Origin of the sequence: Streptomyces sp. NPDC050388 (assembly GCF_040655635.1) — a bacterium.
Taxonomy (GTDB): Bacteria; Actinomycetota; Actinomycetes; order Streptomycetales; family Streptomycetaceae; genus Streptomyces.
Genome location: NZ_JBFAKH010000044.1, coordinates 1 through 57671 on the forward strand (window position 1 = coordinate 1; position 57671 = coordinate 57671).

Here is a 57671-nt window from a genome sequence, read left to right on the forward strand (position 1 = left end):
GAACGGTGGGGCCCTTCGACATCGTGCCCGGTGAGGCACTGGCGGAGGATACGAGATTCGAACTCGTGAGGGGTTGCCCCCAACACGCTTTCCAAGCGTGCGCCCTAGGCCACTAGGCGAATCCTCCGGCAGGAACATTACATGACCGAGGGCAGTGCTCGCGAACTCGTTCCCTCCCCGCGACATGAGGTAGCCTTTGCGCAGCCCCTCACGCGGCGCTATCTGACTGAACTCCCCCAGGGCCGGAAGGCAGCAAGGGTAGGTCGGCTCTGGCGGGTGCGTGGGGGGCGTTCGCGTTTCCGGCCCCGTACGCGCGGGGCACCCGAGGGCGGGGCCCGATGTCGGTGGGCGCCTATAACCTCGTAGGTGTGTCGTCTCTCGCGCTGTACCGCCGCTATCGCCCGGAGTCGTTCGCCGAGGTCATCGGGCAGGAACATGTCACCGATCCGCTGCAGCAGGCGCTGCGGAACAACCGGGTCAATCACGCGTACCTGTTCAGCGGTCCGCGAGGCTGCGGCAAGACGACCAGCGCGCGCATCCTGGCCCGGTGCCTGAACTGCGAGGAGGGCCCCACACCGACGCCGTGCGGCGAGTGCCGGTCCTGTCAGGACCTCGCGCGCAACGGGCCGGGCTCGATCGACGTCATCGAGATCGACGCCGCGTCCCACGGTGGTGTGGACGACGCCCGTGACCTGCGCGAGAAGGCGTTCTTCGGGCCCGCCCACAGCCGGTACAAGATCTACATCATCGACGAGGCCCACATGGTCTCCCCGCAGGGCTTCAACGCCCTGCTCAAGGTCGTCGAGGAGCCCCCGGAGCACCTGAAGTTCATCTTCGCGACCACCGAACCCGAGAAGGTCATCGGGACGATCCGGTCGCGTACGCACCACTACCCGTTCCGGCTGGTGCCGCCCGGGGTCCTCCGGGACTACCTCGGCGAGGTGTGCGACAAGGAGAGCAGCCCCGTCGAGGACGGTGTGCTGCCGCTCGTCGTGCGGGCCGGTGCCGGATCCGTGCGTGACTCCATGTCCGTCATGGACCAGTTGCTCGCCGGCGCCGGGCCCGACGGTGTGACGTACGCCATGGCCACCTCCCTGCTCGGGTACACCGACGGCTCGCTGCTCGACTCCGTGGTCGAGGCGTTCGCGACGGGCGACGGCGCGGCGGCCTTCGAGGTCGTCGACCGCGTGATCGAGGGCGGCAACGACCCCCGGAGGTTCGTCGCCGACCTGCTCGAGCGCCTTCGTGACCTGGTGATCCTCGCCGCGGTCCCGGATGCCGCAGAGAAGGGGCTCATCGACGTCCCCGCCGATGTCGTCGAGCGGATGCAGGCCCAGGCCGGTGTCTTCGGCGCCGCCGAGCTCAGCCGCGCCGCCGACCTCGTCAACGAGGGGCTCACCGAGATGCGGGGCGCCACCTCGCCCCGGCTCCAGCTCGAGCTGATCTGCGCCCGCGTGCTGCTGCCCGCCGCGTACGGCGACGAGCGGTCGGTCATGGCCCGCCTGGACCGGATCGAGCGGGGCGTGAACTTCTCGGCGGGCGGTCCCGCCGCCGGCATGCCGACCATGGGGTACGTGCCGGGGGGCGGTGCCCACGGGGGAGCCGAGGGCGCCCCGGTGCCGCCGGGGGGCGGTCCGGCCGCGGCTCGGGCCGCGGCTCGGGGGCAGGTCCCGCCCTCGCTCTCGTCCTCGCCGGTGCAGCCTCCGGCTCCGGTGCCTCCGGTTGCCGCGCCTCCGGTTCCGGCTCCCGTTCAGCCCCCGGCTGCGGTTTCGGCGGCTCCGGCGGCCCCGCCCGCTGCGGGGCCGAGCGAGTCCGCGCCCGGTGCGCCCGCCCCGGGGGCCTGGCCCACCGCGGCCTCCGCCGGAGGCGGCCGCCGGCCCGGCGGCTGGCCGACGGCCGCGGCGGCGGGCGGCGGGCGGCCCCAGGCCGCCGCTCCAGGTGCTCCCGCCCCCACCCCCGCGCCCCAGGCATCCCCGGTGGGCCCAGGGCCCTCCGGGGGCGGCGGCGGGCTCGATCCCCGCGCGCTCTGGCCGAACATCCTCGAGGTGGTCAAGAACCGCCGTCGGTTCACCTGGATCCTGCTCAGCCAGAACGCCCAGGTGACCGGTTTCGACGGTACGACCCTCCAGATCGGCTTCGTGAACTCCGGCGCGCGGGACAACTTCCTGAGCAGCGGCAGCGAGGACGTGCTGCGGCAGGCCCTGGGTGAGCAGTTCAACGTGCAGTGGAAGATCGAGGCCGTCGTCGACCCGTCCGGGGGCGGCGCGGCGGTTCCGGCCCCCGGCGGGGGCCGGAGCGGGGGGAGCGCCGGGGGCTACGGCGCCGGTGGTGGCGGCAGTACGGGCGGTGGTGGCGGTGGTCACGGGGGTGTCGGCGCCGGTCAACGCTCCGGGGTCGCCCAGCCGTCGGGGGCGTCCGGCCCGTCCGGTCCGTCCGGTCCGTCTGGGTATGCCTCCACACAGCAGGCGCCCCCCGTGCCCGCTCCGGCGCCGGCGCCCCGGCCCTCCGCTCCGGAACCACCACCCCCCGTCTCCCCCGAGGACGACGTCCCCGAGGAGGACGACCCCGACCTGGACGAGTCCGCCCTCTCCGGCCAGGAGCTGATCGTCCGGGAGCTGGGTGCGACCGTGATCGAGGAGCTCATGAACGAGTAGGCACGAACGAGTGGACCCGAACGAGCGGAGCGGCCGGGCGGATTGGAGGAACACACGAACCCGTCCGCCCCGGTCCTTCGGAAGCCCGCACAAGGCGAACGCCGCCGGTCCCGTTAGGCTGACCCCGTGAAGGTCCTCGTCATCGGCAGCGGTGCCCGCGAACACGCCCTGTGCCGTTCTCTGTCCCTCGATCCCGACGTCACCGCGCTCCACTGCGCCCCCGGCAACGCCGGTATCGCCGAGGTGGCCGAGCTGCACCAGGTCGACGCCCTGGACGGCGCGGCCGTGTCCGCGCTGGCCGCACGGCTCGACGTGGACCTCGTGGTGGTCGGCCCGGAGGCCCCCCTCGTCGCCGGTGTCGCCGACGCCGTGCGCGAAGCGGGCATCGCCGCCTTCGGCCCCTCCAAGGAGGCCGCGCGGCTCGAGGGCTCCAAGGCCTTCGCGAAGGACGTCATGGCGGGTGCGGGCGTGCCCACGGCGCGGTCGTACGTGTGCACCACCCCCGCCGAGGCCGCCGCCGCCCTCGACGCCTTCGGCGCTCCCCACGTCGTCAAGGACGACGGGCTCGCCGCCGGCAAGGGCGTGGTCGTCACCGATGACATCGAGGTGGCCAGGGCGCACGCCGACGCCTGTCGGCAGGTGGTCATCGAGGAGTACCTGGACGGCCCCGAGGTCTCCCTCTTCGCCGTGACCGACGGCGAGACCGTGCTGCCCCTCCAGCCCGCCCAGGACTTCAAGCGCGCGCTGGACGGCGACGCGGGCCCCAACACCGGCGGCATGGGGGCGTACTCCCCGCTGCCGTGGGCCGATCCGAAGCTGGTCGACGAGGTCACGCGGTCGGTCCTGCAGCCGACCGTCGACGAGTTGAGGCGGCGCGGTACCCCCTTCTCCGGCCTGCTCTACGCCGGTCTCGCGATCACCTCGCGCGGTGTGCGCGTGATCGAGTTCAACGCCCGGTTCGGCGACCCCGAGACGCAGGTCGTGCTGGCCCGTCTGAAGACCCCGCTGGCCGGGCTGCTGATGGCCGCCGCCACCGGCAACCTCGCCGACCTGGAGCCGCTGCGCTGGAGCGACGACGCCGCCGTCACGGTCGTCGTCGCCTCGCACAACTACCCCGGCCCCCCGCGCACCGGCGACCCGATCACCGGCCTGGACGAGGTCGTCGCCCAGGACGCCCCGCACGCGTACGTGCTGCACGCGGGGACGGAGCAGGTGGGCGACGAGACCGTCAGCGCGGGCGGCCGGGTGCTGTCCGTCACGGCGACCGGCGCGGATCTCACCGAGGCCCGCGACCGTGCCTACCGCGCGGTCTCCCGCATCCGCCTCGACGGCTCCCAGTACCGCACGGACATCGCGGCGGAGGCGGCCAAGGGCGCATGAGCCCTCGCGGACACCGATGAACCCCACGGGCCCCGATCCGCCTCAGGATCCGGGGCCCGAACTTTGCCGTCCGTCACTCACCTTTGCCCTGAGCCATTCCATCGAGTGACCGATGCGCCATCCGGCTGACGAGGGCCGGGGCCCCAACTAGGGTGCCGCGCAAGTGTTCCGGCACGCTCCGGCACTTGGCTCACCGGCATTGCGATGTCAGTGACGGGTGTCACAGTGGGGGAGTGGGCAACGCCGGGAGAGCGTCAGGACCGTCGGGAGGGGGTGAGGCAGGGGCATGAGCACGAGCGGAGGTGGCATGGGCAGGGACGCGGGCGCGCAGTCGGCGCGTTCACGGGCGCTCGCGGTACTCCGCCTGCGCAGCAGGGCACTGGCCGTCGCCCTGCTGCCCGCGGCCGTCGCCGTGATCCTGCTCGTCGGCGGCTCCACCGGCCATTTCGTCGGCACCGGCTGGGACGTCGTCCGCTGGACGCTCACGCCGCTCGCGGTGCTGGTCCTGCTCGCCGCCGCCGGAGTCGCCCTGGTCGTCGCCCGTGCCCGGCCCGCCGTGAGCCCGACGGTCCCGATCGCCGAGGGGGCGGCCCCGGACCTGTACCGGATGGTGCGCGACCTCGCCGACCGGCTCGACGTTCCCGTTCCGTCCGCGATAGCGCTCACCCCGGACTGCGACAGCTGGCTGGAGGACCGCACCCACCCGGCGCACGGCCCCCCGCCCGTGGAGGAACACGGCGACGTAGCGGGCTCGGGCCGGCTTCCGCACCGCCGGACGACCGTCGCCGCGCCCGTGCTGGTGATCGGCTCCCCGTTCCTGTGGTGGATGCGGGTCGGCGAGTTGCGCGCGGTCCTCGCCCCGGTCGTCGCCGGTACGGGGCCCTCGGCGCACCCGGACATAGCCGCCGCCCGGCGCTTCGTCCGGGGTCTCGACGCGGCGGTGGCCGTGACCTCGGAGCCTCGGCGCGGGCCGGTGTTCCGGGCGGTGTTCGCGGGCGTCGGCTGGATCGCGCGGTCGTTGTTGCGCGGCTGCCGGGTGCACACCGCCGAGATGGAGCGCGGGGTCGCCGCGGCGGCGGCCGATCGCGCCCAGGCCGTGGACTACGGGCTGAGGATCGTCGCCCAGGAACAGGTGGGGCTGGCCTACGCGGGCTGGGACCGGCTGCTCACCCGGGTGGCGCTGCCCGCCTGGCGGATGGGCCGCTGGCCCTCCCGGCTCAACGCCGGGGTGGTGGCCGCGCTCACCGAGCTGTCCCGCCGGGACCGGCTGGCCGAGGGGTTCGCCTCCCGCCTCGGTGAGCGTCCCGCCTGCGACCTGCTCGAAGAGCCCGGCGCGGTGGACGAGGCCACCTCCCTCCTCGCCGCCCGCCTCTTCCACGGCGGTCCCGCCGGGAGCGGGCCCGAGTGGTCGCCCGTCCGCTGGGGCGACTACCCGGAGGAGGTCGTCGACCGCAAATGGCGTGCGGACGCGGCCCGGCTCCACCGCGTTCTGGACGCCCTCGGCGTACGCCCCGTCGACGGTGGGGAGGGCCTGGGGTCCGCCGGCCCGACCCTCTCCCGCGTCCTCGACCACCTGACGGACCCGGTGCCGGTCCCGCGCGCGGAACCGCCCGTACACGCGGGACCCGAAGACACCGACGCCGACGCCGACGCCGTCGACTACGACGAGGACCTCGCCGGAACCACCCCGCGCAGTGCCGCCCTGGCCGCCCGGATCAGTGCCGAAGTGGCCCGTGAGGGCGCCGCGGCCACCGAGCGGGCCGCGGCCGCGTCCATACCCGCCTCCGCACTCACCTCGGCCGGGAGCGCCCCGACCGTTCCCCCCGCACCGGCCGACCCCGCTTCCCTCTGGGACGACAGGGCGCTGCCCCTGCTCCCCCTCCAGCCCCCGCGCACCGGCCGCGAACTGCTCGCCGACCACATCATGGCGATGGTCTGCTGCGCGGCCATGGACACCGCGGGCGCGACCCCCGGGCTCGACTGGCTCGACGGCCCGGCCCTCCTCATCGGCGGCGTACGTGTCACGGACCTCCCCGCCCAGGTCATGACGCTGATCGAGGACGGCGATCCCGTGGCCCTGCGCCTGTGGCTGACCCGGCAGGGCATACGCCCGGAGAAGCCCGTACGGCTCGTCTGAACCGACCCCCCCACAACTCCCGCCCATCACCCGGAGTTCCGGCTTCCGCTTTTGACCGATTCGCGACGAAGGGTGACGGAATATGTGCCCCATGTGATGTGCTTGGCCTGTTCGCGCTCCGTGACCAGGGCTTGCGGCACACGACAAGCGCATTGCCGACCGCCGGCAAGGGGGCCGACGGGGCGGGGGGGAGGGGAGCGACCATGGGACCGGAGCAGGGCCGCCGCCGGATCGAGGGGTTCAGTTCCACCGGCGGGGTGGCACCCGGCGGGACGATCGACTTCCACGTCTCCGTCGACCCGCCCCAGGAGTTCGGCATCGACGTCCACCGCGTCGGCCACCACGACGGGCGGCGCACCGCCCGCATCACGTCCTGCCCCCGCCTGGCAGGCATCGTGCAGCCGCCGCCGCTCACCGCCGACCGTACGGTCTCCTGCCACCACTGGTGGCTGTCCTGGCGGCTGCGGGTCCCGTCGGACTGGAGCGTCGGCGCCTACGTGGCCGTCCTGACCACCGCCGACGGCCGCCACCGGTCCCACATCCCCTTCACGGTGCGCGACGACCGCCCGGCGGACCTGCTCCTGGTGCTGCCCGACATCACCTGGCAGGCCCACAACCGCTACCCGTGGGACGAGGACGGGGAGCCGTTCGACGAGGCCGGCGCGGCGGCGACCACCGTCTCCTTCGACCGCCCGTACGAGGGCACCGGCCTGCCGCCGTACGGCGGTCACACCTACGACGTCATCCGCTGGGCCGAACGCTACGGCTACGACCTCGCCTACGCCGGCGCCGGCGACCTGCACGCCGGCCGGGTCGATCCCACCCGCTACCGGGGGATGGTCTTCCCCGGCCCCGACGTGTACTGGTCCCGGGCCATGCGCGACACCGTGGAACACGCCCGCGAGTACGGCACCTCCCTCGTCTTCCTCTCCGCCCGCACGATGTACGGGCAGGTGGAGCTCGCCCCCTCCCCGTCCGGAGCCCCCGACCGTCTGCTGACCCGCCGCAGACGCCGGGCCCCGGAACGCCGAGCGCCGGAACGCAGGACTCCGGGCAGACCGTCGCTGTGGCGGGAGTCGGACCGCGCGGAGCAGCAGCTGCTCGGCATCCAGTACGCAGGTCAGGTCCCCGCACCGCATCCGCTGATCGTGCGCAACGCCGACCACTGGCTGTGGGAGGGGACGGGGGCGTCCGAGGGCGACGGGATCGAGGGGCTGGTCGCGGTCGGGGCCGACCGTTACTTCCCGCGCACCCCGCTGCCCGAGCACGAGGAGCGGGTCCTGCTCGCGCACTCCCCGTACACCGACCGGGCGGACGGCGGACGGCACCAGGAGACCTCCCTCTACCGGGCGCCCTCCGGCGCGTGGGTCTTCGCGTCGGGGACGCTCGCCTGGTCCCCGGCCCTGGACGGCCCCGGCCGGAGCGACCCCCGCGTCCAGCGCGCCACGGCCAACCTCCTCGACCGCATCTGCAAACACGACTGACCTGACCTGACCGGCTCCGGCCCGTGGGCCCCCGCGGCTGCCCCGAGCGGCGGGGGCGGCTGTCCGTACGGGACAATTGGCGTCACTGTCCCGCCGTCTCCCACCGCCACCCCGCGCGAGCGGAGCGAGCCCCGCGGGTGTCCTGCTGTCCCGAGCCACGCGGAGGAACCGTGTCCGGATTCGTCGAGAAGCCCGAGCCGATCCAGGTTCCGGGCCTGGTGCATCTGCACACCGGAAAGGTGCGCGAGCTGTACCGGAACGAGGCCGGCGACCTCGTCATGGTCGCCAGTGACCGCATCTCCGCCTACGACTGGGTGCTGCCGACCGAGATCCCGGACAAGGGCAGGGTCCTCACCCAGCTCTCCCTCTGGTGGTTCGACCAGCTCGCCGACCTGGTCCCGCACCACGTCCTGAGCACCGAACTCCCCGCGGGCGCCCCCGCCGACTGGGCGGGCCGCACGCTCGTCTGCAAGTCCCTGCGGATGGCCCCCGTGGAGTGCGTGGCCCGTGGCTACCTCACCGGTTCGGGCCTCGCCGAGTACCGGGAGTCCCGTACGGTCTGCGGCCTCGCCCTGCCCGAGGGCCTGGTGGACGGATCGGAACTGCCGGCCCCGATCTTCACCCCGGCCACCAAGGCCGCCGTCGGCGAGCACGACGAGAACGTCTCCTACGAGGAGGTCGCCCGCCAGGTCGGCGCCGACACCGCGGCGCAGCTGCGGCAGGCCACCCTCGCCGCGTACACCCGTGCCCGGGACATCGCCCGCGACCGGGGGATCATCCTCGCGGACACCAAGTTCGAGTTCGGCTTCGACGGCGACACCCTGGTCGTCGCGGACGAGGTGCTCACCCCGGACTCCTCCCGCTTCTGGCCGGCCGATCAGTGGGAGCCGGGCCACGCGCAGCCGTCGTACGACAAGCAGTACGTGCGGGACTGGCTGACCTCCGCCGAGTCGGGCTGGGACCGCGCGAGCGAGCAGCCCCCGCCGGCGCTGCCGCAGCGCGTCGTCGACGCGACCCGGGCGAAGTACGTGGAGGCGTACGAGCGTTTGACCGGCATGAGCTGGAGCTGAGGCAACGGCGAAGGCCCCGGTCGATGACCGGGGCCTTGGTGCGGAGCGGACGACGAGGTTCGAACTCGCGACCTCAACCTTGGCAAGGTTGCGCTCTACCAGCTGAGCTACGTCCGCGTTGCGCCGTGGCGCGAGGCCAACTATACCCAACCTCGCTCGCGGGCGAGGCGTACCGCGGCGTGACGGTTCTCCGCACCGAGTTTCGACGCGGCCGACGACAGATAGTTGCGCACGGTTCCCTGGGACAGCGCGGCCCGCTCCGCGATCTCCGCCACGGGCGCCCCGTCGGCCGCGAGTTCCAGCACCTCGGCCTCGCGCGCGGTCAGCGGCGAGTCCCCCGCGGCGATCGCGTCGGCGGCCAACTCGGGATCCACGTAACGGTTTCCCTCGTGCACCGCGCGGATGATCTCCGCGAGGCGCTGTGCGCTGACGGTCTTGGGGACGAAGCCGCGCACACCCGCCGCGAGCGCCCGCTTCAGGTGCCCGGGCCGCCCGTGGCTGGTCACGATCAGCACCCGGCAGCCGGGGAGTTCCGCCCGCAGCGATGTGGCGACGTTCACGCCGTCGGCACCGGGCATCTGCAGGTCCAGTACGGCGACATCGGGGACGTGCGCCCGAGCCATCGCCAGCGCCTCCGGACCGGAGGCCGCCTCGGCGACGACCAGGAGGTCGTCCTCCAGGGACAGCAGCGCGGCGAGCGCGCCCCGGATCAGATGCTCGTCGTCGGCGAGCAGCAGCCGGACGGGGTGCGCGGGCCGGGGTGTCGTCACGGCATGACCTCGCTCACACTCGTGCGGGGCGCGGACGAGGCGGTGGACTCCCCCGAGGGGAACGTTTCCCAACCGGCGGCCGACGGCGACGGGACCTCGGCCGTCAGCAGGAACCGCCCGTCCCCGGCCGGGCCGGCCCGCAGGGTCCCCCCGATCTCGGCCAGCCGCTCACGCAGCCCGACCAGCCCGGCCCCCCGGCCCGGGCCGCCGTTCTCCGGTGCACCGTCGTTCTCCACCGTCAGTACCGTCCGCCCCTTCAGCACCCGTATCCCCACCGCGCACCACCGTGCGTTCCCGTGCCGCAGCACGTTGGTCACCGCTTCCCGTACGACCCAGCCCAGCGCGGACTGCACCTGTGCCGGGAGCCCGGTCGTCGGGCCGGTGACCGTGCAGTCGATGCCGGCCGCGTCCAGGACGCCCTTGGCACCCGCGAGTTCGCTGCCCAGGTCGGCCTCGCGGTAGCCGCGGACGACCTCGCGCACCTCCCGCTGCGCCTCGTGCGCCAGCCGCTGCACCTCGACCATCTGCGTCACCGCCTCCGGCCGCTCCCGCTGGGCCAGCTGGACGGCCAGCTCGCTCTTCAGGGCGATCACGGCGAGGTTGCGGCCCATGACGTCGTGCAGATCCCGCCCGAACCGCAGCCGCTCCTCCACGACGGCGAGCCGGGTACGGGTCTCCCGGGCCTCGTCGAGTTCGTACACGACGTTGAGCAGCCAGACCGAGATCACCGAGGCGAAGGCCATGAACCCGCCGCCGAACAGCATCGCCACCGAGAAGAGCAGCGCGGCCGGGGCGGGCATGCCGAAGAGCAGTGACACCACTCCCGTGCCCACCGCGAAGCCCACCACCCAGCCGAACGCCCGCGGTCGGCTGCGCACCCCGAGCGCGACGATCCCGGCGCCGAAGGACGGGACGAGCATCAGGATCCCGGCCACCGGTTCGGCGACGTCCCGGTCGGCCGGCCCGTGCTCGGCGATCGCCACGGCCGTCACCGTGACGACCGCGGAGACGACACCGAGCGCCCACAGCAGCCGGAGGGGCTGCTCCCGCGGCCCGCGCAGCCAGTCCAGCGCCCGCGAGGCGGTCACGACGCACAGCGCGCAGTGCACGGCGATCACGAGCAGCAGCGGAACAGCGAGCCTCGGCCCGAGGTGCCCGAACCGCCCGATCATCGGCCCGCCGACCGCCACGAACTCGGCCAACGCGAAGGAGTGGAACGACCACCGGGTGTACGTCTCCACCTTCGCCGGGGTGCTCTTGCTCCCCCACCAGCCACCCGGCCTGCTCGTGTCCCCGCCTCCCGCCGTCGGCATGTCAGCGCCTCGGTTCCCAGCGGAACCACCGGCGGACGGCGAACACCGCCAGCAGCGCCCAGGCCGCGCCGGTCGCCACGGCGAACAGCGTCTCGGAGCCGGACAGGTCTCCGGTGAAGCCGCCGCGCAGCAGGGTCATGACGGGGGTGAGGGGCAGCAGTTCGCAGAAGGAGGCCAGCCGGTCGGGCAGCACCTCCAGCGGGACCGTCATCCCGGAGCCGAGCATCGACACCATGATCACCGGCATCGCGGTGACCTGCGCGCTCTCGGTGGTCCGGGTGAAGCCCGCGGTGACGGCGGCGAGCGTCGCGCACAGTCCCAGGCCCAGCAGCAGCCCCAGCAGGGACAGGTGGACGGCCTGCGACGCGGCCACGTCCAGGACCAGTGCGCAGCCCCCCGCCAGCAGCAGCGACTGCACCAGCCCGGTGACGACGGCCGGGAGCGAGGCCCCGCACAGGATCTCGGCGTCCCGCAGCTCCCCGGTGCGCAGCCGCTTCAGCACCAGTTCCTCGCGGCGGGTGACGAAGACGCTGACGAGCGACGTGTAGACGGCGAACAGCAGGGAGAAGCCGATCGCGCCGGGCAGGATCACCGCGCCGAGACTGAGACCCGCCTTGTCGAGGTCCATCCCGTCGGCCGCCGAGTACAGGCTGAGCGGAAGCACCAGCGGCACCAAGAGCGCGGCGAAGAGCGTGCCCCTGCTGCGTCCGAACAGCGTCAACTCGGCTCGGGCGAGGGCCCGCATGCGTCCCACGGGGGTGCTGGCCGCGGTGTTCCCGCCGCTCACGGCCTCGGCCGTTCCCCCGGTCGACCCCTTGGTCGTGCTGACCGTCCCGCTCATGCCGCGTACTCCTTTCCCGTGATGGTGCTCTCCCCCTGCTCGAGGGTTTCGCGTGCGGAGGCTTCCCGGGCTATGCCCAGGAACGCCTCCTCCAGTGACGCCGAGCGCACATCCAGTCCCTTCAGTTCCACACCGGCCCGCTCCGCCCACACCAGCAGGCTCGTGGCCGCCCGTTGCAGCTCACGGGTGTGCAGCCGGATGATCCGTCCGTCCAGTTCGTGCCCGGTCACGCCCAGGTCGTCGAGCGGCGGCAGGTCACCGGGGAAGTAGCCGGGGGGCAGTTCGAAAGTGATCCGCGACGGCTGCGCGGCGGTCACCTCGGCGGGGGTGCCGGTGGTGGCGACGCGCCCCTTGTGCATGATCGCGAGGCGGTCGGCCAGTGCCTCGGCCTCCTCGAGGTAGTGGGTGGTCAGCAGCACGGTCGTGCCGTTGTCGCGCAGGGCCCGCACCAAGCGCCAGGTGTCGCGGCGCCCTTCGGCGTCCAGGCCGGTCGTCGGCTCGTCGAGGAACAGCACCTCGGGGTCCCCGAGCAGCGCGAGGGCCAGGTCGAGGCGGCGCCGCTCACCCCCGGACAACTGCTTGACCCGTACGTCGTCCTTCCCGGCCAGTCCGACCAGCGACAGCACCTCCTGCGGCGGACGGGCCCCGCTGACGGAGCCGGCCCACATCCGCGCGGTCTCCATGACGGTCAGGTCGGAGGGGAAGCCGCCTTCCTGGAGCATCACGCCGGTGCGGGGCCGTACCGCGGCGCGGTCGGTGTACGGGTCGTGACCGAAGATCCTGACCTGTCCGCCGGTCGGCACCGCGAGGCCCTCCAGCAGTTCGACGGTGGAGGTCTTGCCCGCGCCGTTGGTGCCCAGCAGTGCGAAGACCTCCCCGCGCCGTACGGAGAAGCCGATCCCCCGTACGGCCTCGAACCCGCCCTTGTACACACGGCGCAGGTCAGTGACCTCGATCACGTGTTCATGTTCGTTTCCTCGCATGCTTCGATCATTCAGGATCAATCGGCCGGGCAGCCGTGCGGGCTGTCATCACTGGGCGTGACAAATGTCAGAACGGTGCCGGGTCGTCCCGCACGGGCACCGGGAGGGTCACGGCGACACGAAAAGACCCCGGTCCGATGGACCGGGGTCTGATTCCCGAGCGGACGACGAGGTTCGAACTCGCGACCTCAACCTTGGCAAGGTTGCGCTCTACCAGCTGAGCTACGTCCGCATTGCCTCCGACCGGCTTTCACCGGTCGGTGCGAGCACCAGCCTACCTGATCGAATGCACCGATCGGTACGGCTACGCAGAGCGGGTGACAGGAATTGCACACTGCGCCTTCCCCCTGGAAGGGGGATGTTCTACTACTGAACTACACCCGCATGTACTCCGTGAGCCGGACCTTTCGGCCTGGCCTCGCGGCGTGCTCCAGACTCTAGCTGATCAACGGGGGTGTTGTGCAAGTCGGCTGCCACGGGGGCCGGATGGCCGGAGCCAGGACGACCGAGGCGCAGATGACCGAGGCGCGGACGACCGGAGCCCGGACGGCCGGGACGCACCCCGCCGCACCGCGCGCCCCGTCACACCCGTCCCGCCGCGCCGGCCTCACCGCGCCGCGGCGAACGCCTCGTAGATCCGCTTGGGGATCCGTCCGCGCGCGGGGACGTCCATCTGGTTCGACAGCGCCCAGGCGCGCACGGCCGCCGGATCGGGGGCGACCTCCGTCTGCCGGTACGTCCGGCCCGAGCGGGAGCGCTTGCGGCCGGCCTGTACGTAGGGCGCGAGCGCCCTCCGCAGGCCGTCGGCGTTGGCTTCGTTCAGATCGATCTCGTACGACTTGCCGTCGAGTCCGAAGGCGATCGTTTCCGCCGCTTCCGAGCCGTCGATGTCGTCAAAGAGAGTGACCACGACCTTCTGCGCCACGAATAATCGGTCCCTTCGTGCGACGCCTCTGTGTCGACGTCGGTGATGACGCCCCGGGTGTCGCGGAGATGTCGGCGTCCGCCTGTAAACGGGCAAACCACCTGCTAATGACAATTCATTTGTACAGTGCTCGGCAATGCATTGTGAAGCTCGACTAAATCTGCCCGCGTGTCCGGGGCGCAATAGCGATACGTGACGGATCGCGGATCTTTCCCGGATCTTTTCCCTGGCTCCTCCCCGCGACGCCGAATCGTGATCGGTGTCACGTAGATTCCTCCAACTCTACTCGCGTAGAAATTTTGTGCGGGTAGTCTGAAGGGACCTGCTCAGCACCACACACCGGGAGTGCCAGTGGCACGCGTCGTAGTCGACGTCATGCTCAAGCCGGAGATCCTCGACCCCCAGGGCCAGGCGGTGCAGCGCGCACTGCCGCGGCTGGGTTTCGAGGGGATCTCGGACGTCCGTCAGGGAAAGCGATTCGAACTGGAAGTTGACGGGCCGGTCGACGAGGCCGCGCTCGCCCGCATTCATGATCTTGCGGAATCCTTCCTCGCCAACACCGTGATCGAGGACTTCACCGTCAGGGTCGAGGAAGTCTCGGAGGCCGTGAAGTGACCGCTCGTATTGGCGTCGTCACTTTCCCCGGCAGTCTCGACGACCGGGACTCGCAGCGCGCGATCCGGCTCGCGGGCGCCGAACCCGTGGCGCTCTGGCACAAGGACAAGGACCTCAAGCAGGTCGACGCGGTCGTGCTGTGCGGCGGATTCTCCTACGGCGACTACCTGCGCGCCGGGGCCATCGCCCGTTTCTCACCGGTGATGGACACCGTCATCGAGCAGGCGAAGGCGGGACTGCCGGTCCTCGGCATCTGCAACGGTTTCCAGATCCTCACCGAGGCGCACCTGCTCCCCGGCGGCATGCTGGGCAACGACCACCTGCACTTCATCTGCCGTGACCAGAAGCTGCGGGTGGAGAACGCCGAGACCGCCTGGACCACCGACTACACGGCCGGCCAGGAGATCCACATCCCGCTGAAGAACATGGACGGCCGCTACGTCGCCGACCAGTACACGCTGGACGAGCTGGAGGCCGAGGGCCGCGTCGCCTTCCGGTACCTCGACTTCAACCCCAACGGCTCGCTCAACGACATCGCCGGCATCACCAACGCGGCGGGCAACGTCGTCGGTCTGATGCCGCACCCCGAGCACGCCGTCGAGTCACTGATCGGCACCGGTCGCACCGACGGCCTCCCGTTCTTCACCTCGATCCTCAAGAAGCTGGTCAACGCATGAGCCGGACGCCTCTGGACACGGTCGAGCACGCGGCGAAGACCCCCGACGTCGAGCTGCCCTGGGCCGAACTCGGCCTCAAGAAGGACGAGTACGAGCGGGTGGTGGAGATCCTCGGCCGCCGCCCGACCGGCGCCGAACTCGCCATGTACTCGGTGATGTGGTCCGAGCACTGCTCGTACAAGTCCTCCAAGGTCCACCTCCGCCAGTTCGGCGAGAAGGCCCCCGAGTCCGACGCGATGCTCGTCGGCATCGGCGAGAACGCCGGTGTCGTCGACGTCGGTCAGGGCTACGCGGTCACCTTCAAGGTCGAGTCGCACAACCACCCGTCGTACGTCGAGCCCTACCAGGGCGCGGCCACCGGGGTGGGCGGCATCGTCCGCGACATCATCGCGATGGGCGCCCGCCCGGTCGCGGTCGTGGACCCGCTGCGCTTCGGCGCCGCCGACCACCCCGACACCAAGCGCGTCCTGCCCGGCGTCGTCGCCGGCATCGGCGGCTACGGCAACTGCCTCGGCCTGCCCAACATCGGTGGTGAGGTCGTCTTCGACGCCTGCTACCAGGGCAACCCGCTGGTCAACGCCGGTGCCATCGGCGTCATGCGGCACGAGGACATCCACCTCGCCAAGGCCTCCGGGCCCGGCAACAAGGTCATCCTGTACGGCGCCAGGACCGGCGGCGACGGCATCGGCGGCGCCTCGATCCTCGCCTCCGAGACCTTCGACGACGCCAAGCCGTCCAAGCGCCCGGCGGTCCAGGTCGGCGACCCCTTCCAGGAGAAGCTCCTCATCGAGTGCACCCTGGAAGCCTTCCAGGAGAAGCTGGTCGTCGGCATCCAGGACCTCGGCGCGGCCGGCCTGTCCTGCGCCACGTCCGAGCTGGCCTCCAACGGCTCCGGCGGCATGCGCGTCGTCCTCGACGACGTACCGCTGCGCGACTCCACGCTCTCGCCCGAGGAGATCCTCATGAGCGAGTCGCAGGAGCGCATGTGCGCGGTCGTCGAGCCGGAGAAGGTCGACCGCTTCCTCGAGATCTGCGAGAAGTGGGACGTCATCGCCACCGTCATCGGTGAGGTGACCGACGGCGACCGCCTGGAGATCTTCTGGCACGGCGGCAAGATCGTCGACGTCGACCCGCGCACCGTCGCCCACGACGGCCCGGTCTACGAGCGCCCCTACGCCCGCCCCGACTGGCAGGACGCGCTCCAGGCCGACGACGCGAACAAGCTGCCCCGGCCGCAGACGTCCGACGAGCTGAAGGACCAGGTCCTGAAGCTGGTGGGCTCGCCCAACCAGGCCTCCAAGGAGTGGATCACCCGGCAGTACGACCACTTCGTGCAGGGCAACACGGTCCTCGCCCAGCCCGAGGACTCCGGCATGATCCGCGTCGACGAGAAGACCGGCCTCGGCGTCGCCATCGCCACCGACGGCAACGGCCGGTACGCCAAGCTCGACCCGTACACGGGCGCGCAGCTGGCCCTGGCGGAGGCCTACCGCAACGTGGCGACGACCGGTGCCAAGCCGCTCGCCGTCTCCGACTGCCTGAACTTCGGCTCGCCGGAGGACCCCGCGGTCATGTGGCAGTTCGCGGAGGCCGTGCGCGGTCTGGCCGACGGCTGTCTGCAGCTCGGCACCCCGGTCACCGGCGGCAACGTCTCGCTCTACAACCAGACCGGCGAGGCCGCCATCCACCCCACCCCGGTGGTCGCGGTCCTCGGTGTGATCGACGACGTGGCGCGGCGCACGCCGGCCGCCTTCCAGGAGGAAGGACAGCTGATCTACCTCCTGGGCGACACCCGTGAGGAGTTCGGCGGCTCGGCCTGGTCGCAGGTCGTCCACGACCACCTCGGCGGCCTGCCGCCCGAGGTCGACCTGGAGCGCGAACGCCTCCTCGGCGAGATCCTGATCTCCGCCTCCCGCGACGGCATGATCGACTCCGCGCACGACCTGTCCGACGGCGGTCTGATCCAGGCCGTGGTCGAGTCGGCGCTGCTCGGCGGCAAGGGCGCGCGCCTGGTCGTACCGGACGGGCTCGACGCGTTCACCTTCCTGTTCTCCGAGTCGGCCGGCCGCGCGATCGTCGCCGTGCCGCGTTCGGAGGAGCTCCGCTTCACCGACATGTGCGGTGTGCGCGGCCTCCCGGCGACCCGCATCGGAGTCGTCGACGGGGACACGGTGGACCTCCAGGGCGAGTTCGCGCTCACCCTCGAGGAGCTGCGCACGGTCCACGAGGAGACGATCCCGGCCCTGCTGGCCTGATCCGAGGCCTTCGCCGTACGGGTCTCCCGTACGGGGCCCCCGCCCGGTCCGCCGGGCGGGGGCCCCGTCGTTCGTGGGGCCGGCCGGGGCGGCGAGGTCGTCCGAGGCGCCCGCGCCGGCCTCGCGGCGCACCTCCTAGGCTGCTCCCATGCCCCCGGCCAAGAAGCGCACCCGTTCCTACGACCACGCCAAGACCCGCACCGCCGTCCTGGCCCAGTTCGGGAACGTACGGCAGGCGGTACGCACCCTGGACGCGCGACACCTCGCCCTGCCCACCCGCCTCGGCGACTGGACCGTACGGGACCTGCTCGCGCACCTCGCCCTGGCCGTCGGGAGCGTCAGCCGGGCCCTGGAGCGGGACGAACCGGCGAAGCCCGAGCTGACGCTGCTGGACTACCCCGCCGCGACCGCCGCCCACGCCGGTGCCGTCGCCGAGCGCTCCCGGGCGCTCGCCGAGGCGACCTCGGACCTCGACGCCCTGTTCACCCGCACCGCGGAGGAGCTGACCCGGGACCTCGACGCCGCCCCGCCCACCCGTGTGCTCGCCGTGCGCCCCGGGGCCATGAACCTCACCGACTACCTGGTCACCCGCACCGTCGAGCTCGTCGTCCACGCCGACGACCTGGGCGCCGCCGTGCCCGGTCTCGACGTCCCCCACGACCGCCGGGCCCTCGCCGCCTGCACCCGACTGCTGGCCGACACGCTCGCCGCGAAGGCGCCCGGCGGCTCGACGGAGGTGCGCGTCCCGCCGTACGCGGTCGTGCAGTGCGTGGCGGGGCCGCGGCACACCCGGGGCACCCCGCCCAACGTCGTCGAGACCGACCCGCTGACCTGGATCCGGCTGGCCACCGGGCGCACGGCCTGGCAGGACGCGGTGGCCGACGCCGAGGTGAGCGCGAGCGGGGAGCGGGCGGACCTCGGACCGTACCTGCCGCTGATGACGTGAGGCGACGACGACCGACGTGAGGGGAACCGGAAGTTCCCCGGCTCCGTCGAAGCGGCATGTACACACAGAGGAACAACCGGCGCAAGCGGCACACCGTTCTCGCGGCGGCCACCGCCGTCCTCTCCGTCCCCTTCGTGACGGCCTGCGGCGGTGAGCAGGCGGGCGCGGGAGCGGACACCGGGCGGGCGAGCGCGGTCGGTGCGACGACGGGCACGGCGGAGCGGTCCCTCACCGGCATGCGCTGGAACGTCGACAGCGTCACCACGGACGGCACCACCCTCCGTGCCCCCGTCGACTCACACATCACCGTCGAGGACGACGGCCGGACCAGCGGCCGGTACGCCTGCAACCACTTCCGCGGTGAGACCGACTTCGACGGGGACCGGGTCCGGTTCGCCGTCGGCACCACCCTGGTGGCCTGTGACGACGAGCCGCGCAGGAGCTTCGAAGGTGCCCTCGCCCGCGCCCTCTCCCTCCAGGACGGTGCTCTGAAGGTCCGGGTGAACGACGACCGTCTGACCCTCACCGCCGACAACGGCACCACCGTCCGTCTCAGCGAGGGCAACGCGGACACCCCCCTGTACGGCACGAAGTGGAAGATCGTCTCCCCCGACTCCGCGGGCCGTGCCCACCTCACCTTCGACGAGGAGGAGGGCACCGTCTCCGGAAGCCTCGGCTGCAACAAGGTGAACGCCGACGCCACCGTCCGCGACGGCCATATCACCGTCGGCACGCCCACCACGACCCGAATGGTGTGCGAAGACTCACTCATGAAGACCGAGAAGCGGCTGCTGCGGCTCTTCGACACCACGCTCAACTATCGGGTCGAGCACCGGAGCATGACGCTGACCAGCGAGAACGGTCCGTCCGTCGAACTCTTCGCCGCCACGTGACCCAGGGCTGAGGTGGTGCACCCAATTCGGACCAGCACTCGACCTCGCCTACACTCGGTGCCGTGCCACGTGGTGACGGACGACTCAACCACGACCTGCTCCCCGGAGAGAAGGGCCCCCAGGACGCCTGCGGCGTCTTCGGTGTCTGGGCTCCGGGCGAAGAGGTCGCCAAGCTCACGTATTTCGGGCTGTACGCCCTCCAGCATCGGGGTCAGGAATCCGCGGGTATCGCGGTCAGCAACGGCTCCCAGATCCTCGTCTTCAAGGACATGGGCCTGGTCTCCCAGGTCTTCGACGAGACCTCGCTCGGTTCGCTCCAGGGTCATATCGCGGTCGGTCACGCCCGCTACTCGACCACCGGCGCCTCCGTGTGGGAGAACGCCCAGCCGACGTTCCGCGCCACCGCGCACGGCTCGATCGCGCTCGGCCACAACGGCAACCTGGTCAACACGGCGGAGCTCGCCGAGCTGGTCGCCGAGCTGCCCAAGGAGAACGGCCGCGCCCCGAAGGTGGCGGCCACCAACGACACCGACCTGATCACCGCCCTGCTGGCCGGCCAGCGTGCCGCCGACGGCGAACCGGTGACCGTGGAGCAGGCCGCGCACGTGGTCCTTCCGCAGGTCAAGGGCGCCTTCAGCCTCGTCTTCATGGACGAGAACACGCTGTACGCCGCCCGCGACCCGCAGGGGATCCGCCCGCTGGTCCTCGGTCGGCTCGAGCGCGGCTGGGTCGTCGCCTCCGAGTCCGCCGCCCTCGACATCTGCGGCGCCAGCTTCGTCCGCGAGATCGAGCCCGGCGAGTTCGTCGCCATCGACGAGAACGGACTGCGCTCTTCCCGGTTCGCGGAAGCGAAGCCCAAGGGCTGTGTCTTCGAGTACGTGTACCTGGCCCGCCCGGACACCGACATCGCCGGCCGGAACGTCTACCTCTCGCGCGTCGAGATGGGCCGCCGCCTCGCCGGGGAGGCGCCCGTCGAGGCCGACCTGGTGATAGCGACCCCGGAGTCCGGCACCCCGGCCGCCATCGGCTACGCGGAGGCCTCCGGCATCCCCTTCGGCAACGGCCTGGTGAAGAACGCGTACGTCGGCCGTACGTTCATCCAGCCCTCGCAGACCATCCGCCAGCTCGGCATCCGCCTGAAGCTGAATCCGCTCAAGGACGTCATCAAGGGCAAGCGCCTGGTCGTCGTCGACGACTCGATCGTGCGCGGCAACACCCAGCGAGCCCTGGTCCGCATGCTCCGCGAGGCGGGTGCCGCCGAGATCCACATCCGGATCTCCTCGCCGCCGGTGAAGTGGCCGTGCTTCTTCGGCATCGACTTCGCGACCCGCGCCGAGCTGATCGCCAACGGCATGTCCACCGACGAGATCGGCACCTCGCTCGGCGCCGACTCCCTGGCGTACATCTCCCTCGACGGCATGATCGAGGCGACGACCATCGCCAAGCCGAACCTGTGCCGCGCCTGCTTCGACGGCGAGTACCCGATGGAGCTGCCCGATCCGGAGCTCCTCGGCAAGCGGCTCCTGGAGTCGGAGCTGGCCGCCGGTACGGCCGAGCCGGCCGCGCTCGACGCGATCCGCCGCCCGTAACCCCCTGCCCTGCCCTGCCGTAACGAGACGAAGGCTCTCCCAGTCATGTCTGAGAACACTGGCGCCGACCACGCGGCGGCGTCGTACAGGACCGCGGGCGTCGACATCGACGCGGGTGACCGAGCGGTCGAGCTGATGAAGGAGTGGGTGAAGAAGACGCGGCGCCCCGAGGTCCTCGGCGGCCTCGGCGGTTTCGCCGGCCTCTTCGACGCCTCCGCCCTGAAGAGGTACGAGCGTCCCCTGCTCGCCTCCGCCACGGACGGCGTCGGCACCAAGGTCGACATCGCCCGCCGCATGGGCGTCTACGACACCATCGGGCACGACCTGGTCGCCATGGTGATGGACGACATCGTGGTGTGCGGCGCAGAGCCGCTGTTCATGACCGACTACATCTGTGTCGGCAAGGTCCACCCCGAGCGGGTCGCCGCCATCGTCAAGGGCATCGCCGAAGGCTGTGTCCTGGCCGGCTGCGCCCTGGTCGGCGGGGAGACGGCCGAGCACCCCGGCCTGCTGGGCGAGGACGACTTCGACGTCGCCGGGGCCGGTACGGGCGTCGTGGAGGCCGACCGGCAGCTCGGCCCGGACCGCATCCGCAAGGGTGACCGGGTCGTCGCCATGGCCGCCTCCGGGCTCCACTCGAACGGGTACTCGCTGGTCCGGCACGTCCTGCTGAACCAGGCCGGGCTCGCCCTGGAGAGCCGGATCGACGAGCTGGGCCGCACCCTCGGGGAGGAGCTCCTGGAGCCCACCCGGATCTATTCGCTGGACTGCCTGGCCCTGATCCGCACCACCGAGGTGCACGCCTTCAGCCACGTCACCGGCGGAGGCCTCGCGGCCAACCTGGCCCGCGTCGTCCCGGACGGGCTGCACGCGGTCGTGGACCGCTCCACCTGGAGCCCGGCCCCGGTCTTCGACCTCGTCGGCCGGACCGGCTCGGTCGAGCGCCTGGAACTGGAGCGCACCCTCAACATGGGCGTCGGCATGATCGCGATCGTGCCGGAGGAGTCCACGGACGCGGCGCTGACCACGCTGGCCGACCGCGGTGTGGACGCCTGGGTGGCCGGCGAGATCACCGACCGCGGCGAGCACGCGACGGGAGCGGCACTGGTGGGTGACTACGCGAGCTGATGCAGGACGAGCCCACCGAGCGGCGGGCCGAGCACGGTGACTCCCCGCGCGGGCCGGCGGACCGGGGCCAGTGGACCCGGTACCACCGGGCCGCGCCCGGAACCCGGGGCGTGCCCGGGGCGTGCGGGCAGCACAGAACCCGGTCGGTGACCGGAGTCACCGACCGGGCTGATGAATCAGTGCAAGGTCAAGCGCCACGACGTTGGGGAGAGGACTGGCCGTCCTCGTCCTCGTCGTCGTCCTCATAGAGGTCGGCGTACCGTGCGTACAGGTCGTCCTGCTCATCGTCCTCGACCGGGTCACCGTTGACATTCGGTGACGTGTTCGAAGGCGATGCACCCAGCTCCTCGGCCAGACGTGCGAGGTCCGTCCCGCCGCTGTTGTACTTCAGCTGGCGGGCGACCTTTGTCTGCTTGGCCTTGGCCCGGCCGCGCCCCATGGCTCGACCCCCTCAACGACGGGGCTCGACGGCCCCAGAGTCTTGACACGCGTTCATAGTCCGGAACGGACTCTCCGTGGAGAGGCCGGTCCGTAGGGCTCCCACGGTACCTGAGCCCACGCCCATACGGTACGTCGCCCGCATGACGTGCCCCCTTCCGTGACCCTTACGGCACCCTGTTCTCGCAGGTCAACTGCGATTTCAAGCACTTGTCGAGGGCCGACCCGCCGGGAGAAGTGAGAGTTCTCTCGAAGTACCCCGCCGCGGGTACCGGCCAAACGTACGAACAGTGTCCGGACGGGGCGGGGGCGGGCCCGTCGGCCCGCCCCCGCCCCGCATCGGCGTTCCTGTCTGCGGTCCTGTTTACGGTTCACAGCCCGTTTCAGCGCGCCGCGCGGGCCTCCGCCATCCGCTGCTCGGCGATCCGGTCGGCTGCCGCGGCCGGCGGAATCCCGTCGTACTTCGCACGTGCGAAGATTGCGAGCGTGGTGTCGAAGATCTTCGCCGCCTTCGCCCTGCACCGGTCGAAGTCGAAGCCGTGCAGCTCGTCGGCGACCTGGATGACGCCGCCGGCGTTCACCACGTAGTCCGGCGCGTAGAGGATCCCGCGGTCGGCGAGGTCCTTCTCCACACCCGGATGGGCGAGCTGGTTGTTGGCGGCGCCGCAGACCACCTTGGCGGTCAGGACCGGCACGCTGTCGTCGTTCAGCGCACCACCCAGTGCGCAGGGGGCGTACACGTCCAGCCCCTCGGCCCGGATCAGCGCCTCGGTGTCGGCGACGGCCGTGACGCCCCGCGGGTGCCGGTCCAGGACCCGCCGCACGGCCTCCTCGCGCACGTCGGTGACCAGGACCTCCGCGCCCTCCTTGAGCAGGTGTTCCACCAGGTGGTGGCCGACCTTGCCGACTCCCGCGATGCCGACCCTGCGGTCGCGCAGCGAGGGGTCGCCCCACAGGTGCTGGGCGGCGGCCCGCATGCCCTGGTAGACACCGAAGGAGGTGAGCACCGAGGAGTCGCCCGCGCCGCCGTTCTCCGGGGAGCGGCCCGTGGTCCAGCGGCACTCGCGGGCCACGACGTCCATGTCCGCGACGTAGGTGCCGACGTCACAGGCGGTGACGTACCGGCCGCCCAGTGAGGCGACGAACCGGCCGTAGGCGAGCAGCAGCTCCTCGGTCTTGACCGTCTCGGGATCCCCGATGATCACTGCCTTGCCGCCGCCGTGGTCGAGACCGGCCAGGGCGTTCTTGTACGACATCCCGCGGGCGAGGTTCAGCGCGTCGGCGACGGCCTGCTCCTCGGTCGCGTACGGGTAGAAGCGCGTACCGCCGAGGGCGGGGCCCAGGGCGGTGGAGTGGAGGGCGATGACGGCCTTGAGGCCACTTGCACGGTCCTGGCAGAGCACGACTTGCTCGTGACCGCCCTGGTCCGAACGGAACAGGGTGTGCAGGACGCCGTCAGATACGTCGGTCACGGTGGTGACTCCTGAGTAAGTAGCGGCGGGTGGACGCAGATCCCGAAAACTCCCCCGCCGCTTGTGGCGATGGGGGAGCCCGCGGAGGCTGTGAGCACGAGATTAGGCCCTGCCGTGCCCGAGAGCGGCGCCGTGTCCAGGATCACGCTCCCGTGGTCACTCCCGGGGTGTCACCGTGCGACCATTTGCCTGGATTGCCCGTGCGTCCGCGTCCCCCCGCGCGCGCGTGAGCGGGCCCGCAGGTTTTCGCGCCGGTGCGCGGGGGAGGGAGCAGGCGTGCCCAAGGTCTCCTCGGTGGTCGTGCCCTACGCGACCTATCTGCGCGTGTACGAACCACTGGCCGCCTTCCCGGAGCCGGAGCGCGGCCACTGGGCACGGTACGCCCGTCGCACCGACCTCCCCTCCTACCAGGACGAACTCCGCCGGGCCCTGGCCGACGTCGTGCCCACCCCGCCGGTCCCGGTCCCGGTGCGGGAGAGCGACGACGCGTTCGTGCTGGAGGTCGACGGAGTGGTCTGCGTCTGCCCCTGGCGCACCCGGCTGCGCGGCTGGCAGGCCCTGGGCGAACTCGCCGAGGAGTTTCCCCTGCCCGTCCTGGACGCGCTCCTGCCCCCGTTCGTGCGACGCCAGGCCGCCGAGGACTACGAGCGCTGGCTGGCCGCCCACCCCGACGCCCGGCCGTGGATCCGCACGGCGACCTGGCAGGTGCCGATCAACTGGTTCGTGCTGGTCTCGGACGAGGAGCGCGAGTACGACAAGGGTTCCGCCGACGCGGGTTCCACCGGGGCTCCCGTACTGCGCTACCGGACGCCCATGGTCGAGGCGCGGCGGCGGGTGGCACGCGGACTGCGGGCGCTGAAGGACAGCATGGACGGAGGGCCGCTGATCGACGGCCTGGTGGACGTCGGGCGCTGGCTGGAGGAGTTCCATCCGCGCTCACTGGTCGAGCTGGACTACGGCGGCCTGGTGCACGTCCTGCCGGCCGGCGCCCTGGAGGACGACCACTCGGCGGCCGACGTGGCCGAGGGGATCGCGGCCCTGCGCCGCGGCGACGGAGTGGCCGCGGGGGAGGCCTACGGGCGACTGGTGGAGCGGTGGCGTTCCGTACGGGATCTGCGGTCGGCCAACTGACGTCCGCCGCACGGCCGAGGCGGCGAACGGGCGTTTGACCAAACGCCCTTCTTGGGGTTTTGTCGTCGCCCTGAGGTTCCGTCAACCCGAACCCGACAACGGACGTAGATGCCGATCCGGGCGTATGTCCCAAGCCGGTCAAGCGTGACGGACCGCACGTACGCGGCCCTTGCGCCCCTTGCACCCCCTCGTGCCAAAATAGGACAAGGAGTCCGGGAGGACTCCTCCGTCCTGCTGTGCTCGACTATGGGCGGAATCTCAGCATTGCCCGCTTCGGGGGGTCGAGTGGCTCCTGATCTCGCCTGTGACTGATCGTCACAGGCGAGTGACTGTCCGCTATGGCATGGTCCATCGGCTTCCGCGGCTGATGAACACCTGGGAGGGCAATTCCATCGGTTTGGCCGACGCGGCTGGACGGATGGTGTAGTTGTAGTGCCGAGGACAAGCCGTTCGTCCTATAACCGACTCGACCCGCGTCCACCATTTCGGGCAACGCGGGTCAAGGTGCAGAATTTAGAGGAAAGAACCGAGAAGGTTCGGTTCTCCCGAGGAGGCCGCTCATGACCGCTCGCACCCCTGATGCCGAGCCGCTGCTGACCCCGGCTGAGGTCGCCACCATGTTCCGCGTGGACCCGAAGACGGTCACGCGTTGGGCGAAGGCCGGCAAGCTCACGTCGATCCGCACGCTCGGCGGGCACCGCCGCTACCGCGAAGCTGAGGTCCGCGCCCTGCTCGCGGGCATTCCGCAGCAGCGCAGCGAGGCCTGAACAACTGAATAACCCGGACGAACCGGCTGGTCCCCCAACTGGTCGAGGCGTTCGGAACCACAGCTCCACACGACGCGGGGACTGCCCCAACAGGCCCCTCTCCCACGCCGAACAGGACTTTCCAGGCAGCTGCACAGGGTGCGTCGTCGATCGCGCTGGACTCCGCCGAGTCCAGCGCGATTTTTTTGTGCGGTGGGCTGCCGGCCGGTCGGTGCGAACGCTCGGTGATCGGTGCTGGCGGAGGCCCCGGAAAGGCCGGCCGGGTGGGCCGACGGGGGCTTCGTGCGCGAGCTTGTCCGACTCTGGGGGCGACTGTGGGGCCATCTGTGCGGAGGCTCGTGCGGGCCCCTGAGGAGGGTGCAATTGTACATATTAAATTGACTTGGCATAGGGCGGGAGTAAGTACCGCACATTCCAAAACTCATACGGTGACACCCGTCACATGCCGGCTGGGTTGTTGAGCCACCGGCATATGCGCTAGAGGGGGCGGGCGTCGGTGCGAGGCGAGCAACTCGACGGTGGGGCCCGGCAACTGGGTGACTGGGGCGGTGCCCTCGCCCTCGACGGGCTCCGGCGGCCGCTCTGTGCCTCCGGTGGGTTCCGTGGATTCCGCGGATTCGGTGTGCTCGGCGGGGCGGGGGAGGAAGTCGTGGGGAGCGGAGTCCATCGCCAGCCGCAACAGGCGGTGACAGACGGGACAGTGGCGGGTGAGGTGCCCCCCGAACGACGACGCGGCCGACAGGTGCGCGCGGAGCAGCGCCCGCGTTTCGTGCCTGGCCGATGCGGTCATGTGCCACCTCCAGAGGGCCGCACGGAGAGCGGCCTGCCCTGCTGTCCGGGGTACCCAGGGAATCCCGCCCCGTCAAGGCACGGGGAGTTCCGCCGGGAAGCCTCAGAGGCGCTCGACACGGGGCGCGGGGCCCTGGAACTCGCGGGACCACCTGATAGGCCCTCACGCCGCCGGTGAGGGCCTTAGGGCGGCGAATGACAACGCCGCGAGGGGGAGTGGGAGAGAGGGTGACGGCGAAACCTGGTGAGAAGGGCCTCACCGTTACGGCGGCCGCCGCGGGCGCGACCTGGTCGTGGATACGGCGAAGGGGCCCGCGCCCCATGGTGCGGGCCCCTTGGTGGATGCGGTCCTGACGGGGTTCGCCGTGTCCGACGGCGGCTGCCGCCGCGAGCGCGGCCTCTGCCCCGGCCTGGTCCCGGGTACGGCGAAGGGGCCCGCACCGTACGGTGCGGGCCCCTTCGTGAAAGCGGTCCTGACGGGATTTGAACCCGCGGCCTCCACCTTGACAGGGTGGCGAGCACTCCTAACTGCTCCACAGGACCAGGTTTCGCGGCGCGATTACCTTCTTGCGCTGCGAGAAGAGACTGTACAGGAGTCGTGGCCCGCTGGTCGAATTCACCCTGCGTGCCGCTTCCGTCACGGAACTGCGGCGTCGATCGCCTTCACGATCCGCTTGTCCGACACCGGGTACGCCGTGCCCAGCGCGTGGGCGAAATAGCTGACCCGGAGTTCCTCGATCATCCAGCGGATGTCCAGCACCTGCTGCGGCACCGGCCGCCCCTGCGGCATCTGCTCCAGCAGCCAGGCGTACTCGTCCCGCATCTCCTGGACCTTCTCCATGCGGGTCGTGTCCCGCTGGGCGTTCGCCGGCATCTGCTGCAGACGACGGTCCACGGCCACCAGGTACCGCATCAGGTCCGGCAGCCGCCGCAACCCCGTCTCCGTCACGAACCCCGGCTTCACCAGGGAGTCCAGCTGTCCCCGCACATCCTGGAGGTTCGCCAGCAGCGCGGGGCTGCGCACGCTCTTCAGCCGGCGCTCGCACGCCTGCCAGGCGGCCAGTACCTGCTGCACCTGATCCACCGCACGGACGGTCGTGTCCACGATCTCCGCGCGCACCTTGTCGTACAGCTTGCGATACGACTCCTCGTCCCACACGGGCCCACCGAAGTCCGCGATCAGCCGGTCCGCCGCCGCCATCGCGCAGTCGTCGAACAGCGCCTGGATCGAACCGTGCGGATTCGCCGACAAAGCGAGCTTCTGGGGGTTCGTCAACTTTTCGGATGCGAACTTCGCGGGACTCACCGAGATGTTGCGCAGGATCAGCCGACGCGTGCCCTTCCACATCGCCGGCTGCTGCTCCGCCTCCGTGTCGAAGAGCCGTACGGAGACCGTGTCGCCGTCGTCGACCAGTGCCGGGAACGCCTTCACCGGCTGACCGGCCCGCCGTGTCTCGAAGACGCGGGTCAGTGTGCCGACGGTCCAGTCGGTCAGCCCCGTACGCTCCAGGGACTCGCCGCCCCGGCGTTCGGTCGTGGCGGCCGCCGCCCGCGAGAGCGCCTTGCGGGCCTTCGGCTTGAGCCGGAGCCGGAGCGCTTCGAGGTCCTTGTCCTCGTCGAGTTTGCGACGACGCTCGTCGACGATCCGGAACGTGACCTTCAAATGGTCGGGGACCTTGGACCAGTCGAAGTCGTCTGCGTCGAAGGGCACCCCGACCATGCGCTTCAGCTCACGCGCCATCGTCGTGGTCAGCGGCTCCTGCAGCGGAACCGCTCTCTCCAGGAACGCCTTCGCGTAGTTCGGCGCCGGCACGTAGTTGCGGCGGATCGGCTTGGGGAGGGAACGGATCAGCTCCGTGACGACCTCCTCCCGCAGACCCGGGATCTGCCAGTCGAAGCCCTCCTCCGTGACCTGGTTCAGCACCTGGAGCGGAACATGGACCGTCACCCCGTCCGCGTCCGCACCCGGCTCGAACTGGTACGTCACCCGGAACGTGAGGGCGCCCTGCCGCCAGGAATCCGGATAGTCGGCCTTGGTGACGGCCTCCGCCGACTCACGGATGAGCATCTCGCGCTCGAAGTCGAGGAAGTCCGGCTGCTCGTGCCGCTTGCGCTTCCACCACGAGTCGAAGTGGGCCCCCGACACGACATGTTCGGGAACCCGCTGGTCGTAGAAGTCGAACAGGGTCTCGTCGTCGACCAGGATGTTCCGGCGCCGCGCCCGGTGCTCCAGCTCCTCGACCTCGGTGAGCAGCCTGCGGTTGTCCGCGAAGAACTTGTGGTGCGTGCGCCAGTCACCCTCGACCAGGGCATGGCGGACGAACAGCTCGCGCGACACCGAGGCGTCGATCCGACCGTAGTTCACCTTGCGGTGGGCGACGATCGGGACGCCGTACAGCGTGACCTTCTCGTACGCCATCACCGCGGCCTGGTCCTTCTCCCAGTGCGGTTCGCTGTACGTGCGCTTCAGCAGATGCCCGGCGAGCGGCTCGACCCACTCCGGCTCGATCTTCGCGTTGACCCGGGCCCACAGCCGGGACGTCTCGACGAGCTCCGCCGACATCACGAACCGCGGAGGCTTCTTGAACAACGCCGAACCGGGGAAGATCGCGAACTTGGCGTTGCGCGCCCCCACGTACTCGTTGCGCCCGCCTCCGTCCTTGCGTCCGCTCCCGTCCTTGCGCCCGGCCGCACCGGAGTCCTTCGACTCCTTCACGTCCTTCATCCCGATGTGGGAGAGCAGACCCGCGAGCAGCGAGACATGGATACGGTCCCCGGGCGCGTCCTCCTCGTTGAGGTGGATGCCCATCTGCTTGGCGACCGTGCGCAACTGCGTGTAGATGTCCTGCCACTCACGGATCCGCAGGAAGTTCAGATACTCCTGCCTGCACATGCGCCGGAAGGACGACGAGCCGCGCTCCTTCTGCTGCTCGCGCACATAGCGCCACAGGTTCAGGTAGGCGAGGAAGTCGCTGGTCTCGTCCCGGAACCGTGCGTGCTGCTGGTCCGCCTGGGTCTGCTTGTCGGACGGCCGCTCACGCGGGTCCTGGATGGACAGCGCCGCCGCGATCACCATCACCTCGCGGACACAGCCGTTGCGGTCCGCCTCCAGCACCATGCGTGCCAGCCGCGGGTCGACCGGCAGCTGGGCCAGCTTCCGCCCGGTCTCCGTCAGCCGCTTGCGGGGGTCCTTCTGCGCCGGGTCCAGAGCGTTGAGCTCCTGCAGCAACTGCACGCCGTCCCGGATGTTCCGGTGGTCCGGCGGATCGATGAACGGGAACTTCTCGATGTCGCCCAGACCCGCCGCCGTCATCTGCAGGATGACCGACGCCAGGTTCGTACGGAGGATCTCCGCGTCCGTGAACTCCGGGCGGGCGTCGAAGTCGTCCTCGCTGTACAACCGGATGCAGATGCCGTCCGACGTACGCCCGCAGCGGCCCTTGCGCTGATTGGCGCTGGCCTGCGACACCGGCTCGATCGGCAGCCGCTGCACCTTGGTCCGGTGGCTGTACCGGGAGATACGGGCGAAGCCCGGGTCGATGACGTACTTGATGCCCGGCACCGTCAGCGACGTCTCCGCCACGTTGGTCGCGAGAACGATCCTGCGGCCGCTGTGCTGCTGGAAGACACGGTGCTGCTCGGCGTGCGAGAGGCGCGCGTACAGCGGCAGCACTTCGGTGAACCTGTACTGCTTCTTCGTCAGCGCGTCCGCCGTGTCCCGGATCTCCCGCTCACCGGAGAGGAAGACCAGGATGTCGCCCGGCCCCTCGGCCATCAGCTCCTCGACCGCGTCCGTGATCGCGGTGATCTGGTCACGGTCGGCGTCCTGCGAGTCCTCCTCGAGCAACGGCCGGTACCGGACCTCGACGGGATACGTACGACCGCTGACCTCGATGATCGGAGCATCGCCGAAATGCCGGGAGAACCGCTCCGGGTCGATGGTCGCCGAGGTGATGACGACCTTCAGGTCCGGGCGCCGCGGCAGCAGCTGAGCGAGATACCCCAGCAGGAAGTCGATGTTCAGCGACCGCTCGTGGGCCTCGTCGATGATGATCGTGTCGTAGGCGCGCAGCTCCCGGTCCGTCTGGATCTCGGCGAGCAGGATGCCGTCGGTCATCAACTTCACGAAGGTGGAGTCCGGACTCACCTGATCGGTGAACCGCACCTTCCAGCCGACGGCCTCCCCGAGCGGAGTGTCCAGCTCCTCGGCGACACGTTCCGCCACCGTGCGGGCGGCGATCCGGCGGGGCTGTGTGTGCCCGATCATCCCGTGGACGCCCCGGCCCAGCTCCATACAGATCTTCGGGATCTGCGTGGTCTTGCCCGAACCCGTCTCGCCCGCGACGATCACCACCTGGTGATCGCGAATGGCCTCGGCGATCGTGTCCTTCTTCTGGCTGACCGGCAACTGCTCCGGATACGTGATCACCGGGACACGCGCACGCCGCCCGGCCATCCGCTCCTCGGCCTTCGTGACCTCCGCCGCGATCTCGTCGAGCACAGCGGTCCGGGCCTCCGGCTTGCGGATCTTGCGTGCGCCTTCGAGCCTGCGCCCGAGCCGCTGCGCATCGCGCAGTGAGAGCTCGGTCAGGCGGGAGGCGAGGGCTCTGAAGGAGGGGGCGTCGGGAGGGGACGCGGAAGCGGAGACAGGTTGCGTGGACATACGGGAACCAGGATCTCATCATCGAGAATTTTGTGGCCAACAGTTTTGGCGGTGCGGCGCACGCGAACACCCCCTCCGGGGACCCGGAGGGGGTGTGGTTGTGGCTGGGGCCGGGGTCGAACCGGCGACCTATCGCTTTTCAGGCGATCGCTCGTACCAACTGAGCTACCCAGCCACGAGGTTTCACGTGAAACCTCAGCGGTCCTGACGGGATTTGAACCCGCGGCCTCCACCTTGACAGGGTGGCGAGCACTCCTAACTGCTCCACAGGACCAAGCTCCGTACGACAGTGTCGCACAGGGTGGTGCGTGCCCCCAACGGGATTCGAACCCGTGCTACCGCCTTGAAAGGGCGGCGTCCTAGGCCGCTAGACGATGAGGGCTATCGGCCCGCCTGGGCGCTTCTCAGCGCGTCGGGGACGTGAGAAGCATATGGGATGGCGGGAGCGATCGCCAAAACGATTTACGGGGTGCTCGCCGAGGGGGGGTGGGGCGGGGACTGGGACGGGGATTCGGAGGGGGATTCGGAGGAGGGATCGGACGGCGTCGCGCCCGGCTGGTTCTCCTCCGGGAGGTGGCGGCTGACCTCTGCCGTCGTGAGACCCAGGCCGCCCAGCTTGATCGCGTCCCAGGCCTGGAGGCGGCGTGTGTCGCGGTCGAAGTAGAGGATCGAGGTCTCGATCGGATCGGGGTGTTCGCCCTCGATCGCCCGCAGGCCGCTGCCGCCGGTGGAGCCCTCGGTGCGGAGCCGGGTGCCGTACTTCATGACCTCCGTCTTCTGACGGTGGATGTGCCCGGCCAGGACGAGGGGCACCGTGCCGTCGACCTCGCGGGCCGCCGACGGTTCATGGGCGACGGCCACGTCGACCGGGGTGCCGGCCGCCTTCTGGTCGCGCAGGGCGGAGGCGAGGCGGGCACCGGCGAGTTCCTGGGACTGCTCGGCTCCGGGTTTCTTGGACCGGTCCGGGGTGAACTGGGGGTCGCCGGTGCCGGCGAAGCGCAGGCCCGCGATGGTTTCGGCCCGGCCCTCGTCCAGGACGTGGACGTTCTTGAGGCCTTCCAGATAGCGCTGGGTGACCAGGGAGTCGTGGTTGCCGCGGACCCAGACATAGGGGGCGCCGAGGTCCTCGACGGGGTCGAGGAAGCCGTTCTCGGCGGCGGTGCCGTGGTCCATGGTGTCGCCGGAGTCGACGATGACGTCCACCCGGTACTGCTCGACGAGCGAGGCGATGATCGCCCAGCTCGCGGGGTTGAGGTGGATGTCGGAGACGTGCAGGACCCGGATGGTGGTCGGGTCGGGCTGGTAGGCGGGGAGCGTGGAGGTGGCGTCGTAGAGCTTCGTCACGTTGGTGACCAGGCGGGCCAGCTCTTTCTGGTAGACGTCGAACTCGGTGACGATGCTGCGGGCGTTGCCGACCAGGGACGGCGCGGAGGAGAGCAGCCCGGAGAACTTCGGTTCGAGGACGGAGTCCGGGTTCCAGGTGGCGTACGCGGTGCTGCCGGACGCGGCCAGCAGGGTGAGGGCGAGGCCGCCCGCGGCCAGGGCGCGGCGGGGTCGGCGGTAGACGATGAGGCCGAGCGCGGTGGCGCCGGTGACGACGGCGACGACGGAGCGTACGGCGAGGTCGGCGGTGCCGCGGGCGATGTCCTGGGTGACTTCGTCCTGGAGCCCGGAGAGGCGTTCGGGGTGGTCGACGAGGGCCTGGGATCGGGCGGGGTCGAGCTGGTCGACGTTGACGTCGAGACGGACGGGGGCGGTGTGGCTGTCGAGTTCGAGGGCGCCCAGGGGAGAGACGTTGATCTTCGTGCCGCCGGTGAGGGAGGGGCGCAGGGTCATGGTCGTGTCCATGGGGCCGACCGGGACCCGGACGTCGCCCACGACCAGCAGGCCGAGCCAGGCGCCCAGCAGAACGACGGCGATGAGTCCCAGGACCCGCTTCCAGGGGCGGGGGCGGGGGGCGAGCGCGGTGGTCGTCGCCGGAGGGACGCGGCGGCGGGAGCGGTGGCGGCGACCGAGTGCGCGCGGGTCCTTTGGGGAGCGGTGTCGGAGGTTCCTGACTACGGAGGGGACGCGGACCATTGGTCCCGTATGCCCATACGGAGCAGTCGATATGCGGGGTGTCCGATGGCGCTCGCACGGACGGCTCATGGCTGACAATGGCGGTGTGCTGGAGATGACGCGTGGGGAGTTCGAGGAGCTGGTGGCCGAGGCGCTCGACCGGATTCCGCCGGAGCTGACGAGGCTGATGGACAACGTCGCGGTGTTCGTCGAGGACGAACCCCCCGCGGACGATCCCGAGCTGCTGGGGTTGTACGAGGGAACTCCGTTGACGGAGCGGGGTGAGTGGTACGCCGGCGTGCTGCCGGACCGGATCACCATCTACCGGGGCCCGACCCTGCGGATGTGCGAGTCCCGGGAGGACGTCGTCGCGGAGGCGGAGATCACGGTGGTGCACGAGATCGCACATCATTTCGGGATCGACGACGCCCGACTGCACGCTCTTGGCTACGGGTAGGTCACCGGTCTGTCACTGGTGCGTTGTTGGCGTGTCCTCCTGCGGGCGGCGGGAGTTGGACACATCGACCCAGCATCGCGACCGGAGGTGGCCTCGTGCGCCCCTTGTACGTACCCGTCCGCCTGGCCGCCACCGTCGTGGCCGTCGTCGCCGCCGCCGGCTGTATGAGTATCGGTGAGGACGGGGCGGGCGGGGCCGCCAAGCCGTCGCATTCCGCGGGCCGGCCGGGTGGTGCGGCGCCCGACGGGGGGCTGCCGCCGGGGCCGGGAGGTGCGGACGGCCAGGGCGGCGCGGCGGCCGAGGGCGAGCGCGGGGGCCGTGCGGGCCAAAAAGGGAAGGGCAAGCGCGAGAAGGGCAGGGCGGGGGCGTCGGCCTCGGCCGAGGCGTCGCCCTCCGCGGGGGTGAGCGGTCCGTCGCCGGACGACACCGGGCGGCCGGGTGGGCCGCCGGAGCCGACGGCGCCCGACAGCCGGCCCGATCCACCGGAGCCGAGCCGGCCGTCGGACCCGGAGCCGGCACCCCCGCCGCCGGAGCCGTCGGTCACACCGGAGCCGACGGTCGCGGAGCCGTCCTCGCCGGCGCACGAGCCGCCGGAGACCCAGTTGGCGCGGCGGGAGCCGGCGCCGGAGGCGGGGGCGCCGGTGTAGCGGCTTCTCCAGCGTTTCCTCGCCGGTATGCGCACTTGTCCTGCCGTCCTGTCGATGCGTGGGCCGATTGGCCTTCACTCTGCTGACCTGCGGGTCTGCGGAATGAGGGGAGATCGGTTTGCTTTCGGTGGGGGAGGGTGCGTATGGTGGCAGATCGTTTGATCCTATTTGCCCGGCGCCACTGCAGAGCGCGCCGTGTGGCGCGTACTCTCCCCTTACCGTGGTGGACCGCATCGAGGCGGTCATATTGCGAATCGCGAATCACGGAGTTGACGGGCGCGTGCCGAAGAGACTCCGGAAGGTTTCGCATTCGTATGCCCATCGCCAGCACTGATCACGTCGTCGTGCCCGAGACCCCTGAGAACGCAGGGAGCTCGGTGGACACCGACATCACCGACGTCGCCGCCGACACCGTCGCCGACGTCGCCGACGACGGTGCCACCGACGACACCGACAACACCCCCGAGCTCACCTTCGCCGACCTCGGCCTTCCCGAGGGCGTCGTGCGCAAGCTCGCGCAGAACGGCGTGACCAGCCCCTTCCCGATCCAGGCGGCGACCATCCCGGACGCCCTGGCCGGCAAGGACATCCTCGGCCGGGGCCGTACCGGCTCCGGCAAGACCCTCTCCTTCGGTCTGCCGACGCTGGCCACGCTGGCCGGTGGCCGGACCGAGAAGCACAAGCCGCGGGCCGTCATCCTGACGCCCACCCGTGAGCTGGCCATGCAGGTGGCCGACGCCCTCCAGCCCTACGGCGACGTCGTCGGCCTGCGCATGAAGGTCGTCTGCGGCGGCACCTCCATGGGCAACCAGATCTACGCCCTCGAGCGCGGTGTCGACATCCTCGTCGCCACGCCCGGCCGGCTGCGCGACATCATCAACCGTGGCGCGTGCTCCCTGGAGAACGTGGAGATCGCCGTCCTCGACGAGGCCGACCAGATGTCCGACCTGGGCTTCCTGCCCGAGGTGACGGAGCTGCTGGACCAGGTTCCGGCGGGCGGTCAGCGGATGCTGTTCTCCGCGACGATGGAGAACGAGATCAAGACCCTCGTCGACCGGTACCTGAAGGACCCGGTCAGCCACGAGGTCGACGCCGCCCAGGGTGCCGTCACGACCATGTCGCACCACATCCTGGTCGTGAAGCCGAAGGACAAGGCGCCGGTCACCGCGGCCATCGCCTCCCGCAAGGGCCGCACCATCATCTTCGTCCGCACCCAGCTGGGCGCGGACCGGGTCGCCGACCAGCTGCGCGAGGCGGGTGCGAAGGCCGACGCGCTGCACGGCGGCATGACGCAGGGCGCGCGGACGCGGACACTGGCCGACTTCAAGGACGGCTACGTCAACGTCCTGGTCGCCACGGACGTCGCCGCGCGCGGTATCCACGTCGACGGCATCGACCTGGTGCTGAACGTCGACCCGGCCGGCGACCACAAGGACTACCTGCACCGGGCCGGTCGCACGGCGCGCGCGGGCCGTACCGGCACCGTGGTCTCCCTCTCGCTGCCGCACCAGCGGCGCCAGATCTTCCGGCTGATGGAGGACGCGGGCGTGGACGCCACGCGCCACATCATCCAGGGCGGCGCGGCCTTCGACCCGGAGCTCGCCGAGATCACCGGGGCCCGGTCGATGACCGAGGTCCAGGCGGAGTCGGCGGGCAACGCGGCACAGCACGCGGAGCGTGAGGTCGCCCAGCTCACCAAGGAGTTGGAGCGGGCGCAGCGCCGCGCGTCCGAACTGCGTGACGAAGCGGACCGGCTGGTCGCCAGGGCCGCCCGGGAGCGGGGCGAGGACCCGGAGACGGCGGTGGCCGAGGCGGCCACCGAGGCGGCCCAGGCCCAGACCGCGGTCTCGCTGCCGGAGCAGCCGACCGCGCGTGACACGGAGCGCTTCGAGCGTCCCGAGCGCCGGGACGGCTTCCGCCGTGACGACCGGGGTGACCGTGGCGACCGCGGTGGTCGTTCCTTCGAACGCCGTGACGGCGACCGGGGCGGGTTCAACCGTGACCGCGACAGGGACCGCGACCGTGGCGGCTTCCGCCGTGATGACCGTGGCGACCGCGGTGACCGTGGCGGCCGTTCCTTCGAACGCCGTGACGGCGACCGTGGCGGGTTCCGCCGTGACGACCGCGGGGACCGCGGTGGCTTCCGTCGCGACGACCGGGGCGAGCGCGGCGACCGTGGCGGTTTCCGTCGCGACGACCGGGGTGAGCGCGGCGACCGCGGCGGCCGTTCCTTCGACCGTGACCGCGGTGGCCGTTCCTTCGAACGCCGTGACGACCGCGGTGGGTTCAACCGTGACGGCGACCGTGACCGTGGCGGCTTCCGTCGCGACGAGCGTGGCGGCCACCGCGGCAGCGACCGTCCGTTCAACCGTGACCGCCAGGGCGACCGCCCCGGCTTCCGTTCCGGTGCCTCCCACGACCGCCCGTACGGCCGCCGTGACGACCACCGCGGTGGCGGCTCCTTCGGCCGCCGCGAGGAGAAGCCGCGCTGGAAGCGCAACGGCTGATCCCGGCGCACCGGACCGACCCGGGAGGGCCCGCACGACATCCGTCGTGCGGGCCCTCCCGCGTTTTCCACGGGACACGTCCGGGTCCCCCTCGCCGATACCCGATCAAAGAAGCGCCCACATCCCGCTATGCTCGTGGGGGCAACATCGCCAGGGGCCCTTAGCTCAATTGGCAGAGCAGTGGACTTTTAATCCATTGGTTGTGGGTTCGAGTCCCACAGGGCCTACCGGTGCGGGGGAGGGGCAGCCCCCTCCGACCTGCTCTCTTCGGCGTCCGGGCCGGCTTCGGTCGACCCGGACGCCGTTTCGTTGTCCCGTTGTCGGGCCCCAGAGCGGGCCGACCGGTGGTCAGCCCGTTGATCGCGAAGACCCACATCGACCGGGACAGGGCCAAGCTCCGGGCCCGTGACCGGGCCCAACTGGCGGTCCTGACCTGCGGATCCGGCCTGGTGACCCCGCGCGACGCGTGCCGTCGACGGCCCCCTGCGCCCGCAGGCCGGTGCGTCATGGCGCGGTGCGGGTTCGTTCAGCCGCGGGAGACGGACTGTTCGATGAGGTCCACGGTGGCGCGGGGGTTGTCGACCTCGAGGACGAGCCGGTCGTAGTGCTCGGCGTCGGCGAGTTCGATGACGATCGCCTTGTCCGGGTTCTTCACGTCCCAGAACAGGCGTTCACCGTTGCGGCGGAAGCGGCCCGCGGTGATCAGTCCGGGGAAGTAGGAGCCGGCGACGCGGACGCCCTTGGGTTCGCGGGCCATGCCGGGGTCGTGGGTGGCGCCGCGTACGTGGGCGAGGGGGATCTCCAGGCGGCTCTTGAGGGTCCAGAGCTTGTCGAGGCCCTGGAACTCGGCGGTCAGTACGCCGCGTTCGCGGTCGATGGAGATCAGGGCCATGTCAGTGCTCCTTGGGAGTGGTGGCCGGCAGGGCGCGCAGGCGCAGGCGGATACCGAGGACGGTGGAGGCGAGTCGGGGGGCGGCGTCACCGTGGGAGGGGCGCAGGGCGTCCTCCAGTGCTGCGATCCCTTCCGCGACCAGTGCGGCGACCTCCGGGTCGTGGGGTGCGCGTTCGGCGGCGGCGAGGAGGAGGAGTCCGGCGGCCGGACCGTTGTCGTACGAGGCGGTGGCGGTGGCCAGTGCCTGCGCGGGGTCGGTGAGGGTGGCGATGGCCGCGGTGGTCGGGTGGATCTCGTGGTCGAGGTGCCGGCGGAGCGCGGTCAGGTGCAGGCTCCGTTTCGAGCCGAAGACCTTGTAGAGACTGCCCCGGTGGATGCCGGTGGCGGTGACCAGGTCGTCCACCGAGGTGCCCTCGAAGCCGTGGGTGGCGAAGAGGGCGGCTGCGGTGCTGACGGCCTGATCGGTGTCGAAGGCGCGTGGTCGTCCCATGGCCATGACGGTACGGGGTATGAGAACGATCGGTCAAGAACGAGCGTTCTTGAATTGGGCAGCAGCGGGCCGCACCGGGTCGCGCTGGGTCGCGAGGCTGCGGGCGCTCAGGCCGGGCGGCCGTCCTCGGGGTCCGTCCGGAGGGTGAGGCGGTGGTGGGCCGCGCGGGCGTGGGCCAGGCGGGAGGCGGCCGTGCCGACGAGGGCGGCGGCGAGCAGGCAGCCGAGCCAGAACGTGTCCCTGGGGCCGGCCCAGGTGAGGGTGCCGGTGGGCGGTGTCGCGAAGCCGTTGAGGAACAGCCAGCACAGGACGGCCGTGCCGGGGGCCGCGGTGAACCGTGCGCACACGCCGAGGACGGCGGCGAGCAGGGACAGGGCCACCAGGAAGAGCCCGGGGCGGTGCGGGCCCACGGCCGTGTGGAGGAGCGCCACCAGGGCCGGCGCGCCGCCGAAGGCGCCCGCCCATATCAGCGGAGTGGCTACGGGCCGGGGGACCGGCCGCGGGCCGGTGCCGACGGTGACCCACTCGATCATGCCGGTGCCTTGGTCGTCATGCTGCCGCTTCCCTGGAGTGCACCCCGGGTTTCCCGGGCTGATTTTCGCACCGCCGGCGTCGTGAACGGGCCGTCGTGTGTGGTCAGCCGCTCGCATGGGCCGGTTCCGTCTGGTCGACCGGTGCGGCGGTGCCCTGCCGCTCGTCCGGCCTGCGGCGCGTGAGGCGGCCGGCCAGCGGTTCGGTCCAGCGGGCGGTGAGGGGGCCGAGGACGACCAGGATCAGGACGTACGCCGTGGCCAGCGGGCCGATCCGTGGTTCCGTGCCGACGGCGAGACCGGCGATGACGATCGAGAACTCGCCGCGCGCCACCAACGTGCCCCCGGCCCGCCAGCGGCCCTTGGCCGGGATGCCCGCCCGTCGGGCGGCGAACCAGCCGGTGGCGATCTTCGTCAGCATGGTGACGACGGCCAGCGCGAGCGCCGGGAGCAGCACCGGCGGGATGTCCGCCGGGTCGGTGTGCAGCCCGAAGAAGACGAAGAACACCGCCGCGAACAGGTCCCGCAGCGGGGACAGCAGGCCGTGCGCGCCCTCGGCGACCTCCTCGGACAGCGCGATGCCGACCAGGAACGCGCCCACTGCCGCCGACACCTGGAGGTGCTGGGCGACACCCGCGACCAGCAGGGTCAGCCCCAGCACCACCAGCAGCAGCATCTCGGCGTTGTCGGAGGAGACCGCGCGGCTGACGACGCGTCCGTGACGCAGGGCGATGTAGAGGACGGCGCCGACCGTGCCCAGGGAGATCAGCAGTGTGACGCTGCCGCCCGCGAGACTCACACCGGCCAGCAGGGCGGTGAGGATCGGGAGGTAGACGGCCATGGCGAGGTCCTCCAGGACCAGTACGCCGAGCACGACCGGTGTCTCGCGGTTGCCCAGGCGCCCGAGGTCGCCGAGCACTTTGGCGATGACCCCGGAGGAGGAGATCCAGGTGACGCCGGCCAGGGCGACGGCGGCGACCGGGCCCCAGCCCAGCAGTAGCGCGGCGACGGCGCCGGGGGCGGCGTTGAGGACGAAGTCGACCGCGCCCGACGGGTACTGGGTCTTGAGGGTGGTGACGAGGTCCGACGCGCTGTACTCCAGCCCGAGCATGAGCAGCAGCAGGATGACACCGATCTCGGCGCCGGTGGCGACGAACTCCTCGCTGGCCTGCAGCGGCAGGATCCCGCCATGGCCGAAGGCGAGGCCGGCGAGCAGGTAGAGGGGTATGGGGGAGAAGCCCACCCGTCCGGCGAGGCGGCCCAGGAGCCCGAGGGCGAGGATGATCGCTCCGAGTTCGACGAGCATGGCGGTGGTGTTGTGCACGGGCGGCTGACCTCCGTGGATCGGTTCGGTGGCGGCGTCTGTGCCTGAGGGCTGGGGCTCGCTGGGCCGGGGGGCGGATCCCGGGAGTCGGGAGCCGGGCGTCGGGAGTCGGAAGCCGGGGGAACCAGGTGCCGGGGTGAGGTGCTGTGGGGGACGACTGTCGGGTGCAGGGTGTGGGGTGGGGAGCGTCCGGTGTGTCCTCTGTGGGCGGGGCGTCCCCTACGGGGGTGAGGAGCCGGTGCCGGGCCTCGGACAGCGGGCGGAGACGGCGTGGGACGGGCGCTAGGGCCGGAAGGCGGTGCCGCCGGTATCGGGAACGGCGTCACGGGCGGCGTTGTCGACACGCACGGGGATCACCCGACCCATGACACGCCCCCGTTCTCGTCTTCTCGTCGTCGGCCCAACCGGACATCAGCACTCGACGCTCGACGGCCGACGCCGGGCAGCCGGTGCTCGGCGCTCGACGTTCGGCGGTCAACGCTCAACGGAGGAGCGGAACGCTGCTCAACGGAGCGTAAGCGCTTGGTAAAAATTTTAGCGCACCCCAAACCGGGATGCGCTATGAGGAAAGCCGCTCAGCGTGACAAAGCGGCGGTCGTGAATCGCGTCTGAATACGGGTTCGAGCCGTATCAGCGAGCCGAGTTCCGGCGCCGACCGCCCCTCCGGGGCGGGTAGGGGTCGAACAGCTGAACGCCGATTCCGCTGAGGACCAGACCGGTCGCGATGAGCAGCCCGTGGGGCATGACCAGACCGATGAACAGCAGGACCACACCGATCCCCAGTACCCACCAAGCGCGGGTGTGCCGGTACTCGCGCGGCTTGGCCGGCCGACCGCTGGACAGGGAGCGCGCGAAGTGCGGGTCGTCCTGCTTGATTCGGGCCGCGAGATCGACGAGGCGCTTGTCGTCGGACTGGGGCACGTCTCCTCCTTCCCGAACGGCGGCAGCACGGGGAGACCTCCGACCGCCACCTGAAAAACACCTCCGGGCGTCGGTTCCATGACACCGACGCCGGGGGCGAAAAAGTGAGCCGTCGGCCCGCGAACCAGGGCCGACACAGGGGAGCCTGCCCGGGCGCCGAGGTCATCACCCGCCCGGCGTGGGCGGCTCGGCGGGGCCGGGCCCGCGTCCACTTCAAGGATCACCCGCCGGGTGCTTCGAGACCATCGGGTCCGGCCCTCATCTTCGTGGGGGTCGACGATGTACGTGGGGCGCCCGGACACCCGGGGACCCGTGAAAAAAATGGGGGTTGGCACGGATGGCGCACGGTCGGAACAGCGCTCACGCTGGGTCGTGGCGGCCCGCGTGCCCGCGCCCCCGGAACCGATGGGCCGCCGGGGCGCTCCCGCCGCACCGGGAGCCTACGACAGACAGTACGGCAGACGGCGCACGGTGAGCAGGGGTGAGGAGGTGGTACTGAGTGCCACTGTTCTGGCGGATCTTCCTGCTGAACGCCGTCGTGCTGATCACGGCCACCGCCCTGCTGCTCGGACCGGTCACCGTCTCCACCCCGGTCCTGCTCACCGAGGCCGCCGTACTCACCGTGGGGCTGGCCGCCATGCTCTTCGCCAACGCGCTGCTGGTGCGCGTCGGCCTCGCCCCCCTGCAGCGCGTCACCCGCGCCATGTCCACCACCGACCTGCTCCGCCCGGGGCAGCGCCCCGAGGTCGCCGGGCGCGGGGAGATCGCCGAGCTGATCAGCACGTACAACACGATGCTCGACCGGCTGGAGGACGAACGCGCCACGAGCAGCGCGCGCGCCCTCTCCGCGCAGGAGGACGAACGCCGCCGCATCGCCCAGGAACTGCACGACGAGGTCGGCCAGAGCCTCACCGCCGTCCTGCTCCAGCTCAAGCGGGTCGCCGACCACGCCCCGGTGGAGCTGCGCGAGGAGCTGAGCCTGGTGCAGGAGACCACCCGCAGCAGCCTGGACGAGATCCGGCGCATCGCCCGCCGACTGCGCCCCGGTGTCCTGGACGAACTGGGGCTCGCCAGCGCCCTCAAGGCCCTCACCACCGAGTTCGGCGGCTCCACCGGCCTGATGGTCCAGCACCGCCTCGACCCCGACCTGCCCGACCTGGGGCCGGAGGCCGAACTGGTCCTCTACCGGGTGGCCCAGGAAGGGCTCACCAACATCGCCCGGCACGCGCAGGCCCGCCGCGCGGAGGTCTCCCTGCGCCGCACCCCCGCAGGAGTCGATCTCCAGGTCCGGGACGACGGCCACGGCATCGGTGCCGCGTCCGAGGGCGCCGGTATCCGGGGGATGCGTGAACGGGCCCTGCTCGTCGGCGCCGACCTCGACGTGGGACCCGCTCCCGGCGGCGGGACCCGGGTGAGCCTCGCCGTACCCGTCCCCGTACGGGGTCCCGCGCCCGTGCGGGCCATGCCGCCCGTGACCGCCGCTCCCGACCGGAAACGCTGACCATGACCGACCCGGCCCCCGCCAGCACTCCCACCGGCCCCGCCGCGGGCCCGTCCCCCACCCGCATCCTCCTCGCCGACGACCACGCGCTGGTCCGCCGAGGCGTACGCCTCATCCTCGACGGCGAACCGGACCTGACCGTCGTCGCCGAGGCCGACAACGGGGCCGAGGCCATCGAGCAGGCCCGCGCCCACGAACCCGACCTGGCCATCCTCGACATCGCCATGCCCCGCCTGACCGGCCTCCAGGCGGCCCGCGAGCTCTCCCGCACCCTCCCGCAGACGCGGATCCTCATCCTGACCATGTACGACAACGAGCAGTTCTTCTTCGAGGCGCTCGGCGCCGGCGCCTCCGGGTACGTCCTCAAGTCCGTCGCCGACCGCGACCTGGTGGAGGCCTGCCGGGCCACCATGCGCGGCGAGCCGTTCCTCTACCCGGGTGCCGTCAACGCCCTCATCCGCAACTACCTCGAACTCGCCCGGGACGGCCGGAACCTGCCCGCCAAGGCCATCACGGACCGGGAGGAGGAGATCCTCAAACTGGTCGCCGAGGGGCACACCTCGCAGCAGATCGCCGACCTCCTCGTCATCAGTCCCAAGACCGTGGAGCGCCACCGCGCCAACCTGCTGGCCAAACTCGACCTGAAGGACCGGCTGGAACTCACCCGGTACGCCATCCGCGTCGGCCTGATCGAGCCCTGACCGCCACCGGCGTCGACGCGGGCGCCCGGACCGGCCCTACCGCTCGGCCTCGGCGGGCAGGGGCTCCGCCTCCCGGCCGTGCCCGGCGTCCAGGTCGGGTGCGGGCCCGTCGTCCGGGGCGTCGGGCGGGGGCCCGTGGTCGGACCGCCGCGCCCGTACGGCGCGCAGGGCGCGCGCGAGCAGGCCGGCCCGTCCGGCGAGCACCGGGCCGAGGACGGCGAGGACGAGCACGTATCCGGCGATGAACGCGGTGAGCCGGCCGTCCAGCCCCGCGCCGGTGGCCATGGCGGCCAGGATCAGCGCGAACTCACCACGGGCGACGAGCGTGGTCGCGATGTCGGCGGCGATGTCGACGCCGTAGCGGTACAGGCGGGCGACCAGCAGGCCCGCGGCCAGGTTCATGGTGAGGGTCAGCGCCACGGCGACGGACACCGGACCGGCGACGGAGGCGATGTCACCGGGGTCGATGGCCAGTCCGAAGGCGAAGAAGAAGATCGCGGCGAAGGCGTCGCGCAGCGGATGCACCAGGGTGCGGATCCGGGGCGCGGAGGGGGTGCCGGCCACGATCAGACCGACCATGAACGCGCCGATGGCGTCGACGACCCCGAGCACCTCGGAGACGCCCGCGACCAGGATCGCGGTGCCGAGGAAGGTGACGACCAGCAACTCGTTGTCGCGCACGGCCAGCAGCCGGCCGAACAGCCGGCCGCCGAAGCGGGCGGCGATGGCGAGCACCATCAGGAAGCCGAACGCCTCGGCCGCCTGGAGCGCCATGCCCGTGAGGCCCCGGGCGTCGCTGAGGACGGGCTGCAGAGCGGCGAGATAGAGGGCGAGGAAGATGTCCTCGACGACGGTGACGCCGAGGATGAGGCGGGTCTCGGGCCGGCCGATGTGGCCCAGCTCGATGAGGATCTTCGTGACGATCGCCGAGGAGGAGATGCCCAGCACCCCGGCGAGCACCAGGGCCTCCCGTGCCCCCCAGCCGAGGGCGAACCCGAAGCCCAGCCCCGCGCCGACGTTGAGCAGCAGGTAGATGCCACCGGCGGTGAGCAGCCGTCTGCCGCCCCGTCTCAGATCGTCGAGGTGGAACTCCAGGCCCAGGTAGAAGAGCAGCAGGACGAGACCGAGGGCCGAGAGCATCCCGAAGTCGTGCGCGTCCTCGACCAGGACCGGGCCCGGGGTGTGCGGGCCGAGCAGAATGCCGGCCAGCATGAACAGGGGGATGGTCGGCAGCCCGATCCGGCTGCCGAGGCGGGCGAGGAAAGCGGCGGCGAGGAAGGCGCCACCCATGGCGAGCAGTGTGTCGGCATGTCCCACGGGTCACCACCTTCCACAGCACGGGAACGGAGCGTGATCTCATCGACTGAGCCGAGTGGGGACCGCTCCTTCGCGTTGATGGGGGTTCTTCGCCATACGGGGCTGCGGCCGGTGCGTCACGGGACAGGGGTCCGGGGTTTTCGTCGTGTCCGTCCCGTCTTTCCATGTCGTTTTCACGTTGCTTCCACGCTCACATCCGCCCCCGCGCGATGACCATCCGTGGTGCCACCCAAACGGGATGGGGGACGACCCTCACAGGGGCTCGCCCCGTTCCACGATCCGGTTGTCAGACTTGAACCAGTTCAGCGGTCCGCGGTTCCCGCGGTTCCCGCACTCCCGTCCTCCCAGGAGCGCGTAGATGCCCCACCCGTACGTCCTGTTGTCCGCCGCCGTCTCCCTGGACGGCTACCTCGACGACACCGGCCCCGAGCGGCTGCTGCTGTCCAGTCCGGCCGACTTCGACCGGGTCGACGAGGTACGGGCGTCGGTCGACGCGATCCTGATCGGCGCCGGCACGATCCGCGCCGACAACCCCCGCCTGCTGGTCAACTCGTCCGAGCGGCGGGCCGTCCGGGTCGCCGAGGGCCGGTCCGAGTACCCGCTGAAGGTCACCGTCAGCGGCTCCGGCGACCTGGACCCGACGGCGCGGTTCTGGCACACCGGCGGGGAGAAGGTCCTCTACACGACCGAGGAGGGTGCCGAGCGCGCCCGCGCGCACGGCCTCGCCACCGACGTCGTGCCGCTCGGCGCCGCACTCGACTGGCGGCGGCTCCTCACGCACCTGTACGACGTGTACGGCGTCCGGCGGCTCATGGTGGAGGGCGGCGGCCTGATCCACACCCAGCTCCTCACCCAGGGCCTTGCCGACGAGCTCCAGTTGGTCCTCGCCCCGCTCTTCGTCGGCGACCCGGAGGCCGCCCGCCTCTTCGGCCCCGGTGCCTACCAGGGCGGCCGGCTGCGGTTGCTGGAGACCCGCCCGGTCGGCGACGTCGTCCTCATGCGCTACGAGCCCACCGCCCCCGGCACCGGCCCGCTCCCCGCCGCCGCCGACCACCACTGGCTGGCCCTCGCCTGCGAACTGGCGGCTCAGTGCCCGCCGTCGGAGACGGCCTTCAGCGTGGGTGCGGTGGTGGTCGCGGCCGACGGCACCGAGCTGGCCCGCGGCCACTCCCGGGAGGGCGGCGACCCGGTGGTGCACGCCGAGGAGGCCGCCCTCGCCAAGATCGACCCCACGGATCCGCGGCTCGCGACCGCCACCGTGTACTCCAGCCTGGAACCCTGCGCGCGCCGCGCCTCGCGTCCGGCGCCCTGTGCGCGGCTGATCCTGGACGCGGGGGTACGGCGGGTGGTCACCGCCTGGCGGGAGCCTGACACCTTCGTGGCGGACGCCGACGGCAGCGGAGTGCTGGCCGCCGGGGGCGCCCGGGTCGTCGTGCTGCCCGAGCACGAGGAGGCCGCCACGGCGCCGAACGGCCATCTGATCGGCCGGTGACGCGACGGCGACTGCGACGACTGCGACGACTGCGACGACAAGGAGTGTGCGGAGTGTCCCCCGCATGCCGTATGCTGGTGACACAACGACGCGGGGTGGAGCAGCTCGGTAGCTCGCTGGGCTCATAACCCAGAGGTCGCAGGTTCAAATCCTGTCCCCGCTACTGAAGGCCGAGGGCCGGAATCCGAAAGGGTTCCGGCCCTCGGTCGTTCTTGGCCTCCGCCCCGTCGTCCCGGCTTGTCGTCCCGCCCTCCACGCCGTTGTGACGCCGGGTGACCGGGCCACCGCGCTGCGCATAACAACTGATAAACCGTCAGTTTCGGTGTGACGCGCGAGGCACGGTCAACTCGCCCGTTTTTGCCCGGTCGTGGCGCTTAAGTCCGTGCGGAAATCGTTAACGATCAAGAGGAACGGCTTGGAATCCGACCCCTACCTCTATTAACGTTCGATAACGCAGCGCGGTCGTCCCAGCCGTCACACGAGTCGGCTCCGTGCGCACGCGCCGAATCCCGCAAGGGAACCGGGGAACCAACATCTTGGGGTGAATCGCGTGGATGCCCCCGTGGAGACACGGAGGGTATACGCGCGTAGGAGACCTTCCTGCTCCGAACCCGTCAGCTAACCCGGTAGGCGAGAAGGAAGGAAAGGAGTACGCCCACGTGGCGTCGAACCGGCCTGCTCCCGAGGCCCCCTTCATGCCGAACCAGTACGACGGCGACACCTTCGTCTACGGCGGTGTCCGCCCCGCCGAGGGCCCCTTCGAGGAGTGGAACCCCACCGAGGAGTCCGTCCGCCCCGTGCGCGGTCGGCACCGCGTCGGCAAGCAGCGCGGCGGAGGCCTCGCCCGCAGCTCCACGGTCCTGGGCGTCGGTGTCATAGCCGCCGTCGCCGGTGGCGGCATGGCCAGCGCCCAGACCGGCAAGCCGCCGGTCTCGATCTCGATGCCGGACCTTCCCTCTGTCGGTTCCCTCATCTCCGACGAGGAAACCCCCGAGGGCTCCGCCACCGCGCTCAGCGACATCGGTGTGGTCGCCGACGAGGCCACCGAACAGGGCGCCTCCGACGCCGGCGAGGCGCTGCACGCCCGGATCATGGCCCAGGTCGAGCAGCAGCAGAGCCAGGCCGAGGACAAGGCCGCCGCCGAGGCCGCCGCCGCCGCGGAGAAGGAGGCCAAGGAGAAGGCCGCCGCCGCGAAGAAGGAGGCGGAGGAGAAGGCCGCCGAGGCGAAGCGGAAGGCGGAGGAGGAGGCCAAGAAGAAGGCCGAGGCCGAGCGCCTCGCCGAGCTGGCCCGGCAGTACGCGCTGCCCACCTCCTCGTACACCGTCTCCTCGACCTTCGGTCAGGCCGGTGCCTACTGGTCCTCCGGTCAGCACACCGGCCTGGACTTCGCCGCCCCCACGGGCACGCTGATCAAGGCGGTCCACACCGGCACGATCACCTCCGCCGGCTGGGACGGCTCCTACGGCTACAAGACCGTGTTGACGCTCGACGACGGCACCGAGATCTGGTACGCCCACCAGTCCTCCATCAACGTCAGCGTCGGCCAGCAGGTCAACACGGGCGACGTGATCGGCCGTGTCGGCTCCACCGGCAACTCCACCGGCGCCCACCTCCACCTGGAGGTCCACACCGCCGGCTCCGGCGCGGGCATCGACCCGATGGCCTGGCTCCAGTCGAAGGGCCTCACCGTCTGAGACGACCACAGCCCCGGCAGTCCTGACGACGACCCCCCGACGTCAGGGCTGCCGGTCAGGCGTTTCAGGGGTGGTACGGGTACGCGTACGGGTTCGGACGGTACGCGGAATGCCCGAGGTGCGCGGGGTACGGGGCATACGCGAGGCTCGTCGCGCCGTGCACGCCGTGTACGCCGTACGCGCCGTACACAGGCCAGGGCGGCACGGGCGGCGCGGTGGCGCGGGCCGCGTGCTCCAGGGCCGGGCGGGCCGCGTCGCGGCGGCGCCACAGTTCCCGCAGCAGCTCCCCCTCCCGTGCGGCGAAGTCCGTGCCCACGCGGCCGCGGCGTGCCCGGTGCCGCAGGAACGCCAGGGACGTGGCGTACGCCTCGTACCGCGCCACCGTCCGTGCCGCCGCCCGGCCTCCGTGCCGGCGCGCGTACCGCCGGGCGATGCGCCGGGCCCGCATCGAGCCGAGCGCGAACGGCTGGGCCGGGGTCAGCCAGCCGGCGGCGACGTACACGGGCAGTTCCGTGCGCACGGTCCGCAGCTCGCGCTGCCGCGTCCACACCACCAGCCAGGTCAGCAGGCCGAACGACGGCACCATGAACGCCCCGTACACGGCGAAGAAGCCGTACTCGCCGAGGACCGAGGAGCCGTTCCACAGCGCGTGCATGCCCATCGCGAGCAGCAGACCGCCCAGGGGCGGCAGGACGCGCCCCGGGCGCCGGCGTTCGGTGGCGAGCGCGGAGATGCCGAAGCCGATGCCGGTGAGCACGGTGAAGAGCGGGTGCGCGAACGGCGACATGACGACGCGGACGAAGAAGGTCGCCGCGGTGACGGAGGCGACACCGCTGCCGCCGGTGAGCTGGTCGGTGCCGAAGGCGTTGCCCAGGTAGAGGATGTTCTCGGTGAAGGCGAAGCCGGTGGCGGTGATCCCGGCTGTCACCACGCCGTCGAGGATTCCGGTGAAGTCGCGTCTGCGGAAGAGGAAGACCAGCAGGACGGCGGCCGCCTTCGCCGACTCCTCCACGACGGGGGCTATGACGGTCGCACCGAGGGTGTCGGCGCGGGACGGGTCCGCCGTCTCCGTCGCTATCCACTGGGTGGCGAAGCTGTTGGCGACGATCGCCATCAGCGCGGCGGCGCAGGCGCCCCACGCGAAGGAGAAGACGAGGTTGCGCCAGGGGGCCGGTGCGACGCGGTCCAGCCAGCGGAAGGCGGCTATGAGCAGCGGCACCGGGAGGACGGCGAGGCCGAGGCCGACCAGGAAGCCCTGCGTGCCGGTCTGCTCGCGGACCAGACCCAGGATGACCAGGCCGGAGAGCGTGAGGAGGACGATCAGTGCTCCGTAGCGCACCCAGGGCCGCTGCCACCAGTGCACGTGCCGCGGGGCCCGCCGGGGCGGCCCGGCGGGGTGTGCCACCGGGCTGGGCTGCGTCGGGTACGGACGGCTGGTGTCCACGGCATTGACCCTAACGAGGGAAGGGCGCTGCCCGCAGGTACGCCGGGTGGGCTCAGGGGCCGGCGGGGGGCTGCCCGGCGGGTCGGCCACCGGGTCGGTCGTCGTGCGGTACGCGACGGAAGAGCAGGTCGTTCACCACATGGCCCTTCTCCAGCCCCTGCCCCTCGAAACGGGTCAGCGGGCGGAACTCCGGACGCGGTGCGAAACCGCCGTCCGCCAGGGTGTTCTCGAAGGCGGGATGCGCGGTCAGCACCTCGAGCATCTGCTGGGCGTACGGCTCCCAGTCGGTCGCGCAGTGCACGACCGCGCCCGGTGCCAGACGGGTCGCGGCGAGGGTGAGGAAGTCGGGCTGGATCAGCCGGCGCTTGTGGTGCCGCTTCTTGGGCCAGGGGTCGGGGAAGAAGACGCGCAGCCCGCTCAGGGAGTCGGGGGTGAGCATCTCGCGGAGCAGGATGATCGCGTCGCCGTTGCCGACGCGCACGTTGTCCAGGCCGTGCTGGTCGGCGAGGCCGAGCAGATGGCCCTGGCCGGGTGTGTGGACGTCCACGGCGAGGATGTTGGTGCCGGGGTCGGCGGCGGCCATGCGCACGGTGGCCTCACCCATGCCGAAGCCGATCTCGAGGACGACGGGGTGGTCGTTGCCGAAGAAGTCGGCGAGGTCGAGCCGGCGGCGTCCGTCGACGTCGAAGCCCCACCGGTGCCACAGCCGCTGCAACGCGTCCGCCTGCCCGGCGGTGACCCGGCTCCGGCGCGGCTGGAAACTCCGGATCCGCCGCTCGAAGTGCGACCCGGCGGGATCGGCCTTCGGCCCGTCGGGGAAGCGGGGCTCCCCCCTCTCCCGGGTACGGCGGATCGACACACCGGGCGCGTGCTCGGCGTGCGGGGCTGCGGAGGCGTTCAAGGAGTCAGACACAGTGCTCTCGATTTTACGGCGGTCCGCACGGCGGTCCTCATGGTGACTTCGCGGTCGCGTCGGCGCCCCGTCGCGTCGGGTCGGCCAGGGTGGCCAGCGCTCGGCGGGCGATCTCCCGGCCGATGGGCAGGGACGCCGTCGCGGCGGGGGAGGGGGCGTTGAGCACGTGGATCGTGCGGGGGGTCTCCCGGATCAGGAAGTCGTCGGCCAGGCTGCCGTCCCGCAGGACGGCCTGCGCCCGCACGCCGGCCGGGGCGGGGACCAGGTCGGCGTCCCGGACCGCGGGCAGGAGCCGGCGGACCGCCTCGGTGAAGGCCCGCCGGGACAGGGAGCGGTGCAGTTCACCCGTGCCGTGCCGCCAGTGGCGGCGGGCCAGGTGCCGGGAGCCCGGCCAGGCCAGGGCGGCGACCAGCTCGCGCGGGCGGACCGTGCGCCAGTCGTAGCCCTCGCGGGCCAGCGCCGGTACGGCGTTGGGGCCGACGTGGACGCCGCCGTCGACGCCGCGCGTGAGGTGGACGCCGAGGAACGGGAACGCCGGGTCGGGCACCGGGTAGACCAGGCCGCGGATCAGCTCCGGCCGGGTCAGCTCGTAGTACTCGCCGCGGAACGGCACGATGCGCACACCGGGATCGTCACCGGTGAGGCGGGCGATCTCGTCGCAGTACAGCCCGGCGCAGTTCACCAGGACCCGGCCGCGCACGACGTCCCCGGCGGCGGTCAGGGCCGCGACGCCCAGTTCCGGGCGGCGGTCGACGCGGACGACCCGCGCGCCGTAGCGGATCTCCGCGCCGGACGCCTCCGCCAGGTGGCGGGCCACCGCCGCGAAGTCGCAGACGCCGGTGGTGGCGACGTGGATGGCGGCCAGGCCCTTGATCTCCGGCTCGTACTCGGCGATCTGCGTCGCGCCCAGTTCGCGGACCGTCAGCCCGTTCTTTCGGCCGCGCTGGATCAGGGCGTGCAGCCGGGGCAGTTCGTCCCGGTCGGTGGCGACGATCAGCTTGCCCGTCACGGCGTGCGGGATGCCGTACTCCGCGCAGAACTTGACCATCTCCGCCGCGCCCCGCACCGCGTACCGCGCCTTGAGGGAGCCGGGTCGGTAGTAGATGCCGCTGTGGATGACGCCGCTGTTGCGGCCCGTCTGGTGCCGGGCGGGGCCGGGCTCCTTCTCCAGCACCGTGACCCGCGTGCCCGGCGCCGCGCGGGTGATCGCGTACGCCGTCGACAGGCCGACGATGCCGCCGCCGATCACCAGTACGTCGCAGTCGTACGACCGCCGCACCGCCCGCACCACTCGCACCACCTCCCGCTCCCGATAGTGCACCACGCCACTGACACCGCCCGTGAACCCGGCGGCGTCGGGGACGCCGGCTTCGGCGGGGCGGCCCCGGCGGCCCGGTCGGGCGGGGCTCTCAGGCGGGTGTCATCAGCAGCGGCCGGGCCCGCTCGCGCAGCTCGACCACGCGGGGTTCGTCGCCGTAGGGCTCCAGGCGGTGCAGGAGGTCCTTGACGTACTCGGTGGTGCGGGCGGACGAGATGCGGCCGGCCACCTCCACCGCGCGCACGCCCTGCTCGCAGGCGGCGTCCAGGTTGCCCGACTCCAGCTCGGCGACCGCCGAGACGACGAGCCGCAGACCGTGCGAGCGCACGAACTCCTCCGTCGGACGCGACAGCGCCTGCTCGGTGAAGCGGCGGACCTGGCGGGGCGCCTTCAGATCGCGGTAGCACTCCGCGGCGTCGGCGGCGAACCGGTCGTAGGAGTAGAAACCGAGCCAGCCCGGGTCGCTGTCGCCGGGGCGGGAACGTTCCAGCCAGCCCTCGGCCGACTTCAGGGCCGCGCCGGCCGCCGGGGCGTCACCCGCGCGTGCGTGCGCGCGTGCCTCCACGAGCCGGAAGAAGCTCATGGTGCGGGCCGTGGCCAGGCCGCGGTTGCGCTCCAGCGCGGCCTGGGCGAGATCGACGCCCTCGTCGCCGAAACCGCGGTAGGTGGCCTGGAGGGACATGGAGGCCAGGACGTATCCCCCCAGGGGGACGTCGGCCGCCGCTCGGGCCAGGCGCAGGGCCTGGATGTAGTAGCGCTGGGCGGCCTCCTGCTGACCGGTGTCGAAGGCCATCCAGCCGGCGAGCCGGGTGAGTTCGGCGGACGCGCCGAACAGGGCGCGGCCGACGTCGTCGGCGTAGGAGCCCAGCAGCAGCGGCGCCGCCTCCACCCGCAGGCACTCGGGGACCATCGAGGAACGCCAGTCACCGCCGCCGTACTTGGAGTCCCAGCGCCGCGCGTCCTCGGCCGCCTCGCGCAGTTTGCGCACATCGCTGTGGCCGACTTTGGTCGGTGCGGCCGAGCCCTCCGCCGGGCTCACCTCGCGCGCGACCGAACTGTCGGCCGGGGTTATCAGCCAGCGCGAGGCAGGCGTCGCGTACGCGCTCACCGCGAACGAGCCGGCGAGCGACTGCCAGATGCCGCCGGACCCCGCTCTGCGGCCGGCCAGGTCCAGCCGGTACAGCTCGGTGGCGGACTTCACCGCCTGCCCGACGTCCCGGGGGAAGGCGAGGCCCACCTCGGGTGCGGGATCCGCGTCCGCCAGGCCGATCTCGTGGAGTGGCACCGGGCGGCCGAGTTTCTGGCCGATGGCGGCGGCGATCAGGTGCGGCGCCGTGCCCTGTGGCACCATCCCCTTCGACACCCAGCGCGCCACCGACGTCTTGTCGTAGCGCAAGGTCAATCCGCGTTGCGCGCCAAGGTCGTTGACGCGCCGCGCGAGGCCCGCGTTGGAGATTCCCGCGAGGGCGAGAACGGTGCCGAGTTTTTCGTTCGGCCCGCGTTGCTCCCTGGACATGCGCCACCCCTCGACACAGACGGCTGCCGCTCTGGCATAACCCGGCGGCATTCGTAAACCCAGCGTAGTTCGCCGCATCCCAAGCGTTAAGGGGCATTCTTCCGGATGGCGGGATTGTGGTCCGTACTGAAGTGCGGGTCCGATACGCGCGGTTGCGGCATGCTCCCGTCGTGTGGCCGTGCGCCCGTGCGTGCGCTCTACTCCGGCCATGGCGGGAGCGGTTCCATGGTCGGGCGTGGGTCGGCCCGCTGTACTGGATCCAGTGGGCTGGGGGACACCGCCGCCTTCATCCCCGCGGGCGGCGGAGACGGTCCGGGAGGCGCACTCCGCCTCCCGGATCGTGCGACCGTTCAGCGGTGCGCAGAGCCTGTACGGAGCGTGTTCGAGGTTCTCCTCGCATCTCCGAATTGGCCGAAAATCGACCCCCTCGTTCGAGGGCTGTCACCGTGTCTATCCTGGCAGTTGAGGGCGCGTTGGAGGTTTTTGGGGCGCGCTGGGGGCGCATTCGCGTCGCACTGGCAGGGGCGGGTGCACGGCCGCGGTCGGGCGACCTCCTCGCGTCGGGCGGGCGTTCGGAGCGGGGCGGGTGTATCCGCCGGGGCGCATTCGACGGAGCACATGCGGCACCGGCACCCCTCTCGAGCCTCTCCTTCATGGCAGCATGGTGAACCGGTGCGCACGGCGCACTTGTTGTCCACAGCCTGTGGAGGCGTCGATGCGGTGGTTGGTGGGATGGAGCAGCACCGCCGCGGGTGCCCTGGCGTTCGGCTCCGCCGGCGCCACCGGGTCCGACGGCGAGACCGTGCAGCCGGTGGGTTCGCAACCGTTGTGGGGCGACCCCGATCCGCTGTGGGCGGTCGGCGACTGGCGCCCCGACGAGGTGCGGGTGGTGTCCGCCGACCCCGAGACCCGGATCGCCGTCCTCGGCACCTGCGGCGCCACCGACGAGCAGCTGCGCGTCGCCCTGTTCGCCGCGCGCGGCGGTGCGCTCCGCCATCTGACCGCCTGGCCGGGCAGCTACACCGCCGTCGTACGGGTGGGCCGCCGGATCACCGTCTGCGGCGACCTCGCGGGCGCCCGGCCGGTGTTCCACACCCCCTGGGAGGGCGGCACGGCGTTCGCGACCGCCGCGCTCCCGCTCGCCGACCTCGTCGAGGCCAACCTCGACTTCGGTCACCTCGCCGCGCTCCTCGCCACCCCCGACGTGCCGGCCGCGCTGTACGACTCCACGCCGTACGACGGCGTGAAACGCGTTCCGCCGGGGCATGCGCTGATCCTGCGCGCCGGGGCGCGCGAGATCGCCGGGTACGAGCCCGTCGCCTCGCTCGCCGTCGCCGCGCCTCCCGCCGACCCCGACAGCGCGGTGGACGCCGTCCGGGACGCGCTGGTCGAGGCGGTACGCACCCGGCTCGCCGCGCCCCGCCACGTACCCGGCGCCGACATCGACCCCGGCCCGGTCCCGGGCATGGGGCCCGCCGAACGGCGCGCTGCGCGCGGGATGCCGGTGCCCGGGATCGGGGCCGACCTGTCGGGCGGGCCCGCGTCCGGGACGCTGGCCCTGCTCGCCGCCGGGCTGCCGGGCATGCCGGGGACCGTGCTGGGGCACGGCACGGGCGCGGGGGAACGGCTGCTCGCCGTCACCTTCAACGATCTCGCGGGGGCCCCCGCGGGTGGTCCGGCCGGTGGTCCACTCGGCGGGCAGGAGGACGAACTGGCGCGGGCCGGGGCGCTGGCCGCCAACCCCCGGCTGCACCACGTGGTGGTCGCGGGCGGCGAGGACACCCTGCCGTACGCCGATCTGGACGGGCCGCTGACGGACGAGCCGGGGCCCTCCCTCGTGATCGCGGCCCGGCACCGGGCGCGGCTGGCGGCGGGCAGCGCGGACCACTTCACCGGGTACGGGGCCCGGCAGGTGCTCGACGCGCATCCCGCCCGGCTCGCCGACCTGCTGATGGACCGCAAACGCCGCCACCTCGTACGGCCCGTCGCCGCGCTGGCGAAGGCGGACGGGTCCGTGATGGTGCCCGCGCGGGTGTATGCCGCGGCCCGGCGCCTCGCCCGTACGCCCTACCGCACGGGGCTGGAGGGCCTCGCGGAGCGGCTGCTGCGCCACCAGTCGGACGACGAGGCTCCCGGGGGTGCGGCGGACGCCTCGCTGGCCGCGCTCACCTGGGGGAGACCCGGGCCGGCGGCGCGCTGGCTGACCGGTGAGGCGCTCGCTGAAGTATCGGTTCGCCTCCAGGCCTCGACGAGCCGGTCCGAGGTGGGGCCGGGGCAGCGGCCCGGCGACTTCCGCGCGCGTGCGGCACTGGCCCGGTACGCGGCGGACCTGCGGGTGCTGGAACAGGCCGCCGAGGTCCGCTTCCAGCGGTTGCACACGCCGTTCCTCGACAACCAGGTCGTCCGCGCGTGCCGGGCGCTGCCCGAGGCGCTGCGGGTGCGGCCGGGGGCGCGCGCCGCGATTCTGCGGACCGTGCTGGAAGGCGCGGGCGTGCGGGAGTTGCCCGCCGGGTGGGGCGCGCCGACCCAGGCGACTACGGCGGCCGCGGCGCGGACCGGGCTGCGGGTGGCCACGGACACGCTGATGGCGCTGTTCGACACGCCGCTGCTGGCGGAGGCGGGACTGGTCGAGGCCCGGGTGGTGCGCAAGGCGCTGCGGGCGGCGGCGGAGGGAGAGCCGCTGCCGCTGGACGGGCTGGCGGACCTGGTCTCGCTGGAGCTGTGGCTGCGGCGGCTTTTGGCCCGGCGGGGCACCTGCTGGACGGGCACGCCCGGGCGGCAGCGCGCGGTCCCCGAGGGCATCGCGCCACACCGGGGGGCGCTGGCCCGTGGAGCTTGAGCGGAGGCGCCTGCGGCGCTCGGGCAGGTGTGGGCCGGGTGCCGATGCGGGCCGGTGGGGCATCCGTCCTCGGCCCGGTGCGGAACCGGGTGACTGCGCGGTGACCGGCGTCAACGCGCCGACCACCGCGGGCGAACGCCCCCGCTCCGTCACCCTCCCGCCGTGGGCGGCCCGGGCCCGCCCTGGTCAGACTCACGTACAAGCGAATCCGTCCACCGGACAGGCCCGGCCCTGGCCCCCGTTCGGACAGGGGGCCTTATGCGTCTCACGCCGGGCGTGAGCGCAGGCCCTCCAGCAGGATGTCCAGCAGACGCGCCGAGGCCGCCGCCTGCTGCGCCGGGTCCGGCAGCGAGGGCGCGGCCGTGGCGATCACCAGGAGCACGTCCGACACCGACACGTCCGGCCGCAGTGCGCCCGCCTCGCGGGCCCGCTCCACCAGCCGGCCGACGACGTCGAGGAGCTGTGCCGCGCCGGCGTCGTCCTCCGCACCGTCGGCCGACGGTTCCCCGGGCACCAGCCGCAGCTCACCCGTCGCGGGCTGCGCCCGCTGCTGAGGCACCCGCGCGTGGTCCGCCGCGCCGTGCTCGTCCGCCACACCCACCCGCAGCACCTGCGGCGGCAGCAGTCGCCCGGCGCCCGAGTCGACCGACGTGCGCAGGAAGCGGGACAGCGCCGACCACGGCCCGTCCTCCTGACCGAGCGCCGCACGCGCCTGGTCGGTCAGCCGGGAGATCTCCTCCTCGGCTATCCGCCGCACCAGGACGTCCTTGCTCGGGAAGCGCCGGTACACCGTGCCCACACCGACCCGTGCCCGGCGTGCCACGTCCTCCATCGGCGCGCCGTAGCCCAGCTCGCCGAAGACCTCGCGGGCCGCACGCAGCACGTGCTCCAGATTGCGCTGGGCGTCCACGCGCAGCGGTGCCGTGCGCGGCCCGCCCGCGCGTCCGAGGCCCGACGGCGCGCTCAGCGCGGCGCCGGGCGCGACAGCGGACGCGGAAGACCAATGAGAATCCTGAACATGCATACGCTTTCCCCCGGTGATGATGACGTCTCCCCCCGGAGACTCCCCGCCATAGATGGCCGGGGTTCGAGGAACATGCCCGGTGGCCGGATCCGCCCGTCGCGGACCCGAAGAGCGCATCCCCCTACACCCCGTCGACGTACGAACATAGTTGAGTGAGGGTCAATTCAGAAGGGGCAGGTTCCGTACGGAGCGCCCCCCGATCGGAGCACGGATCGCATTGATCCCGAATGCGCCCCCGGGACGGCGCCGGAAAATCACCGCTGACCTGCGCACACGCCGTTCGGTCGGCCCATCCGGCTCCTCCGGCCCGTCCACGGCCTCCGGTCACACAATTCGTCGGGGCTGTGGACAAACGCGAGCGACGGGTGCGTCATGGGATGGTGAAGGAACGTGCGCGCATTCTCGTTGTCGGCGGTGGATACGTCGGGATGTACACGGCCCTGCGCCTGCAGCGGAAGCTGAAACGGGAACTCGCCCGGGGCACCGTCGAGATCACCGTGGTCACACCGGACCCGTACATGACGTACCAGCCCTTTCTCCCGGAAGCGGCCGCCGGTGCCATTTCTCCTCAGCATGTCGTCGTACCGCTGCGTCGCGTCCTCGACCGGTGCCACATCGTCATCGGCGAGGTCACCGCCCTCGACCACGCCGCCCGCACCGCCACCGTCGCCACGCTCGCCAGCGAGGAGGAGGGCAGCGGCGGCGGCCGGCCGATGGCGTACGACGAACTCGTCCTCGCGCCCGGATCCGTCTCACGCACCCTGCCGATCCCCGGTCTCGCCGACCACGCCATCGGCTTCAAGACCCTCGAGGAGGCCGTCGGGCTGCGCAACCACGTCCTCGAACAGATGGACATCGCCTCCTCCACCCGCGACCCCGACGTCCGCGACGCGGCCCTCACCTTCGTCTTCGTCGGCGGCGGCTACGCGGGCGTCGAGGCACTCGGCGAGCTGGAGGACATGGCCCGCTACGCCACGCGGTACTACCACAACCTCCGCCCCGAGGACATGAAGTGGATCCTCGTCGAGGCCTCGAACCGCATCCTGCCCGAGGTCGGCGAGGCGATGGGCCGGTACACGGTCAGCGAACTGCGCCGCCGCAACATCGACGTACGACTCGAGACCCGCCTCGAGTCCTGCGCCGACCGCGTCGCCGTGCTCAGCGAC

Annotated in this window: 44 protein-coding genes, 10 tRNA genes, 1 other RNA gene, 1 pseudogene and 1 riboswitch (1 of these 57 running past the window's edge); of the genes and pseudogenes, 27 read left to right on the plus strand and 29 right to left on the minus strand. The window is 71.8% G+C overall.

The features are described 5' to 3' along the window. Positions 1–39: 39 nt before the first annotated feature. Positions 40–127: transfer RNA gene (locus AB0I73_RS24180), tRNA-Ser, on the minus strand. Between the two features lie 72 nt (positions 128–199). Between AB0I73_RS24180 and ffs the strand changes: the two genes are divergently transcribed. From ffs to AB0I73_RS24210, 6 genes are all read left to right on the plus strand, one after another. Further along, positions 200–298: signal recognition particle sRNA small type (ffs, locus tag AB0I73_RS24185), an RNA gene on the plus strand. A 70-nt stretch (positions 299–368) separates the two neighbouring features. Next, positions 369–2654, plus strand: a complete 2286-nt coding sequence (locus tag AB0I73_RS24190) for a DNA polymerase III subunit gamma and tau (protein WP_363040568.1) — start codon at positions 369–371, stop codon at positions 2652–2654. A 126-nt stretch (positions 2655–2780) separates the two neighbouring features. After that, positions 2781–4034 carry a phosphoribosylamine--glycine ligase gene (gene purD / locus AB0I73_RS24195; RefSeq protein WP_363040570.1) on the plus strand — a complete coding sequence of 418 codons (1254 nt, stop codon included), beginning with the start codon at positions 2781–2783 and terminating at the stop codon, positions 4032–4034. A 286-nt stretch (positions 4035–4320) separates the two neighbouring features. Next, on the plus strand, positions 4321–6171 hold the full coding sequence (locus tag AB0I73_RS24200; RefSeq protein ID WP_363040572.1) for a hypothetical protein: 1851 nt from the start codon (positions 4321–4323) through the stop codon (positions 6169–6171). 203 nt (positions 6172–6374) lie between these two features. Then, complete coding sequence (locus AB0I73_RS24205; protein WP_363040574.1) at positions 6375–7655, plus strand: N,N-dimethylformamidase beta subunit family domain-containing protein; 1281 nt, start codon at positions 6375–6377, stop codon at positions 7653–7655. A 170-nt stretch (positions 7656–7825) separates the two neighbouring features. Beyond that, positions 7826–8725 (plus strand): phosphoribosylaminoimidazolesuccinocarboxamide synthase, encoded by a 900-nt coding sequence (locus AB0I73_RS24210; RefSeq protein WP_363040575.1) that lies wholly within the window; start codon positions 7826–7828, stop codon positions 8723–8725. A gap of 44 nt (positions 8726–8769) precedes the next feature. On the opposite strand, the gene AB0I73_RS24215 is transcribed toward AB0I73_RS24210, so the two are convergent. From AB0I73_RS24215 to AB0I73_RS24250, 8 genes are all read right to left on the minus strand, one after another. Further along, a tRNA-Gly gene (locus AB0I73_RS24215) sits at positions 8770–8842 on the minus strand. 23 nt (positions 8843–8865) lie between these two features. Further along, positions 8866–9495 (minus strand): response regulator transcription factor, encoded by a 630-nt coding sequence (locus AB0I73_RS24220; RefSeq protein ID WP_363040577.1) that lies wholly within the window; start codon positions 9493–9495, stop codon positions 8866–8868. After that, positions 9492–10808 carry a histidine kinase gene (locus AB0I73_RS24225; RefSeq protein ID WP_363040579.1) on the minus strand — a complete coding sequence of 439 codons (1317 nt, stop codon included), beginning with the start codon at positions 10806–10808 and terminating at the stop codon, positions 9492–9494. The genes AB0I73_RS24220 and AB0I73_RS24225 overlap by 4 nt, the downstream gene beginning before the upstream one ends. Position 10809: 1 nt before the next feature. Then, positions 10810–11553: an ABC transporter permease gene (locus AB0I73_RS24230; RefSeq protein ID WP_363040639.1), complete on the minus strand. Its 744-nt coding sequence runs from the start codon at positions 11551–11553 to the stop codon at positions 10810–10812. A 92-nt stretch (positions 11554–11645) separates the two neighbouring features. Beyond that, a complete protein-coding gene (locus AB0I73_RS24235; RefSeq protein ID WP_363040581.1) occupies positions 11646–12632 on the minus strand; it encodes an ABC transporter ATP-binding protein in 987 nt (328 codons plus the stop codon). A gap of 159 nt (positions 12633–12791) precedes the next feature. After that, a tRNA-Gly gene (locus AB0I73_RS24240) sits at positions 12792–12864 on the minus strand. Positions 12865–12944: 80 nt separating this feature from the next. Beyond that, a tRNA-Gly gene (locus AB0I73_RS24245) sits at positions 12945–13016 on the minus strand. A gap of 223 nt (positions 13017–13239) precedes the next feature. Continuing rightward, entirely contained in the window at positions 13240–13557 is a 318-nt protein-coding gene (locus AB0I73_RS24250; RefSeq protein WP_363040583.1) for an Lsr2 family protein, read from the minus strand. Between the two features lie 351 nt (positions 13558–13908). On the opposite strand from AB0I73_RS24250, the gene purS reads away from it, so the two are divergent. From purS to purM, 7 genes are all read left to right on the plus strand, one after another. After that, entirely contained in the window at positions 13909–14172 is a 264-nt protein-coding gene (gene purS / locus AB0I73_RS24255; RefSeq protein ID WP_202275301.1) for a phosphoribosylformylglycinamidine synthase subunit PurS, read from the plus strand. Next, positions 14169–14849, plus strand: a complete 681-nt coding sequence (purQ, locus tag AB0I73_RS24260; protein ID WP_109376449.1) for a phosphoribosylformylglycinamidine synthase subunit PurQ — start codon at positions 14169–14171, stop codon at positions 14847–14849. The genes purS and purQ overlap by 4 nt, the downstream gene beginning before the upstream one ends. Continuing rightward, positions 14846–17104 carry a phosphoribosylformylglycinamidine synthase subunit PurL gene (gene purL, locus AB0I73_RS24265; protein WP_363040586.1) on the plus strand — a complete coding sequence of 753 codons (2259 nt, stop codon included), beginning with the start codon at positions 14846–14848 and terminating at the stop codon, positions 17102–17104. The genes purQ and purL overlap by 4 nt, the downstream gene beginning before the upstream one ends. Positions 17105–17252: 148 nt before the next feature. Beyond that, entirely contained in the window at positions 17253–18050 is a 798-nt protein-coding gene (locus AB0I73_RS24270; RefSeq protein ID WP_363040588.1) for a sterol carrier family protein, read from the plus strand. Positions 18051–18106: 56 nt separating this feature from the next. Continuing rightward, a complete protein-coding gene (locus AB0I73_RS24275) occupies positions 18107–18943 on the plus strand; it encodes an META domain-containing protein (RefSeq protein WP_363040590.1) in 837 nt (278 codons plus the stop codon). Between the two features lie 62 nt (positions 18944–19005). Continuing rightward, on the plus strand, positions 19006–20532 hold the full coding sequence (gene purF / locus AB0I73_RS24280) for an amidophosphoribosyltransferase (RefSeq protein ID WP_363040592.1): 1527 nt from the start codon (positions 19006–19008) through the stop codon (positions 20530–20532). A gap of 45 nt (positions 20533–20577) precedes the next feature. After that, positions 20578–21660, plus strand: a complete 1083-nt coding sequence (purM, locus tag AB0I73_RS24285) for a phosphoribosylformylglycinamidine cyclo-ligase (RefSeq protein WP_363040594.1) — start codon at positions 20578–20580, stop codon at positions 21658–21660. Positions 21661–21847: 187 nt separating this feature from the next. On the opposite strand, the gene AB0I73_RS24290 is transcribed toward purM, so the two are convergent. Both AB0I73_RS24290 and AB0I73_RS24295 read right to left on the minus strand, forming a co-directional pair. Then, entirely contained in the window at positions 21848–22099 is a 252-nt protein-coding gene (locus tag AB0I73_RS24290) for a DUF3073 domain-containing protein (RefSeq protein ID WP_109376443.1), read from the minus strand. 382 nt (positions 22100–22481) lie between these two features. Beyond that, complete coding sequence (locus tag AB0I73_RS24295; RefSeq protein WP_363040596.1) at positions 22482–23570, minus strand: Glu/Leu/Phe/Val dehydrogenase dimerization domain-containing protein; 1089 nt, start codon at positions 23568–23570, stop codon at positions 22482–22484. 276 nt (positions 23571–23846) lie between these two features. Here AB0I73_RS24295 and AB0I73_RS24300 point away from each other — a divergent pair, with 276 nt between their 5' ends. After that, on the plus strand, positions 23847–24701 hold the full coding sequence (locus AB0I73_RS24300; RefSeq protein ID WP_363040598.1) for a hypothetical protein: 855 nt from the start codon (positions 23847–23849) through the stop codon (positions 24699–24701). A gap of 560 nt (positions 24702–25261) precedes the next feature. Beyond that, positions 25262–25468 (plus strand): developmental transcriptional regulator BldC, encoded by a 207-nt coding sequence (gene bldC, locus AB0I73_RS24305; RefSeq protein ID WP_003949541.1) that lies wholly within the window; start codon positions 25262–25264, stop codon positions 25466–25468. A gap of 421 nt (positions 25469–25889) precedes the next feature. Here bldC and AB0I73_RS24310 read toward each other — a convergent pair whose 3' ends face one another. The 7 genes from AB0I73_RS24310 to AB0I73_RS24340 form a co-directional block, all read right to left on the minus strand. Then, entirely contained in the window at positions 25890–26258 is a 369-nt protein-coding gene (locus tag AB0I73_RS24310) for a DUF6274 family protein (RefSeq protein WP_363040600.1), read from the minus strand. A gap of 467 nt (positions 26259–26725) precedes the next feature. After that, positions 26726–26800: transfer RNA gene (locus AB0I73_RS24315), tRNA-Asp, on the minus strand. Positions 26801–26894: 94 nt separating this feature from the next. Further along, positions 26895–30920: an ATP-dependent RNA helicase HrpA gene (hrpA, locus tag AB0I73_RS24320; protein WP_363040602.1), complete on the minus strand. Its 4026-nt coding sequence runs from the start codon at positions 30918–30920 to the stop codon at positions 26895–26897. Between the two features lie 101 nt (positions 30921–31021). Further along, a tRNA-Phe gene (locus tag AB0I73_RS24325) sits at positions 31022–31095 on the minus strand. Positions 31096–31119: 24 nt separating this feature from the next. Continuing rightward, positions 31120–31194, minus strand: a tRNA-Asp gene (locus AB0I73_RS24330). Positions 31195–31229: 35 nt separating this feature from the next. After that, a tRNA-Glu gene (locus AB0I73_RS24335) sits at positions 31230–31302 on the minus strand. Between the two features lie 80 nt (positions 31303–31382). Beyond that, entirely contained in the window at positions 31383–32999 is a 1617-nt protein-coding gene (locus AB0I73_RS24340) for a metallophosphoesterase (RefSeq protein ID WP_363040604.1), read from the minus strand. A gap of 85 nt (positions 33000–33084) precedes the next feature. Between AB0I73_RS24340 and AB0I73_RS24345 the strand changes: the two genes are divergently transcribed. From AB0I73_RS24345 to AB0I73_RS24365, 5 genes and pseudogenes are all read left to right on the plus strand, one after another. Continuing rightward, a complete protein-coding gene (locus AB0I73_RS24345) occupies positions 33085–33435 on the plus strand; it encodes a metallopeptidase family protein (RefSeq protein ID WP_055593280.1) in 351 nt (116 codons plus the stop codon). A gap of 95 nt (positions 33436–33530) precedes the next feature. Then, on the plus strand, positions 33531–34082 hold the full coding sequence (locus AB0I73_RS24350; protein ID WP_363040606.1) for a hypothetical protein: 552 nt from the start codon (positions 33531–33533) through the stop codon (positions 34080–34082). Positions 34083–34396: 314 nt separating this feature from the next. Further along, a complete protein-coding gene (locus AB0I73_RS24355) occupies positions 34397–36589 on the plus strand; it encodes a DEAD/DEAH box helicase (RefSeq protein ID WP_363040608.1) in 2193 nt (730 codons plus the stop codon). Between the two features lie 154 nt (positions 36590–36743). Further along, a tRNA-Lys gene (locus AB0I73_RS24360) sits at positions 36744–36816 on the plus strand. Between the two features lie 105 nt (positions 36817–36921). Then, a pseudogene (locus AB0I73_RS24365) lies at positions 36922–37050 on the plus strand (DNA-binding response regulator); the annotation flags it as partial. Between the two features lie 65 nt (positions 37051–37115). On the opposite strand, the gene AB0I73_RS24370 reads toward AB0I73_RS24365, so the two are convergent. From AB0I73_RS24370 to AB0I73_RS24390, 5 genes are all read right to left on the minus strand, one after another. Further along, positions 37116–37481 (minus strand): hypothetical protein, encoded by a 366-nt coding sequence (locus AB0I73_RS24370; protein ID WP_363040610.1) that lies wholly within the window; start codon positions 37479–37481, stop codon positions 37116–37118. Position 37482: 1 nt separating this feature from the next. Further along, on the minus strand, positions 37483–37971 hold the full coding sequence (locus AB0I73_RS24375; RefSeq protein ID WP_363040612.1) for a TetR/AcrR family transcriptional regulator: 489 nt from the start codon (positions 37969–37971) through the stop codon (positions 37483–37485). Between the two features lie 107 nt (positions 37972–38078). Continuing rightward, positions 38079–38504, minus strand: coding sequence for a DUF4118 domain-containing protein (locus AB0I73_RS24380; RefSeq protein WP_363040614.1), 426 nt, complete (start codon positions 38502–38504; stop codon positions 38079–38081). A 103-nt stretch (positions 38505–38607) separates the two neighbouring features. Further along, on the minus strand, positions 38608–39825 hold the full coding sequence (locus AB0I73_RS24385) for a cation:proton antiporter (protein WP_363040616.1): 1218 nt from the start codon (positions 39823–39825) through the stop codon (positions 38608–38610). 630 nt (positions 39826–40455) lie between these two features. Then, positions 40456–40746, minus strand: coding sequence for a DUF3040 domain-containing protein (locus AB0I73_RS24390; protein ID WP_363040618.1), 291 nt, complete (start codon positions 40744–40746; stop codon positions 40456–40458). 499 nt (positions 40747–41245) lie between these two features. Here AB0I73_RS24390 and AB0I73_RS24395 point away from each other — a divergent pair, with 499 nt between their 5' ends. Together AB0I73_RS24395 and AB0I73_RS24400 are read left to right on the plus strand one after the other, a co-directional pair. Continuing rightward, entirely contained in the window at positions 41246–42247 is a 1002-nt protein-coding gene (locus AB0I73_RS24395; RefSeq protein WP_363040620.1) for a histidine kinase, read from the plus strand. A 2-nt stretch (positions 42248–42249) separates the two neighbouring features. Beyond that, on the plus strand, positions 42250–42948 hold the full coding sequence (locus AB0I73_RS24400) for a response regulator transcription factor (protein WP_109382633.1): 699 nt from the start codon (positions 42250–42252) through the stop codon (positions 42946–42948). A gap of 36 nt (positions 42949–42984) precedes the next feature. Here AB0I73_RS24400 and AB0I73_RS24405 read toward each other — a convergent pair whose 3' ends face one another. Then, a complete protein-coding gene (locus AB0I73_RS24405) occupies positions 42985–44265 on the minus strand; it encodes a cation:proton antiporter (protein WP_363040622.1) in 1281 nt (426 codons plus the stop codon). Between the two features lie 358 nt (positions 44266–44623). On the opposite strand from AB0I73_RS24405, the gene AB0I73_RS24410 reads away from it, so the two are divergent. The 3 genes from AB0I73_RS24410 (at position 44624) to AB0I73_RS24420 (ending at position 47451) form a co-directional block, all read left to right on the plus strand. Further along, positions 44624–45757, plus strand: a complete 1134-nt coding sequence (locus tag AB0I73_RS24410; protein ID WP_363040624.1) for a dihydrofolate reductase family protein — start codon at positions 44624–44626, stop codon at positions 45755–45757. An 89-nt stretch (positions 45758–45846) separates the two neighbouring features. Beyond that, positions 45847–45920 (plus strand) — tRNA-Met (locus tag AB0I73_RS24415). Between the two features lie 327 nt (positions 45921–46247). Continuing rightward, a riboswitch (cyclic di-AMP (ydaO/yuaA leader) is annotated at positions 46248–46405 on the plus strand. An 11-nt stretch (positions 46406–46416) separates the two neighbouring features. Then, complete coding sequence (locus AB0I73_RS24420) at positions 46417–47451, plus strand: M23 family metallopeptidase (protein ID WP_363040626.1); 1035 nt, start codon at positions 46417–46419, stop codon at positions 47449–47451. 64 nt (positions 47452–47515) lie between these two features. On the opposite strand, the gene AB0I73_RS24425 is transcribed toward AB0I73_RS24420, so the two are convergent. The 4 genes from AB0I73_RS24425 to AB0I73_RS24440 all read right to left on the minus strand — a co-directional run bounded on the left by AB0I73_RS24425 (position 47516) and on the right by AB0I73_RS24440 (position 52642). Further along, positions 47516–48814 carry a PrsW family intramembrane metalloprotease gene (locus tag AB0I73_RS24425; RefSeq protein ID WP_363040641.1) on the minus strand — a complete coding sequence of 433 codons (1299 nt, stop codon included), beginning with the start codon at positions 48812–48814 and terminating at the stop codon, positions 47516–47518. A gap of 133 nt (positions 48815–48947) precedes the next feature. Continuing rightward, positions 48948–49796 (minus strand): tRNA (guanosine(46)-N7)-methyltransferase TrmB, encoded by an 849-nt coding sequence (trmB, locus tag AB0I73_RS24430; RefSeq protein ID WP_363040643.1) that lies wholly within the window; start codon positions 49794–49796, stop codon positions 48948–48950. Positions 49797–49845: 49 nt separating this feature from the next. After that, positions 49846–51129, minus strand: a complete 1284-nt coding sequence (gene lhgO / locus AB0I73_RS24435; RefSeq protein ID WP_363040645.1) for an L-2-hydroxyglutarate oxidase — start codon at positions 51127–51129, stop codon at positions 49846–49848. An 88-nt stretch (positions 51130–51217) separates the two neighbouring features. Then, positions 51218–52642 carry an MFS transporter gene (locus AB0I73_RS24440; protein ID WP_363040628.1) on the minus strand — a complete coding sequence of 475 codons (1425 nt, stop codon included), beginning with the start codon at positions 52640–52642 and terminating at the stop codon, positions 51218–51220. Between the two features lie 715 nt (positions 52643–53357). On the opposite strand from AB0I73_RS24440, the gene AB0I73_RS24445 reads away from it, so the two are divergent. Continuing rightward, positions 53358–55481 carry an asparagine synthase-related protein gene (locus AB0I73_RS24445; RefSeq protein ID WP_363040630.1) on the plus strand — a complete coding sequence of 708 codons (2124 nt, stop codon included), beginning with the start codon at positions 53358–53360 and terminating at the stop codon, positions 55479–55481. A gap of 265 nt (positions 55482–55746) precedes the next feature. On the opposite strand, the gene AB0I73_RS24450 is transcribed toward AB0I73_RS24445, so the two are convergent. Further along, on the minus strand, positions 55747–56505 hold the full coding sequence (locus AB0I73_RS24450; protein WP_363040632.1) for a helix-turn-helix domain-containing protein: 759 nt from the start codon (positions 56503–56505) through the stop codon (positions 55747–55749). Between the two features lie 377 nt (positions 56506–56882). Between AB0I73_RS24450 and AB0I73_RS24455 the strand changes: the two genes are divergently transcribed. Further along, a protein-coding gene (locus AB0I73_RS24455) for an NAD(P)/FAD-dependent oxidoreductase (protein ID WP_363040634.1) crosses the window boundary here: on the plus strand, positions 56883–57671 show its 5' portion. Its footprint extends 594 nt past the window's final position; 789 of the gene's 1383 nt are visible here — the first part of the coding sequence; the start codon lies at positions 56883–56885; its stop codon lies off the right edge, out of view.

Bases quoted from the DNA above. Each gene is read 5' to 3' on its own strand.
- AB0I73_RS24200 (WP_363040572.1), top strand. From the start codon at position 4,321: ATGAGCACGAGCGGAGGTGGCATGGGCAGGGACGCGGGCGCGCAGTCG.
- AB0I73_RS24205 (WP_363040574.1), top strand. From the start codon at position 6,375: ATGGGACCGGAGCAGGGCCGCCGCCGGATCGAGGGGTTCAGTTCCACC.
- AB0I73_RS24225 (WP_363040579.1), bottom strand. From the start codon at position 10,808: ATGCCGACGGCGGGAGGCGGGGACACGAGCAGGCCGGGTGGCTGGTGG.
- AB0I73_RS24230 (WP_363040639.1), bottom strand. From the start codon at position 11,553: ATGCGGGCCCTCGCCCGAGCCGAGTTGACGCTGTTCGGACGCAGCAGG.
- AB0I73_RS24235 (WP_363040581.1), bottom strand. From the start codon at position 12,632: ATGCGAGGAAACGAACATGAACACGTGATCGAGGTCACTGACCTGCGC.
- purL (WP_363040586.1), top strand. From the start codon at position 14,846: ATGAGCCGGACGCCTCTGGACACGGTCGAGCACGCGGCGAAGACCCCC.
- AB0I73_RS24270 (WP_363040588.1), top strand. From the start codon at position 17,253: ATGCCCCCGGCCAAGAAGCGCACCCGTTCCTACGACCACGCCAAGACC.
- AB0I73_RS24275 (WP_363040590.1), top strand. From the start codon at position 18,107: ATGTACACACAGAGGAACAACCGGCGCAAGCGGCACACCGTTCTCGCG.
- purM (WP_363040594.1), top strand. From the start codon at position 20,578: ATGTCTGAGAACACTGGCGCCGACCACGCGGCGGCGTCGTACAGGACC.
- AB0I73_RS24290 (WP_109376443.1), bottom strand. From the start codon at position 22,099: ATGGGGCGCGGCCGGGCCAAGGCCAAGCAGACAAAGGTCGCCCGCCAG.
- bldC (WP_003949541.1), top strand. From the start codon at position 25,262: ATGACCGCTCGCACCCCTGATGCCGAGCCGCTGCTGACCCCGGCTGAG.
- AB0I73_RS24310 (WP_363040600.1), bottom strand. From the start codon at position 26,258: ATGACCGCATCGGCCAGGCACGAAACGCGGGCGCTGCTCCGCGCGCAC.
- hrpA (WP_363040602.1), bottom strand. From the start codon at position 30,920: ATGTCCACGCAACCTGTCTCCGCTTCCGCGTCCCCTCCCGACGCCCCC.
- AB0I73_RS24340 (WP_363040604.1), bottom strand. From the start codon at position 32,999: ATGGTCCGCGTCCCCTCCGTAGTCAGGAACCTCCGACACCGCTCCCCA.
- AB0I73_RS24355 (WP_363040608.1), top strand. From the start codon at position 34,397: ATGCCCATCGCCAGCACTGATCACGTCGTCGTGCCCGAGACCCCTGAG.
- AB0I73_RS24370 (WP_363040610.1), bottom strand. From the start codon at position 37,481: ATGGCCCTGATCTCCATCGACCGCGAACGCGGCGTACTGACCGCCGAG.
- AB0I73_RS24375 (WP_363040612.1), bottom strand. From the start codon at position 37,971: ATGGGACGACCACGCGCCTTCGACACCGATCAGGCCGTCAGCACCGCA.
- AB0I73_RS24380 (WP_363040614.1), bottom strand. From the start codon at position 38,504: ATGATCGAGTGGGTCACCGTCGGCACCGGCCCGCGGCCGGTCCCCCGG.
- AB0I73_RS24400 (WP_109382633.1), top strand. From the start codon at position 42,250: ATGACCGACCCGGCCCCCGCCAGCACTCCCACCGGCCCCGCCGCGGGC.
- AB0I73_RS24410 (WP_363040624.1), top strand. From the start codon at position 44,624: ATGCCCCACCCGTACGTCCTGTTGTCCGCCGCCGTCTCCCTGGACGGC.
- AB0I73_RS24440 (WP_363040628.1), bottom strand. From the start codon at position 52,642: ATGTCCAGGGAGCAACGCGGGCCGAACGAAAAACTCGGCACCGTTCTC.
- AB0I73_RS24445 (WP_363040630.1), top strand. From the start codon at position 53,358: ATGCGGTGGTTGGTGGGATGGAGCAGCACCGCCGCGGGTGCCCTGGCG.
- AB0I73_RS24450 (WP_363040632.1), bottom strand. From the start codon at position 56,505: ATGCATGTTCAGGATTCTCATTGGTCTTCCGCGTCCGCTGTCGCGCCC.